The organism is Metalysinibacillus jejuensis, assembly GCF_003057615.1.
GTDB lineage: Bacteria > Bacillota > Bacilli > Bacillales_A > Planococcaceae > Metalysinibacillus > Metalysinibacillus jejuensis.
Genome location: NZ_QAFW01000012.1, coordinates 1 through 57,671 on the forward strand (window position 1 = coordinate 1; position 57,671 = coordinate 57,671).

General features: G+C 40.1%; 56 protein-coding genes, 2 pseudogenes and 2 other annotated features (1 of these 60 running past the window's edge). Of the genes and pseudogenes, 52 read left to right on the forward strand and 6 right to left on the reverse strand.

Features of this window, described 5'->3' with window-relative positions; translation table 11 throughout:
- Positions 1-126 precede the first annotated feature (126 nt).
- A pseudogene (locus tag DDE80_RS05835) lies at positions 127-648 on the forward strand (BCCT family transporter); the annotation flags it as partial.
- A 69-nt stretch (positions 649-717) separates the two neighbouring features.
- Here DDE80_RS05835 and DDE80_RS05840 read toward each other — a convergent pair.
- On the reverse strand, positions 718-1,677 hold the full coding sequence (locus tag DDE80_RS05840; protein WP_153060875.1) for a DMT family transporter: 960 nt from the start codon (positions 1,675-1,677) through the stop codon (positions 718-720).
- Between the two features lie 108 nt (positions 1,678-1,785).
- On the opposite strand from DDE80_RS05840, the gene DDE80_RS05845 reads away from it, so the two are divergent.
- The 4 genes from DDE80_RS05845 to DDE80_RS05860 all read left to right on the forward strand — a co-directional run bounded on the left by DDE80_RS05845 (position 1,786) and on the right by DDE80_RS05860 (position 4,925).
- Positions 1,786-2,634, forward strand: a complete 849-nt coding sequence (locus DDE80_RS05845; protein WP_108306739.1) for a LysR family transcriptional regulator — start codon at positions 1,786-1,788, stop codon at positions 2,632-2,634.
- A gap of 147 nt (positions 2,635-2,781) precedes the next feature.
- Positions 2,782-3,444 (forward strand): peroxiredoxin, encoded by a 663-nt coding sequence (locus DDE80_RS05850; RefSeq protein ID WP_108306740.1) that lies wholly within the window; start codon positions 2,782-2,784, stop codon positions 3,442-3,444.
- Positions 3,444-3,677: a hypothetical protein gene (locus DDE80_RS05855; RefSeq protein WP_108306741.1), complete on the forward strand. Its 234-nt coding sequence runs from the start codon at positions 3,444-3,446 to the stop codon at positions 3,675-3,677. Before DDE80_RS05850 ends, DDE80_RS05855 begins: the two co-directional genes overlap by 1 nt.
- Positions 3,678-3,989: 312 nt before the next feature.
- Entirely contained in the window at positions 3,990-4,925 is a 936-nt protein-coding gene (locus tag DDE80_RS05860) for an LCP family protein (RefSeq protein WP_235612287.1), read from the forward strand.
- Between the two features lie 54 nt (positions 4,926-4,979).
- Here DDE80_RS05860 and purU read toward each other — a convergent pair whose 3' ends face one another.
- Both purU and abc-f read right to left on the reverse strand, forming a co-directional pair.
- Positions 4,980-5,885, reverse strand: a complete 906-nt coding sequence (gene purU / locus DDE80_RS05865; RefSeq protein ID WP_108306742.1) for a formyltetrahydrofolate deformylase — start codon at positions 5,883-5,885, stop codon at positions 4,980-4,982.
- 138 nt (positions 5,886-6,023) lie between these two features.
- Positions 6,024-7,550, reverse strand: a complete 1,527-nt coding sequence (gene abc-f, locus DDE80_RS05870; RefSeq protein ID WP_108306743.1) for a ribosomal protection-like ABC-F family protein — start codon at positions 7,548-7,550, stop codon at positions 6,024-6,026.
- 389 nt (positions 7,551-7,939) lie between these two features.
- Between abc-f and DDE80_RS05880 the strand changes: the two genes are divergently transcribed.
- From DDE80_RS05880 to cobT, 3 genes are all read left to right on the forward strand, one after another.
- On the forward strand, positions 7,940-9,265 hold the full coding sequence (locus DDE80_RS05880; RefSeq protein WP_108306745.1) for a sodium-dependent transporter: 1,326 nt from the start codon (positions 7,940-7,942) through the stop codon (positions 9,263-9,265).
- A gap of 84 nt (positions 9,266-9,349) precedes the next feature.
- Positions 9,350-9,835, forward strand: a complete 486-nt coding sequence (locus DDE80_RS05885; RefSeq protein WP_108306746.1) for a DedA family protein — start codon at positions 9,350-9,352, stop codon at positions 9,833-9,835.
- 74 nt (positions 9,836-9,909) lie between these two features.
- Positions 9,910-10,965: a nicotinate-nucleotide--dimethylbenzimidazole phosphoribosyltransferase gene (cobT, locus tag DDE80_RS05890; RefSeq protein ID WP_108306747.1), complete on the forward strand. Its 1,056-nt coding sequence runs from the start codon at positions 9,910-9,912 to the stop codon at positions 10,963-10,965.
- Between the two features lie 101 nt (positions 10,966-11,066).
- On the opposite strand, the gene DDE80_RS05895 is transcribed toward cobT, so the two are convergent.
- A complete protein-coding gene (locus DDE80_RS05895; RefSeq protein ID WP_108306748.1) occupies positions 11,067-11,891 on the reverse strand; it encodes a DUF2785 domain-containing protein in 825 nt (274 codons plus the stop codon).
- Between the two features lie 87 nt (positions 11,892-11,978).
- Here DDE80_RS05895 and DDE80_RS05900 point away from each other — a divergent pair, with 87 nt between their 5' ends.
- From DDE80_RS05900 to DDE80_RS06075, 36 genes and pseudogenes are all read left to right on the forward strand, one after another.
- A complete protein-coding gene (locus DDE80_RS05900; protein ID WP_161952276.1) occupies positions 11,979-12,980 on the forward strand; it encodes an LLM class flavin-dependent oxidoreductase in 1,002 nt (333 codons plus the stop codon).
- 13 nt (positions 12,981-12,993) lie between these two features.
- Positions 12,994-13,914, forward strand: coding sequence for a hypothetical protein (locus DDE80_RS05905; RefSeq protein WP_108306750.1), 921 nt, complete (start codon positions 12,994-12,996; stop codon positions 13,912-13,914).
- A 106-nt stretch (positions 13,915-14,020) separates the two neighbouring features.
- Positions 14,021-15,313, forward strand: coding sequence for a trigger factor (gene tig, locus DDE80_RS05910; RefSeq protein WP_108306751.1), 1,293 nt, complete (start codon positions 14,021-14,023; stop codon positions 15,311-15,313).
- A 149-nt stretch (positions 15,314-15,462) separates the two neighbouring features.
- Positions 15,463-16,731 carry an ATP-dependent protease ATP-binding subunit ClpX gene (gene clpX / locus DDE80_RS05915; RefSeq protein ID WP_108306752.1) on the forward strand — a complete coding sequence of 423 codons (1,269 nt, stop codon included), beginning with the start codon at positions 15,463-15,465 and terminating at the stop codon, positions 16,729-16,731.
- A gap of 156 nt (positions 16,732-16,887) precedes the next feature.
- Positions 16,888-19,200 (forward strand): endopeptidase La, encoded by a 2,313-nt coding sequence (gene lon / locus DDE80_RS05920; protein ID WP_108306753.1) that lies wholly within the window; start codon positions 16,888-16,890, stop codon positions 19,198-19,200.
- Positions 19,200-19,817, forward strand: a complete 618-nt coding sequence (yihA, locus tag DDE80_RS05925; protein ID WP_282432384.1) for a ribosome biogenesis GTP-binding protein YihA/YsxC — start codon at positions 19,200-19,202, stop codon at positions 19,815-19,817. The genes lon and yihA overlap by 1 nt, the downstream gene beginning before the upstream one ends.
- A 106-nt stretch (positions 19,818-19,923) precedes the next feature.
- Positions 19,924-20,097 (forward strand): YjfB family protein, encoded by a 174-nt coding sequence (locus tag DDE80_RS05930; protein WP_108306754.1) that lies wholly within the window; start codon positions 19,924-19,926, stop codon positions 20,095-20,097.
- A 25-nt stretch (positions 20,098-20,122) separates the two neighbouring features.
- Positions 20,123-21,493, forward strand: a complete 1,371-nt coding sequence (locus DDE80_RS05935) for a hypothetical protein (protein ID WP_108306755.1) — start codon at positions 20,123-20,125, stop codon at positions 21,491-21,493.
- Between the two features lie 65 nt (positions 21,494-21,558).
- Positions 21,559-23,103: an S-layer homology domain-containing protein gene (locus DDE80_RS05940; protein ID WP_108306756.1), complete on the forward strand. Its 1,545-nt coding sequence runs from the start codon at positions 21,559-21,561 to the stop codon at positions 23,101-23,103.
- 24 nt (positions 23,104-23,127) lie between these two features.
- Positions 23,128-26,019, forward strand: coding sequence for a VWA domain-containing protein (locus DDE80_RS05945; RefSeq protein WP_161952277.1), 2,892 nt, complete (start codon positions 23,128-23,130; stop codon positions 26,017-26,019).
- Positions 26,020-26,231: 212 nt separating this feature from the next.
- Entirely contained in the window at positions 26,232-27,593 is a 1,362-nt protein-coding gene (gene hemA, locus DDE80_RS05950) for a glutamyl-tRNA reductase (RefSeq protein ID WP_108306758.1), read from the forward strand.
- A 97-nt stretch (positions 27,594-27,690) separates the two neighbouring features.
- Positions 27,691-28,521 carry a cytochrome C assembly family protein gene (locus tag DDE80_RS05955; protein ID WP_108306759.1) on the forward strand — a complete coding sequence of 277 codons (831 nt, stop codon included), beginning with the start codon at positions 27,691-27,693 and terminating at the stop codon, positions 28,519-28,521.
- A gap of 16 nt (positions 28,522-28,537) precedes the next feature.
- Entirely contained in the window at positions 28,538-29,470 is a 933-nt protein-coding gene (gene hemC, locus DDE80_RS05960) for a hydroxymethylbilane synthase (RefSeq protein ID WP_108306760.1), read from the forward strand.
- Complete coding sequence (locus DDE80_RS05965) at positions 29,460-30,188, forward strand: uroporphyrinogen-III synthase (protein ID WP_108306761.1); 729 nt, start codon at positions 29,460-29,462, stop codon at positions 30,186-30,188. The genes hemC and DDE80_RS05965 overlap by 11 nt, the downstream gene beginning before the upstream one ends.
- Entirely contained in the window at positions 30,185-31,156 is a 972-nt protein-coding gene (gene hemB, locus DDE80_RS05970) for a porphobilinogen synthase (RefSeq protein WP_108306762.1), read from the forward strand. The genes DDE80_RS05965 and hemB overlap by 4 nt, the downstream gene beginning before the upstream one ends.
- Positions 31,157-32,449, forward strand: a complete 1,293-nt coding sequence (gene hemL / locus DDE80_RS05975; protein WP_108306763.1) for a glutamate-1-semialdehyde 2,1-aminomutase — start codon at positions 31,157-31,159, stop codon at positions 32,447-32,449.
- 118 nt (positions 32,450-32,567) lie between these two features.
- Positions 32,568-33,014 carry an SRPBCC family protein gene (locus DDE80_RS05980; RefSeq protein WP_108306764.1) on the forward strand — a complete coding sequence of 149 codons (447 nt, stop codon included), beginning with the start codon at positions 32,568-32,570 and terminating at the stop codon, positions 33,012-33,014.
- Positions 33,015-33,064: 50 nt separating this feature from the next.
- Positions 33,065-33,276 (forward strand) — a binding site (T-box leader).
- Positions 33,277-33,320: 44 nt separating this feature from the next.
- Positions 33,321-35,963 (forward strand): valine--tRNA ligase, encoded by a 2,643-nt coding sequence (locus tag DDE80_RS05985; protein WP_108306765.1) that lies wholly within the window; start codon positions 33,321-33,323, stop codon positions 35,961-35,963.
- 49 nt (positions 35,964-36,012) lie between these two features.
- Positions 36,013-37,296, forward strand: coding sequence for a bifunctional folylpolyglutamate synthase/dihydrofolate synthase (locus DDE80_RS05990; protein ID WP_108306766.1), 1,284 nt, complete (start codon positions 36,013-36,015; stop codon positions 37,294-37,296).
- On the forward strand, positions 37,293-38,507 hold the full coding sequence (locus DDE80_RS05995; protein ID WP_108306767.1) for a bifunctional folylpolyglutamate synthase/dihydrofolate synthase: 1,215 nt from the start codon (positions 37,293-37,295) through the stop codon (positions 38,505-38,507). Before DDE80_RS05990 ends, DDE80_RS05995 begins: the two co-directional genes overlap by 4 nt.
- Positions 38,508-38,617: 110 nt before the next feature.
- The gene (radC, locus tag DDE80_RS06000; protein ID WP_161952278.1) at positions 38,618-39,109 is read left to right on the forward strand and encodes a RadC family protein; all 492 of its coding nucleotides are present in this window, start codon (positions 38,618-38,620) and stop codon (positions 39,107-39,109) included.
- A gap of 532 nt (positions 39,110-39,641) precedes the next feature.
- On the forward strand, positions 39,642-40,739 hold the full coding sequence (locus DDE80_RS06005) for a group II intron reverse transcriptase/maturase (protein WP_108306769.1): 1,098 nt from the start codon (positions 39,642-39,644) through the stop codon (positions 40,737-40,739).
- A 704-nt stretch (positions 40,740-41,443) separates the two neighbouring features.
- Positions 41,444-41,554: pseudogene (locus DDE80_RS06010) on the forward strand (JAB domain-containing protein); the annotation flags it as partial.
- 969 nt (positions 41,555-42,523) lie between these two features.
- Positions 42,524-43,534 carry a rod shape-determining protein gene (locus tag DDE80_RS06015; protein ID WP_108306771.1) on the forward strand — a complete coding sequence of 337 codons (1,011 nt, stop codon included), beginning with the start codon at positions 42,524-42,526 and terminating at the stop codon, positions 43,532-43,534.
- Positions 43,535-43,555: 21 nt separating this feature from the next.
- Positions 43,556-44,467 carry a rod shape-determining protein MreC gene (gene mreC, locus DDE80_RS06020; RefSeq protein WP_108306772.1) on the forward strand — a complete coding sequence of 304 codons (912 nt, stop codon included), beginning with the start codon at positions 43,556-43,558 and terminating at the stop codon, positions 44,465-44,467.
- Positions 44,464-44,991: a rod shape-determining protein MreD gene (gene mreD / locus DDE80_RS06025; protein WP_108306773.1), complete on the forward strand. Its 528-nt coding sequence runs from the start codon at positions 44,464-44,466 to the stop codon at positions 44,989-44,991. Before mreC ends, mreD begins: the two co-directional genes overlap by 4 nt.
- A gap of 32 nt (positions 44,992-45,023) precedes the next feature.
- Complete coding sequence (locus tag DDE80_RS06030) at positions 45,024-45,692, forward strand: septum site-determining protein MinC (protein ID WP_108306774.1); 669 nt, start codon at positions 45,024-45,026, stop codon at positions 45,690-45,692.
- A gap of 1 nt (position 45,693) precedes the next feature.
- Complete coding sequence (gene minD, locus DDE80_RS06035) at positions 45,694-46,494, forward strand: septum site-determining protein MinD (protein WP_108306775.1); 801 nt, start codon at positions 45,694-45,696, stop codon at positions 46,492-46,494.
- 57 nt (positions 46,495-46,551) lie between these two features.
- Positions 46,552-46,623, forward strand: a sequence feature (ribosomal protein L21 leader region).
- 14 nt (positions 46,624-46,637) lie between these two features.
- Complete coding sequence (rplU, locus tag DDE80_RS06040) at positions 46,638-46,946, forward strand: 50S ribosomal protein L21 (protein WP_108306776.1); 309 nt, start codon at positions 46,638-46,640, stop codon at positions 46,944-46,946.
- Between the two features lie 16 nt (positions 46,947-46,962).
- A complete protein-coding gene (locus DDE80_RS06045) occupies positions 46,963-47,298 on the forward strand; it encodes a ribosomal-processing cysteine protease Prp (RefSeq protein ID WP_108306777.1) in 336 nt (111 codons plus the stop codon).
- Positions 47,299-47,306: 8 nt separating this feature from the next.
- Complete coding sequence (gene rpmA, locus DDE80_RS06050; RefSeq protein WP_108306778.1) at positions 47,307-47,600, forward strand: 50S ribosomal protein L27; 294 nt, start codon at positions 47,307-47,309, stop codon at positions 47,598-47,600.
- A 243-nt stretch (positions 47,601-47,843) separates the two neighbouring features.
- Entirely contained in the window at positions 47,844-48,374 is a 531-nt protein-coding gene (locus DDE80_RS06055; RefSeq protein ID WP_161952279.1) for a Spo0B domain-containing protein, read from the forward strand.
- Positions 48,375-49,661 carry a GTPase ObgE gene (obgE, locus tag DDE80_RS06060; protein WP_108306780.1) on the forward strand — a complete coding sequence of 429 codons (1,287 nt, stop codon included), beginning with the start codon at positions 48,375-48,377 and terminating at the stop codon, positions 49,659-49,661.
- Between the two features lie 26 nt (positions 49,662-49,687).
- On the forward strand, positions 49,688-50,143 hold the full coding sequence (locus DDE80_RS06065) for an ACT domain-containing protein (RefSeq protein WP_036142731.1): 456 nt from the start codon (positions 49,688-49,690) through the stop codon (positions 50,141-50,143).
- 119 nt (positions 50,144-50,262) lie between these two features.
- Complete coding sequence (gene pheA / locus DDE80_RS06070) at positions 50,263-51,144, forward strand: prephenate dehydratase (protein ID WP_108306781.1); 882 nt, start codon at positions 50,263-50,265, stop codon at positions 51,142-51,144.
- The gene (locus DDE80_RS06075; RefSeq protein WP_108306782.1) at positions 51,144-51,524 is read left to right on the forward strand and encodes a thiol-disulfide oxidoreductase DCC family protein; all 381 of its coding nucleotides are present in this window, start codon (positions 51,144-51,146) and stop codon (positions 51,522-51,524) included. Before pheA ends, DDE80_RS06075 begins: the two co-directional genes overlap by 1 nt.
- Before the next feature lie 23 nt (positions 51,525-51,547).
- Here the strand turns inward: DDE80_RS06075 and DDE80_RS06080 are convergent, their stop codons facing one another.
- Complete coding sequence (locus tag DDE80_RS06080) at positions 51,548-51,979, reverse strand: Rrf2 family transcriptional regulator (protein ID WP_108306783.1); 432 nt, start codon at positions 51,977-51,979, stop codon at positions 51,548-51,550.
- A gap of 200 nt (positions 51,980-52,179) precedes the next feature.
- Here DDE80_RS06080 and hmpA point away from each other — a divergent pair, with 200 nt between their 5' ends.
- The 5 genes from hmpA (at position 52,180) to DDE80_RS06105 (ending at position 54,958) form a co-directional block, all read left to right on the forward strand.
- The gene (gene hmpA / locus DDE80_RS06085) at positions 52,180-53,334 is read left to right on the forward strand and encodes an NO-inducible flavohemoprotein (RefSeq protein WP_108306784.1); all 1,155 of its coding nucleotides are present in this window, start codon (positions 52,180-52,182) and stop codon (positions 53,332-53,334) included.
- Between the two features lie 108 nt (positions 53,335-53,442).
- Positions 53,443-53,643 (forward strand): helix-turn-helix transcriptional regulator, encoded by a 201-nt coding sequence (locus DDE80_RS06090; RefSeq protein WP_108306785.1) that lies wholly within the window; start codon positions 53,443-53,445, stop codon positions 53,641-53,643.
- 1 nt (position 53,644) lies between these two features.
- On the forward strand, positions 53,645-54,229 hold the full coding sequence (locus DDE80_RS06095; RefSeq protein WP_161952280.1) for a DUF3169 family protein: 585 nt from the start codon (positions 53,645-53,647) through the stop codon (positions 54,227-54,229).
- A 1-nt stretch (position 54,230) separates the two neighbouring features.
- A complete protein-coding gene (locus tag DDE80_RS06100; RefSeq protein WP_108306787.1) occupies positions 54,231-54,434 on the forward strand; it encodes a hypothetical protein in 204 nt (67 codons plus the stop codon).
- 77 nt (positions 54,435-54,511) lie between these two features.
- The gene (locus DDE80_RS06105; protein WP_108306788.1) at positions 54,512-54,958 is read left to right on the forward strand and encodes a helix-turn-helix transcriptional regulator; all 447 of its coding nucleotides are present in this window, start codon (positions 54,512-54,514) and stop codon (positions 54,956-54,958) included.
- Between the two features lie 36 nt (positions 54,959-54,994).
- Here the strand turns inward: DDE80_RS06105 and DDE80_RS06110 are convergent, their stop codons facing one another.
- The gene (locus DDE80_RS06110) at positions 54,995-55,522 is read right to left on the reverse strand and encodes a transcription repressor NadR (protein ID WP_108306789.1); all 528 of its coding nucleotides are present in this window, start codon (positions 55,520-55,522) and stop codon (positions 54,995-54,997) included.
- A 122-nt stretch (positions 55,523-55,644) separates the two neighbouring features.
- Here DDE80_RS06110 and ruvA point away from each other — a divergent pair, with 122 nt between their 5' ends.
- The 3 genes in view from ruvA to queA are tightly spaced (at most 18 nt apart) and all read left to right on the forward strand, a layout consistent with a single transcriptional unit that may run on beyond the window.
- Positions 55,645-56,259, forward strand: coding sequence for a Holliday junction branch migration protein RuvA (ruvA, locus tag DDE80_RS06115; protein WP_108306790.1), 615 nt, complete (start codon positions 55,645-55,647; stop codon positions 56,257-56,259).
- Between the two features lie 13 nt (positions 56,260-56,272).
- On the forward strand, positions 56,273-57,277 hold the full coding sequence (gene ruvB, locus DDE80_RS06120; RefSeq protein ID WP_108306791.1) for a Holliday junction branch migration DNA helicase RuvB: 1,005 nt from the start codon (positions 56,273-56,275) through the stop codon (positions 57,275-57,277).
- 18 nt (positions 57,278-57,295) lie between these two features.
- Positions 57,296-57,671, forward strand: the start of a protein-coding gene (queA, locus tag DDE80_RS06125; protein WP_108306792.1) for a tRNA preQ1(34) S-adenosylmethionine ribosyltransferase-isomerase QueA. It continues 668 nt past the right edge of the window; the window shows 376 of its 1,044 coding nt (coding positions 1-376); the start codon lies at positions 57,296-57,298; its stop codon lies beyond the right edge, outside the window.

Here is a 57,671-nt window from a genome sequence, read left to right on the forward strand (position 1 = left end):
GCGTATCAGTAGGGTTGGAATGCCCCGAATTCACGCTCGTGGAGAACACATAAGACTTGCTTGCAAGCGATGTTCGTGGAAGCGAGAAGCCCCCACTTCAAACGAAGTTAAGTGGTGGGTAGTTCACTGGGTGTTATTTTATTGCCAACAGTAGTAAGTATATTTTGGTTTGCGACATTCGGCATGACAGCGATGGAAGTGTTTAACACGAAGGCGCCTAATTTAATTGATTTACCGACAGAGCAAGTGCTGTTTGGTGTATTTGAACATTTACCAATGGGTGCAATGCTATCAGTTGTCGCAATGGTTGTAGTAGCTATCTTCTTTATTACATCTGCCGATTCAGCAACTTTTGTATTAGGCATGCAAACGACAAATGGCTCATTAAATCCTGATTTCCGTATTAAATTAATTTGGGGTGTATTACAAGCAGCAATTGCGAGTAGCCTGTTATTCTCAGGTGGCTTAGCGGCTCTCCAAAACGCGGCAATTATTGTAGCTTTTCCGTTTTCTATGATTATTTTATTAATGATTGTAGCGCTTTATAAATCATTAATGGAAGAACGATTAGAGCTCGGCTTACACATTCGTCCGAAAGCACAAGTAGAAGAGATGATTAAAAAAGAATTAGCGAAACAAGATGATTAACAACATTACGTAGTGCTAGTAATTAAAAGGTCTGAAATCCACAGTGGTTTCAGACCTTTTTTTGTTTGGCTATAAAATGGGGACCTCGTGTTTTAGTCGCATTTTAAGGTGGCGCTCATGGCGTTGATAAAGGTTATTGCCGACTAGCGCTCCAATTACCAGTAGAGTACCTGCGATATCATAAGCTGTAATTTTATAACCTTGTAACAGCATAATAGCTAAAGTTGTTAGTGGTACGGCATTAATAAATAAAATACCATTCAATGACGTTAAAATTTTAATACCATAATTCCAAGCGAGTAATGCGATAAGCCCTGGCAAAAGAATCATAAATAACATGTCATATTTAATGATTTGTAAGGTAGCTATCGTTGGAACGGCAATGCTACCTTGTAGCGTCAAGGCGCATGTCATAATCGTTGTAACACCAGTACCTACCGCACAAGTAAGTGCAGAGTAGCGTAAAGTAGACCATCCTTTAAAGTATTGGCCACCCATCGTGTAAATGACCCATCCTGTAACACCGATGAAAATGAAAAGAAGCGGTATACTATTCGTTCGCAAAGTAGAGAAAAATGTAAAGTCACCTTTAGTAATAACAAGACTAGCCCCCAAAAAGGCGATAGCCATACTAATGAGCATATAATTTTTAGGGCGATTTTTATAAATAAGCCAAGCGAGTAATGCTGTAATAACAGGCATAATTGTTTCCATAATAGAAGCCACCATAACGCCATCTTGCCCCATTAACATTTGACCTAAAAAAATCAAGATATTATATACCGTGAAAGCCATCACCCCGAAAAATAATAAGTGTTTAGTTTTACCTTCAAAGCGAAAAGCTTGGATACCTTCTTTAAAAGCTAGCAAAATGAGTAATAAAATCGTGACACTACCGTAACGAATGGTAGAAAAGTAAAAAGGGTCGATATAGGTTAAGGCGTGATCAGCTACCGGGAACATTGCTCCCCAGGACATCGCTGCAATGAGACAAGCGAGAGCGCCTATAATAAGTTGTTTCATGGATATCCTCCTTGCATGTTTATGTAAATCCTAGTATAAAGAATGCAGGGTATCTCGTAAAATGATTGAAAGAGATGCTTAATATCATTAAAAATGATACTAAGAGGTGAGGTAGTGGAATTAAAAAGCTTAACGATTTTTCAAACGGTAGCGCGTTTAGGAAGCGTAAGTGCGGCTGCTAGAGAGCTTAACTATGTGCAATCAAATATTACGATGCACATTAAACAGTTAGAAGAGAAGTTTGGAACAACGTTATTTTATCGCCATCAACGAGGCATGACGTTAAATAGTGAAGGGCGTAAAATGTTAGGTTATGTTACTACGATTTTAAATGAAGTAGCTGAGCTGAAGCATGTATTTTTAGATCAAGATACGCCGTCTGGTACGCTGAAGCTAGGTACTGTGGAAATTGTTAGTAAGCTCCCACAAATTTTAGCCACGTACTATGAGCAGTATCCTAATGTAGATGTGTCGCTCCAAGCGGATGTGACAGAGGCACTTGTTCAAAAAGTAATGGACCACGAATTAGACGGCGCTTTTGTATCAGGACCGATTAAACATACTTTGCTATCAAAACAACTTATTGCAGAGGAAAAATTAGTGCTTGTCAGCGCCTCTCCCAAGTTTGATGTAGCGGATTTTAGCAAGACACCCATTTTAGTATCAAACGAGGGGTGCGGCTATCGAGCTAAACTCGCTTTATGGTTGAAGGAGTTAGGTATCGAGCCTAAACGAATTATGGAATTTAATATTATTGAAACGATTTTACAAAGTGTAGCCTTGGGGTTAGGTGTTACTGTCGTTCCAGAAGATACCGTAAGACGTATGGTAGTGCAAGGTAGTGTTTACTGCCATGAACTGCCTGAAGCATATGCGAGTAATAGGACGGTTTTTATTTATCGTAAAGACACTTTTATAACGGTTACAATGCAAAGCTTCTTACAACATATCAATGATATATAAGGGTTTAAAATGATGTAAATGAGAATAATGGTCTTAGTTGAGAAATTGATGTGAGCATATCTTTTTACAAAGCATACGATAAGGGGTATAGTGATAGTAGTTGATCAACACAACACTATTATGTTAAAAGAAGGAGTCGTTATTCATATGACAGAACAAATCACACAACCAGAAGTTAAATCATTACCACGCATCGGTTCGAAAGCACCGCAATTTGAGGCTGTAACAACACATGGTAAATTAAAATTAGAAGATTATAAAGGTTCTTGGTTAGTATTATTCTCACACCCAGCAGATTTCACACCCGTTTGTACAACAGAATTTATTGGCTTCCAAAATATTTATCCACAGCTACGTGAGATGAATACAGAGTTATTAGGTTTATCAATCGATAGTGTACATTCACACATCGCTTGGGTTCGCAATATTGAACAAAACTGGGGCGTAAAAATTGAATTCCCAGTCATCGCTGATTTATCGATGGACGTAGCAGGTAAGTTTGGTATGATTATGCCGGAAGAAAGCTCAACAGAAGCTTCGCGTGCAGTATTTGTTATGGACCCAGAACAAGTGGTACGCGCTATTATTTACTACCCGCTTTCTACAGGCCGTAATATGGATGAAATTTTACGTCTAATTACAGCGTTACAAACGACAGATGAGCACGGTGTAGCAACACCAGCAGACTGGAAAAAAGGTGACCGTGTAATCGTGCCACCTTCAGCAACACAAGAAGGTGCAGCTGAGCGTATGAATGATGAGAGCTTAGAATGTAAAGACTTTTACTTCTGCACAAAGGAATTAAAATAATGGCATGCGTAAATGAAACAGGTGCGTTAACAGAAAGCGCCCGTAAATTATTAACAGTAATTCGTACTGAAGCTAAGACCGTAGAAGACATTGCAAAAGAAGCAAGTTTGCCTTTATTTAAGGTGCGTAGTAGCGTGCGGGAGTTAGCGGAAAATGATTTCTTATTTGAAAAAGAGCCTGCAAAATACATGGTAACATTTTTAGGTAATAAACGTTTAGAAGCAATGGAATAAAGGAACAATGAAGCTGTATCTTCCTCTAAGGATGGTACAGCTTTTTATTATTGTTACATAATAGTTCGTCGTAAAACGGCTAGTATATACGAGAAGATTATTTTGGGGTAAGAGAAGAAAATAAGTCGATTTTACACCGGTAAAGTTTGCGCGTTAGACAAACGATAATAGTGAAAGAGCTAGCAGGAATATAAAGCGATTGACGATAAAGGATAATCAGCGTACATTAATGTAGGGAATAAAGTGCAACCTAATCCCGTAACAGAACGTCTATGGTAACGTTGTAGCATTATAATGATGAGAGGGAAAAAAATGAAAAAAGCCATTTTAGCTATTATAGCGCTATTATTAATGGGCGCAATTGCAGGTGTAATCTATTTTAAGCAGACGTATAGTAAAGCGTTTGACGACCAAAGAGAACATATTGATCCTCTAGATGAAAATGATATTACGTTTGAAGGTACGAAGCCGCTAGAAGGTGTTATTAATGTATTGATGATAGGTAGTGATGCGCGTGATGATCATGAACTATCAGACACTTTGATGATCGGTCAATATAACAGTAAACAAAAAACATTAAAAATAGCGTCAATTATGCGAGATACGTATATTAATATTCCGGAGTATGGTTATTATAAAATTAATGCAGCGTATGCGCTCGGTGGACCAGATTTAGTACGTAAAACAATCGAAGAAAATTTCGATGTACCACTTAACTATTATGCGATTGTTGACTTTAAGGCCTTTCCTCAAGTGGTCGACTTATTAGCACCGAATGGTATTGAAGTCGATATCCCTTATGAGATGTCGCATGGCATTGGTATGGTGTTAGAACCAGGTAAGCAAGTGTTACATGGGAATGAAGCGTTAGGTTATGTAAGATTTCGTCATGACGCGATGAGTGACTTTGGGCGTGTTGCTCGCCAACAAGAGGTAATTTCTAAAATTAAAGAACAAGCGGTAAGTGTTAATACAGTAACGAGCTTACCTAAAATTTTAGGGACATTAGATGCGTATGTCGCAACGAATGTAGATATGAAAACAATGCTTGGTATGGGCACGGGACTTGCGCTTAATAATTTTGGTGAAGTCGAAACTTTACGTATCCCACTAGACGATACGTATACAGACGGCTATTATGACGCAGCTGGCCAAGTATTAGAAATCGATTTTGAAGAAAATAAAAAGGCGCTACAAGATTTTTTGCGTCCTACCCCAAAGAAAACGTCTACTTTGTTAAATGAGTAGCTATAAGAGAAACGCACGCTATCAAATTTATAAAGTTTGATAGCGTGCGTTTTTTTAGTGAAAGACTACAGTTTTATTACCTTGTACAATAATGCGGTCTTCTAAATGCCATTTAACCGCGCGTGCTAAAACACGACGTTCAATTTGGCGACCAATTTTTTTAAGTGAGGCTACGTCTTCACGGTGGTCAACGCGCTCAATATCTTGTTCAATGATTGGGCCTTCGTCTAAGTCGTTTGTTACATAGTGTGAAGTAGCACCGATTAATTTTACGCCACGTTCAAACGCGCGCTCATAGGGACGTGCGCCGATAAAAGCGGGTAGAAAAGAGTGGTGAATATTAATAATGCGACTTTCAAAATGGTCAATAAAATTAGGTGTTAAAATTTGCATGTAACGTGCCAAAACTAATAAATCAATATTATATGCGTGCATTAAGCGGATTTGCTCTGCTTCGACTTGTGCACGGATATCTTTATTTGCTGGAATGTAATGGAATGGGATGCCTAAGGCTTCTACCATTTCGCGTGCATCCTCATGATTACTAATGACAACAGCTACATCCATTGGTAGTTCCCCGTTTTGCCACTCCCATAATAATTCGTTTAAGCAGTACAACTCTTTTGATACATAGATAGCTGCGCGCTTTAGCTCGTTGCCGTAAGCGAAGCGGTACGCCATTGAGTAGGCTGCAGCGATTTTTTTAAATTCCTGTTCCATAAAGCGCGCTTTTAATGGCAGGTCTTCTGCATAGTATTCGATGCGCATATAAAACATGCCGCCCTCAGGATTACTTGAGTATTGATTAGATTCAGTAATATTGGCGTTATGTTGATGTAAAAAGTTTGAAAGCTCTGAAACAATCCCTGGTTGGTCTTGGCATTTAATAAGTAAGCGACCATGATTTTTTAATTGTTCTTTGCGTGTTGATAAAAATGATTGTACTTTCGGTGTAGACATTTAAAAACAACTCCTAAAAAATATTCATTTGTTTATTATGCAATAACTGTTGATTTTACGCAATTATTATTGCTGTTTTATTTTTATTTGCGAATAAATTGTGACAGCTATCATTTTAATGTCTACTGTAGGTGGAAATTATTTAAGCGCATTAATCCGTGTAGTTAAAGCAGTAAACTGTCTATCCAACTTGTGGTATTCGTCACTTGAAGGTTTAGCAAAACTTAGTTTACCTAGGACGGCCTGACGCTCAGTTTCGAGTGCCAGTATATCATCAGTAGGTGCTGTTTTAGGTAAATGAATCGTGCCCTCTTCAATAGTGACTTGACGTGTTGCGATTTTTTCACTGAAATAGCGGTCGTGAGATACAAAAATAATCGTGCCCTCGTAGTTTGCTAAAGTTGCTTCGAGTTGTTCACGCGATGGCAAGTCAAGGTGATTAGTAGGCTCGTCTAGCAATAGTACGTCGCGCTCTTCAAAAATAAAAGCAGCAATTTTCACTTTAATACGTTCACCCATACTCAAATCACCAATCATCATATGCCAGTGCTTTGGAGTAAAGCCAAGGAGAGCAAGTTGTGTACGGATAAGCCCTTCTTGTTCGCTGTTGTCATAATTAAAATAGTGTGCGAGCGTCAAGTCCAAAGGTAAGTCATAAACAGATTGTGATAAGTACCCAATAGACGCCGCTTCAGATACAAAAATACCAGGTGCGTGTTGATAAATTGCGCGGAGTAATGTTGATTTACCTGCACCATTTGCTCCTTTAATGTGTAGTTTTTCGCCCCGTGTCACAATTAAATGGCAGTGTTGTAAGCAGTCTAAGGAAAAGTCTTGTAGCGCAACAATGCGTTTACCGATTGGCTTAGCTGTATTGAGTGCAAAGTGAATGGGTGTGTCCTTTTTAACAGCTTCAACGCGATTAACTGCTAAGTGGCGCTCTAGCTTTTTACGTTTAGATTTCACTTGTTTATCCGCACGTTTAGCGATAGCACGGTAGTATTCCTTTGCACCCATTGCTTTTGGATGGTGCTTAGCAGTAGATTCTTTATGCATGTTAGCTGACCAATCATTAAGTTCACTAAGTTGTTGTTCCACGCGTGCAATTTGTTTTTGCTGTGTAGCATAGTGCTGTGCTTGAAGCGCACGCTGGTTTTCGCGCCAAGCCGTATAATGACTATAATCGCCATCGACCGCTGTAATTGTGCCGTGATCAATGGCCCAAATCATGTCCACAACGCTATCTAAAAAGTAACGGTCATGGGACACAATAATAAAAGTTTGTTTGCTCGCCTTAATTTGTGCGATTAATTGCGCGACACTCGCGCTATCTAAATGATTGGTAGGCTCATCAAGTAGCAATAAAGACCGAGAAGAGGCAAAGGCCTGAGCGAGGCGCATCTTTACTCGTTCGCCACCGCTTAAAGTGTCATAGCTACGTTTAGGTAGCTGCCAATTGCTAAGCGCTGCGCTAACATTAGGAGTGAAGTCGACAGCGAGTGTTTCGCTATCTTGTGCTACAAGAGTACTTGCAACTTGCTCATGAATTAGGTGCAACAGTGTGGATTTACCCGCGCCATTACGCCCTGTAATGCCAATGATAGCACCTGTTTCGATTGTTAAAGTGGCTGATGAAAATAATTGATGTTTTACAGTAATCTGCATAAACTCGTGCTCCTTTGATGTTTAGGAAAACAAAAAATCCTCCTAAACCGTAGTTTAGAAGGATCAGTCATGTCTAAAAAGCACACAAATAATGTGCGAATGGAAAATGAACAGACTAATCCTATGGTTGTGAAAGCGAAAAAATATTCGTTTCCGATTAAAAGCCATAGATTAGTTAATCATTGTCCACCCGACACCCCGTTTCTTTTAAAAGTTAGGGCAATTATAACGAAGCGTAAAATTTTTGTCAAACAAGCAGATATTTCATTTTTAGTGTCAAAATTCAGACAATTAACGGTAAATTCGCTTAAATCCTGCATTTAGGGTTGTTTTCTTGTGTAAACAAAGCGATAATGTACAAATATGTTTTTAAGAAGGAGTAGAGGAGTTTGTCATCTAGAGATCAATTTTCCACCAAGATAGGCTTTATGTTAGCTGCGGCAGGTAGTGCAGTTGGTTTAGGCGCTATTTGGAAGTTCCCGTATATGGCGGGCAGTAACGGCGGTAGCGTATTTATTTTGCTATTTATTTTATGTATTTTCTTAATTAGTTTACCTGTACTTATTGCAGAGTTTATGATTGGTCGCCGTGGTCAAGCAGATGCGGTAACATCTTTTAAAACGCAAGCACCAGGTAAACCGTGGTATTTAGTTGGCTACCTAGGTATGGTAATTTCAGCGCTAATTTTATCATTTTACAGTGTAGTAGGTGGTTGGATTTTAAGCTACCTAGCAAGAGCTGCAATATTTGCTGTAAAGCCGACAGATGGTAGCACGTATGCAGAGTTATTTACTAAAGTAATTGAAAACCCGATTGAAGTCGTTATGGCGCAAGGTGCATTTATTTTATTAACTATTTTAATTGTACAAGCAGGTATTAAAAGTGGTATTGAAAAAGCTAGTAAAATTATTATGCCGCTTCTTTTTATTTTCTTTTTAGTACTCGTTGTTCGCTCGCTTACATTAGAAGGTGCTATGGAAGGTGTACGTTTTATGTTTGTACCTGACTGGTCGTTGTTTACAGGCGAAACGTTATTGCTAGCACTAGGACAAGCGTTTTTCACCTTAAGTGTAGGTATTTCAATTATGATTACGTATGCTTCTTATTTAGGCAAAAGTGAGAATATTGGCGGAACAGGTATAAACGTAGCGTTAATGAATATTTTCATTTCAATTTTAGCAGGACTAGTAATTTTCCCTGCAGTATTTGCTCTAGGCTTTGAGCCTGATCAAGGACCAGGGTTAGTATTCGTTATTTTGCCGGCTGTTTTTGAACAAGTACCATTCGGTGGTTTATTTTTATTAATTTTCTTTATTTTGTTATTATTCGCAACAATTACTTCTTCCATTTCATTGTTAGAGATGGTTGTATCTGTAGCGGTAGGAGATAATCGTAAAAAGCGTGTGCGTACGTCTTGGCTTGTAGGTATTTTAATTTTTATTATCGGTATTCCTAGTGCGCTATCATTTGGTGTACTATCGGATCGTACAATTTTTGGCCGCTCTATCTTTGATGCTGTCGACTTTTTAACGAATAATATTGGAATGCCGCTCGGTGCGTTATTTATTTCTTTATTTGCCGGCTATTATTACAGTACAAAAGTTTCTAAAGCAGAGCTTAATACATCACCATTTATGTATTATTTATGGCTTGTGTTAATTCGTATTGTATCGCCAATTGCTATTATTATTATTTTCTATACAGGTTTAAAGTAGTCACTAAGTGGCTACTTTTTTCTTGTGGGAAAAAGGTGTAATATGATAAATTATTATACTGTAATGCGACAGGAGGATAATTATATGGCAACAGTAGAGTCGCTCATTATTAATTATGGCTATTTTGCACTTTACGGCATATTAGCGCTTGGCATTATCGGTTTACCTGTACCAGATGAAGTATTGATGACATTTGTCGGCTATTTAACCTCTACGCATGTAATGAATTATGGACTTGCCCTCTTGATAAGTGTTTGTGGTTCTATTACAGGTATGTTTGTGAGTTATACTATTGGCAGTAAAATTGGACAACCTTTTTTATTAAAATACGGGAAGTGGGTAAAGCTCACACCGAAGCGCATTCATAAAGTAGAAACATGGTTTAATCGTTATGGCATGTGGACGATTAATATTGCTTATTTCATTCCTGGATTTCGTCATATTACGAGTTATATTGCAGGTACAAGTGGTATGAATCGTATGAAGTATATGGCTTTTGCTACGACAGGTGCCGTGATATGGTGCTTTACCTTTTTATTAATCGGTAAATTAGTAGGCGTACATTTTTAAGATCATCTTATTAATAGATGGTCTTTTTTGTTATAATAAAGAGGTTTGAAGCGTTAGAAAAGGAGCATTTTACTATGAAAAAACATTTTTTACAAACAGTTACAATTCCGTCTTTAGACGAAGTAGCTGGGCAGCAAGTAGCAGTATATTTAGATTCTCTAACAAAACCTAGGGGGAGTTTAGGTCGCTTAGAAAAAATGGCGATTGAACTAGGGAAAATGACAGGTAAAAAAATGCCTACAGCTAATAAGCCGGGCGCTATCGTCTTTGCCTCAGATCACGGCATTACTGAGCAAGGTGTATCGCCTTACCCAAGCGCGGTAACCGTACAAATGGCAGCAAGCTTTTTACGTGAACAAGCTACGATGAGTATTTTTTGCCGTCTTATTGGTGCAGAGTTACGTATTGTAGACTTAGGGATTAATGCAGATTTGGATGAAGAAGGGCTCATTAATCGCAAAATTCGTGCGCAAGGTACACGTAATTTTTACAATGAAAATGCAATGACAGCGCAAGAAGCAAATGCTGCGTTAACCGCGGGTTTTGAAGAAGCAAATGCGTTGCTTGATACAGGTGTGGATTGCTTAATTTTAGGTGAGCTCGGTATTGGCAATACATCGCCAAGTAGCGCCATCTTAGCTATGCTTAGCGGTAAAGATATTAGTGAGGTGGCAGGGCCTGGGTCAGGTTTAGTCGATGAACAAGTAGATAAAAAGCGAGCGACACTGCGTGAAGCAATCAATCGCAGAAATGCGACGGCTGACGATGTTTTTTTATTGCTTCAGCAACTCGGAGGTTTTGACATTGCAGGGATGGCAGGCGCTATGATAGCGGCGGCTACAAGACGCACGCCGATTTTATTAGACGGCTTTATTTCAACAGTTGCCGCTTTAGTGGCAGAAGCGTTAGCACCAGGCACTAAAAATTATATGATTGCAGGACATCAATCAGCTGAACCTGGTCACCAAGTCGCGTTAGCACTACTTGATAAAAAGCCTATTTTACAGTTAGGTATGCGTTTAGGCGAAGGTACAGGTGCTGCGGTAGCTTACCCTGTTTTACGTGCAGCTATTGCCGCTTTGACGGAGCTACCGACGTTTGAATCTGCAGGGATTTCTGATAAAGCTTAACTTTTACTCATATTGTTTTGCTTAAGTTATACAAAAAACCAGCATAGCTCTTATTAAATGGTACCGTTCATTTAATAGGAGAAGCTGGTTTTTTAGGTTGGTTAAACGGTTAAGCGATGCCACTGCGCAATTAACTGATATAATGTTTCTTCTAGTTGAGGCGCTAGTCGGCGTATTTTGATATAAAAATAAAGTGTTTTAACAAGGTGTAGCGTATTTGTGCGCTGTTTGAAAAAACGTTCGCTATAACCATCTGTCATTAATGTAGTATTAAGCTGATCAAAGAGTTGCGTTGCCCATTCGATAAGTAGGGGTTCAGGTGTTTCTTTAATAATAAGCGCCTCTATAATGGCAGCTAGCCGCTCATCTTCATCATGTGTAAAGACAGCAGGTAACTTAACGATATGTTTAATGCCGTGTAAAATTTGCGGTGTCGCTTGGGGGTCAAATTGTGGATGGTTAACCGCCACAAGTGTAGCATCAGCTCCAAATGGAATAGCGTTAGCAAAGCCCTTTCCTTCCACAAAATTACGCGTATCTGTTTCGTACATCAAAAATGATGCAATATGTAAAATCGTTTGCTTCGCACATTTTTCTTCTAGAAAAGGTTGCTTCGCATCTAACCCTAATAAATCTGCTAGTAAGAGAGCTGCATAGGCACGCATAAAGACGCTATCTTCTCCATCATGTGTAGTTAGTGCAGCGCGTAGTGCGGTTGTTATGTCATGAAGTTGGCTGTCACTTAGTGTATCGGTAGTGAGCCACTGTACAAATAGTTGATAAACGAGATCATCTCGTACCGTGGGATCAGGGTCACCGAGTAAGGTTACTAATTCATTTAGCAAAGTGGGTCGTTCAGTTAACAATTTTTGGGCTTGGTGTGGTGATAAAGTCATGAAATGTTGCAAATCTTGTCGTAAAATCATAATTCCTCCTTAAAAGCGGTACGTGGTATACTTAAGTTATTATGCCATGAATTGCACGACAAAAAAAGTAGAATGGAGTGAAAGATGATGAATTTGAAAATATCGTTACTTGATATGGTAGTGATGTATCAAGGAGATAGCGTAGCTCAAACAATTGAAAATACTGTGGACTTTGCACAACAAGCGGAGCAGTTAGGCTATCATCGTTATTGGTTTACCGAGCACCATAATACACATAACTTAGTTTGCCCATCTCCAGCCTTACTCATTGCACATATTGCAGCGCAAACGACTACAATTCGCCTAGGGGCAGGTGGCGTAATGTTGCCTAATCATAGCCCGCTACGTGTGGCGGAAGATTTCGCGCTACTAGCAGGTATACATAATGACCGTATTGATTTGGGGCTAGGTCGAGCGCCAGGAACAGATGGTTTAACGGCGTTAGCTTTACGCCGTACACGCGAGGCAGTATATCGCTATGATTTTCCAGAACACCTTGATGAGTTGCTCCATTATTTTAAACGTGACTTTCCGGCAGATGCTCCTTTTGCGCGTATTCAATTTTCGCCTTCTACAGAAGTGCCACGTATTTTTATGTTAGGTTCTAGTAATGGTGGTGTAAACTATGCAGCAGCGCGAGGGCTTTCTTTCGTGTTTGCTGCGCATATGGCACCGCAAAATGTCACAGCTATTTTGCAACATTATCGCCAAACATTCGTCCCTTCAATGTGGAATGAAGTGCCGCATCCACTGTTTTCCATCGGTGTAATCGTTGCAGAAACAGAACAAGAAGCGATGCGACTCGCTAAACCTGCTCAAATGTATTGGGCACGCATCTTTATGGGAGATAGCCGCGTACCTTTCCCTACGTTAACGCAAGCTGAGGGCTATGAATTTAGCGAGGCCGAACAGCTAACACTCGCGCAAATGTCGGGCAGTATTTTAGTTGGAAGTGCTGCACAAGTTGCAGAGCGCCTAAAAAAGATGGCGCTTGCTGCAAATGTAGAGGAAGTGCTAACATTAACGTTCTATCCTGACAAAGCTTCTCGCTTAAAAGGACAGCGCTTATTAGCAGAGGCGTTAAAGTAAAGAAGGTGGCAAGATGAAACAAAAAGTGATTGCGTTTCCTGGATTAGTGAAACGAGCAAATGAATACATGGTAAATTATCAATACCAAGAAGCGGTGAAGCTATTTGATCAGCTTTATGCGATGAATAATTTAACTACAGAAGAACTAGCGGTGTACGCGTTCGCCTTAGTAGAAGTAAAGCGGTATGAAGAGGCAAAAGAGCTATGTGAAATCATTATGGCTAAAAAAACAGCAGCTTATTGGGACGTTGTCGAGCTATACATTAAAGCGAGTATGCAATTGAAAAATTATCAGCAAGTCGAAAAATTAATTACGACATTAATCGACGATAAAGCGGTGCCTAAAGAGCGCTACGAGCACTTTAGACAACTGCACAGCTTAAATGCTAAAATCGCTAAACAAATGGCAGTACCAGATGTAACCGCAACGGCATTTTTTGCGCAACCTATCGATAAACAACTCGCGCAGTTGTATGAGTGGCAAACCATACCTATAATGAAGCGGAAAGATACTATTGTTGCAATAATCGAAGATCCTAAGGCTCATCCTATGGTGCAAAGCTTGGCGCTCTTATTACTCGTTGAACAAGGTGTTGCTACGACTGTTACAATTACAAAGTTTAACCAGACGCGAACTGTAGCGACAGAAACCCTAGTATTGCCAACAGCAATGCCACAGTTTAAAGCGGTAATGGCGATGATTGAACAAGCATTAATGCAAGACCCTACCGCTTTAGAGATGGCTAAACAAATTATTGTAAAACATGCCATCATGACTTATCCTTTAGAATGGCAACCATTCGCTACAGATGATATTGCAATTGGCTACCAACAGTTTATTGAAGAATTATTCGGTAAAGTACAGGAAGTAGACGTAGAAGTACAGCATTATTTGCAAAAATTAGAAGCGGTCGCTATGGTTTATGATGTGTGAAAAAAGTTGAAACTACGTTGAACTGTGATATACTGAAATGGTTGTCAAAGAACGGCAAGACATGTAGACTGGCTAACAGTGAATTATATTTTTGGAGGTAACATATATGTCAATTAAATGGGAAAAACAAGAAGGTACTAACTTAGGTACATTAACAGTGACAGTACCAGCTGAAAAAGTAAACGCTGCATTAGATCAAGCGTTTAAAAAAGTAGTAAAAGAAATCAACGTACCAGGCTTCCGTAAAGGTAAAATGCCTCGTCCATTATTCGAACAACGTTTCGGCGTTGAAGCATTATACCAAGATGCATTAGAAATCGTTATGGGTGAAGCTTACCCTAACGCTTTAGATGAAGCAGGCATTGAGCCTGTAGACTACCCATCAATCGATGGCACAGAAAACTTCGCTAAAGGTCAAGATTTCACATTTACAGCTAAAGTTGTAGTAAAACCTGAGCCAAAACTAGGCGACTATAAAGGTCTTGAAGTTACAAAGCAATCTGCTGAAGTAACAGAAGAAGAAATTACAGCAGATATCGAAGCTAAATTAGCGCAACATGCTGAAATGGAAGTTAAAGAAGATGAAGCAATCGTTGAAGGTGACACAGCTGTTATCGACTTCGAAGGTTTTGTAGGTGAAGAAGCATTTGAAGGCGGTAAAGGTGAAGACTACGCTCTTGAAATCGGTTCTGGCACATTCATTCCAGGTTTTGAAGAGCAATTAGTTGGTGCTAAAACTGGCGACAATAAAGATGTAGTTGTAACATTCCCTGAGGAGTACCACGCTGAAGAATTAGCTGGTAAAGAAGCTACATTCAAAGTAACAGTTAAAGAAGTTAAAGTTAAAGTACTTCCAAAATTAGACGATGCGTTCGCTAAAGAAATTGACGAAACAGTTGAAACAGCAGCAGCGTTACGTGAAAAAATGACTGCAGAAAAAGCAGAAGCGAAAAAAGCAGAAGCAGAAGCAGTACTACGCGATGAGCTAGTAGAAAAAGCGGCAGCTAATGCAGAGTTTGAAGTACCATCAGGCATGGTAAACACAGAAGTTGACCAAATGGTACGTGAATTCGACCAACGTTTACAACAACAAGGTATGAACCTTGAGTTATATACACAATTCTCTGGTCAAACAGAAGAAGACTTACGCGGCCAAATGAAAGAAGAAGCAGAAAACCGCATTCGTGTACGTTTAACATTAGAAGCAATTGCAGCAGCAGAGAAAATTGAAGCTACTGAAGAAGACGTAAACAAAGAATTAGAAGAAATGTCTAAACAATTCAACATGACGACTGAACAAATCACTACAGCATTAGGTGGTTCAACAGAAATCTTAAAACAAGATATCGTTATGAAGAAAACAGTTGAATTATTAGTAGATAACGCTGTAATCAACTAATTATAGCTAAAACAACATAGCACATTACAACAAGGTACGGATACTCATGCCGTACCTTGTTTTCTCAATATTGATAGGGTAGTGTGCGATTTATTTGAAAAGTAAGTAATAATCTTGTAAGATTGTTGCTTGAATAGGGGTGAAACTAATTGTTCAAATTTAATGATGAAAATAACAACTTACATTGCTCATTCTGTGGCAAACCACAAGAGCAGGTTCGCAAATTAGTTGCAGGACCTGGTGTATACATTTGTGATGAATGTATCGAGTTGTGCTCTGAAATCGTTGTCGAAGAATTAGGAGGAGAGGAAGAAATTGAGTTCAAAGACGTTCCTCGTCCGAAAGAAATTCAAGCGATTTTAGATGAGTATGTAATTGGACAAGACCGTGCAAAAAAGGCCCTAGCTGTAGCAGTGTATAACCACTATAAACGTATTAATACGAACAGCAAAATCGATGATGTAGAACTAGCTAAATCTAACATTGTTTTAATTGGACCTACAGGTAGCGGTAAAACGTTACTTGCGCAAACGTTAGCACGTATTTTAAACGTACCTTTTGCTATTGCAGATGCTACTTCTTTAACAGAAGCAGGCTATGTAGGTGAAGACGTAGAAAATATTTTATTAAAATTAATCCAATCAGCCGATTACGATATTGAGCGTGCTGAAAAAGGAATTATTTATATTGATGAGATTGATAAAGTAGCACGTAAATCTGAAAATCCATCGATTACACGCGATGTATCAGGTGAAGGTGTACAACAAGCGTTGCTTAAAATCTTAGAAGGCACAACAGCAAGCGTACCGCCACAAGGTGGCCGTAAGCACCCACACCAAGACTTTTTACAAATCGATACGACGAACATCTTATTTATTGTAGGTGGTGCGTTTGACGGTATTGAGGATATTATTAAACGTCGTCAAGGCGAAAAAGTTATCGGCTTTGGGGCAGAACCAAACAAAGTAGCAGAAGAAGAAGGTTCGTTAATGGCGAAACTTATTCCAGAAGACTTATTAAAATTTGGTTTAATCCCAGAGTTTATCGGTCGTCTTCCTGTGCTAGCTAGCCTAGAGCAACTGGATGAAGAAGCGCTTGTAGAAATCTTAACAGCACCGAAAAACGCACTGGTTAAGCAATATCAAAAAATGTTAGAGCTTGACGATGTAACGTTAGAATTTACTGACAAAGCACTAGTAGCTATTGCTAAAGAAGCAATCGAGCGTAAAACAGGTGCACGTGGTTTACGTTCAATCATTGAGTCAACAATGCTTGATGTAATGTTTGAGCTGCCATCACGCGAAGACGTTAAAAAGTGTATCGTTACAGAAGAAACGATCACAGAAAAAGTAAAGCCTACACTTTTATTAGCTGATGGCCAAGAGTTAAAAGAAGATAATACAAAAACATCAGCCTAATAGCATAACGAGGAGCTGACTTCGGTTTTGTGCATCGTCTGCACAAGGCTGTAAGTCGGCTTTTCTTTTTTTTATGAAGTGGTATGATATGAGAAGTGATTTGTACTTTGCAAGCGGGAAATGCAAAGTGTAGTTTAGATGGAGGTGGATACCCGCATGACAACAAAATTGATGCCGATGTTACCATTACGAGGGCTTCTCGTTTATCCAAAAATGCGCTTGCACGTGGATGTAGGACGTGACCGTTCAATTGCTGCGCTTGAAGAAGCGATGGAACGAGATAAACATATTTTTTTAGTAACACAAAAAGAAGTAAAAGTAGAAAATCCAACAGCGCAAGATCTTTATGGTACAGGGACGATTGCTTATATTAAGCAATTAATTAAATTACCGAATGGTACGTTACGTGTATTAGTAGAAGGTGTAGACCGTGCAACGTGGACGAATTATGAAGAAGCACGTAAGTTTAATCAAGTACAAGTAACAGTAGTCGCTTCAGAAGTAGAAGAGGATATCGAAACGGCGGCGCTATTACGCATCGCTCATGATTATTTTGCCCGCTTTGCGAAATCTTCGAATAAAATTACTGCTGAAACTGTCGCACTTGTAGAAGAAGAAAAAAATCCGAGTAAATGTGCAGATTTAATGATGACACATTTGCCTGTGAAAATAGCGGATAAACAAGAAGTGCTCGCGATTGCAAATGTAAAAAAACGCTTAGACTATTTGATTATTCGCATGCATGATGAACTTGAAGTCATCGCTGTCGAGAAGAAAATTAGTGCGCGCGTAAAAGAAGCGGTCGAAAAAACGCAAAAAGAGTACTATTTACGCGAACAATTAAAAGCGATTCAAGATGAATTAGGCGCAAGTGAAGGGAAAACGGGCGAAGTAGCCGAACTACGTAAGCGTATTGAACAAGCTGGTATGCCAGAAGCAACGGAAGAAGTTGCGTTAAAGGAATTAAATCGCTATGAAAAATTACCGGCTGCTAGTGCAGAAAGTGGCGTCATCCGTAACTATGTAGAGTGGTTAGTTTCACTGCCGTGGACAAAAGCGACAGAAGACCGTTTATCGATTGAGCATGCGACTGACATTTTAAACCGCGATCACGACGGTTTGGAAAAAGTAAAAGAGCGTATTATTGAATACTTAGCAGTACGACAAATGACAAAGTCATTAAGAGGCCCCATCCTTTGTTTAGTCGGCCCTCCTGGGGTAGGTAAAACATCATTAGCACGTTCTGTGGCGGAAAGTTTAGATCGTACATTTGTACGTGCATCACTTGGTGGCGTGAGAGATGAATCAGAAATTAGAGGCCACCGTCGTACGTACGTAGGCGCTATGCCTGGACGCATTATTCAAGGTATGAAAAAAGCAGGCACGATTAATCCGTTATTTTTATTAGACGAGATTGATAAAATGTCGAATGATTTCCGTGGCGACCCATCTGCAGCAATGCTAGAAGTGTTAGACCCAGAACAAAACAATACGTTTAGCGATCACTACATTGAAGAGCCTTACGATTTATCAAATGTGCTATTTATAGCTACAGCTAATGATTTAAGTACAATTCCAGGTCCGTTGCTTGACCGTATGGAAGTTATTTCGATTTCAGGCTATACCGAACAAGAGAAACTAGCGATTGCTACAAACCATTTAATTCCTAAACAACGTGAGGAACATGGTTTAACGAAATCGCAAATTATTTTTAAAGAAGAAGCAGTGCTTGATATCATTCGTTATTATACACGTGAAGCTGGGGTGCGTAACTTAGAGCGTCAAATTGCTACCGTATGTCGTAAAGTGACGAAGATGATTGTAACAGGAGAGCGCAAACGTGTAACAATTAACGCTAAAATGGTTATCGAGCTATTAGGTAAACATCGCGTGCGTCATGGCAGTGCAGAAAAAGAAAATCAAATAGGTGTAGCAACAGGCCTAGCGTATACTACAGTAGGTGGCGATACTTTACAAATCGAAGTAAATATCACACCAGGTAAAGGCAAAATGCAACTTACAGGTAAATTAGGTGATGTCATGAAAGAATCAGCACAAGCTGCTCTATCTTTCATTCGTTCACGCACAGAGAAGTTAGGCGTAGAAGCAGATTATTTTGATAAACATGATATTCACATTCATGTGCCAGAAGGTGCTGTACCTAAAGATGGTCCATCCGCTGGAATTACGATGGCCACAGCGATTGCGTCTGCTATTACGAATAAAGCGATAAAAAAAGAAATCGGAATGACAGGAGAAATTACGTTGCGTGGTCGAGTATTAGCTATCGGTGGGTTAAAAGAAAAGTCGCTAGGTGCGCACCGTGCAGGTCTAACGACGATTATTTGCCCGAAAGACAATGAGCGTGATGTAGATGATATTCCAGAGAGCGTACGCGAGGCGTTAACATTTAAATTTGTAACAGCTGCCGATGATGTTTTAAACCTAGCTTTAGACGGAGGATTTTAATGATGAATGAAGAGTCACAAAACGATTTTAATATTACCAAGATTCACAATGTAGAGATGGTAATTAGTGCGGTAAAGCCAGAGCAATACCCAGAAGATGGCTTACCAGAGTTTGCCTTAGCAGGACGTTCTAACGTCGGAAAATCCTCGTTTATTAATCGTATGATTAACCGTAAAAGCATGGCGCGCACGTCTTCTAAACCTGGGAAGACACAAACGCTAAACTTTTATAAAATAGAAGAACGACTATTTTTTGTCGACGTACCTGGCTATGGTTATGCTAAAGTTTCGAAGTCAGAGCGTGCGGCTTGGGGCAAAATGATTGAGCAATATATTACAACGCGCGAACCACTACGCGCTGTTGTACTCATTGTAGATTTGCGCCACAATCCAACAGCAGATGATATGATGATGTATGATTTTTTAAAGCATTATAATATTCCGTGTATCGTAATTGCGACGAAAGCGGATAAAATACCTAAAGGCAAATGGGATAAACATAAATCAATAATCAAAAAGAAATTAGATATGGTAAAAGGGGATCCTATTATTACATTTTCGTCAGAAAAAAGTCTTGGTATTGAAGAAGCTTGGGCAGAAATTAAAAAACGTATGTAAAAAAAGCATCATTCATGTTACGGTTGTAATATGGGTGATGTTTTTCTTATGGAGAACTTCACATAGAGAGAGAAGAGACGATAAATGATATAGGAGGTGTATAAGGATGGATATTGCAGCATTAGCCATGAATATGAGCCAAGCAAAGCTTATGCAAGACGTATCGCTAGCAGTAACGAAGCAAGCGATGGAAATGCAAGAACAACAAACAACTCAACTTGTAGAAATGTTAGATGCACCACACCCAACAGCTGGTCAAAATTTCGATATTTCAATATAAGTGCATCTAAAGGAGGAGAGCTACGTTGAAGAAGATAGCAGGAGTGCTTTCGACTTTTGTGTTGGCTATGGTGCTAGCTTTTCCATTAGCAGCTCAAGCGAAAGACAATCTAGGTACAATTACAGGTTCATTGACGAGTATTGACCCGAAAGGTATGTATATTACCGTACAACTTAACCGTTCAACAAATCAAACATTTTATATTAACAGCAATACGGTTTATCGCAAAAATAGCGGCGTTGTAGATATTAGTGAAATGTACGTGGGAGATGTGGTGAGTTTAACATTAGCAAGCCCTTCTAGTTCGCTAGTCACTTCATTAACAATCCAATCGGTAGGAACGCAAGTGGAAAATATTTATCGCGGTACAATTACGGCAGTAAATAGTGCAACAAATCGTTTAACGGTACGTAACGAACAACCGTTAGAAGACTGGGAATTTGGCTTCCGTGTTAATGCTAAGCAAACGACGACCAATTTCCAAAGTCGTACACCTATTTACGTTGGTAATAAAAAAGTAGCAAAAACAGCATTGAAAAAATATATTAATAGTGATGTTTATTATGTGACGACCAAACAATTTGGCAAAGAAGTTATTCAACAAATGATTGTGCGAGAAAACAATGAACGTACATATTATGAGCCGATGTTAGCAGTCGATACACGTTATAAATTTATGGATTTAGCTAATGTAGGAAGAATGTACTTCCATGATGGTTCAATCTTAGTACGTAATGGTCGCTTAATTAAACCGACAGGCTTAACAGTAGCTAATCAAGCGTACGTTGTAACAGATGGTCATACACGTAATAACTTTGTGCATGTTGCGCAAGTAATGCATGATAGTTTTACGTCAGCTAACTTTGCAGGTCACGAGCTTTATTACGGTAAAATAGAGCAAGTAAGCGACAACTACTTAATGGAGGTCACCGATGCGGTAAAATATGACCGTAATCGCTGGACATTCACAGATGATGATGTTTTCTCATACAGTAACTCAACAGTAGCAAAAGTAGATTTGGATGCACAAATCATTTCACTGAAGGCTGAGATGGATCTCTTTAATTATGAAGGTGATTATGCTTACTTTTATGTGAAAGATGGTCATGTACAAGCGTTACAAATTATTGATCAAGCAGATCACTTAAGTACGGTAACAGCTGTAGGTCGTGTTTCTGACGTAAATCTTAACTTAGGTCAACTGACGTTAAAAGATGTGGCGCAGTGGCGAGCAAGCGGCTTTGTACAAAGTGGCCGCCTAGTAGATATGACAATCGACCGTGCACTTATTATTAAAGGCGGTAAAGTCATTGAAGCGAGTCAATTAAAAATGCATGATCGTATCGTTGTAATTTATGATGATGCTTTACAAGCAGCGATTTTGTTAGTGGATTAAGTGTAGTAAACAAAGGCGTGTAGCACTACACGCCTTTCTTTATAAAGAAAGGTAGGCATGATTAAGTGAAAAAATTAGCTATCGCTTCTATAGCAATGGTTACGTTGCTATTTACATCGCCTGCGAAGGCCGAGACACTCGATATGAGTGGCGGTGTGAAAAATAATTATCAATATGAAGAAGTTGTATTTATTTCAGGTCAACCTGTGCTCTTTAAAGGAGAGGGAAAAGCAATCTCGATTAAAGAATCCAATAAAGGCGGGAAAGCTAAACGCGATATTTCACTGACGTTAACAGGGCCTAGCAACCGAGATAAATTAACGCGCAAAATTTCGTATGAGTCAGACGTGATAAGTTACGATAATATCGGGCAAAAAACAGCTGAAGAGAAAATCACAAAATATACAGAAACGATTGATATTGGTCAAGATAAATACAGTCTAATTGACTATGAATATTCTGATGCACAATTTGTAGATGTGCGACCTGCTTCAGATTACTATTCTGGCAAAGGTATCACGCGAAAAGTATTTGATCGTAAAGTGAATCGTAACGCACCACAAGAGCGTATTAACGTCAACGTGGAAACGCGTCGTGCAGGCTACGAAAATTTTTGGGGAGCAACAGAGGCTTTAATTAGTGATTATAATTATGAGCGTGAACTAGACGGTATAGTTGATGAAGAATGGACTGTGACGAATAAAGTGAACGTTACAAAATCAAGTATTATAGAACTGCAACAAAATTTAGCATCAGGTGTGTCGTATGATGAGTATTATGTCATTGAACGCTATAAAGAAATGGGTTCTATTTACGAATATGAACTTCCCGACGGTACAATGGACGAAATATCTTTAGAGAAAGCCTATACACCAACGAATAGCGCTTTGCCTGTAGCTAAATTTAACGATATCCAAAATTTAGATGATGAAGCCTATGAAGCGATAAAAAAAATGTATGGTTTACAAGTCATTAACGACTACCCAAGCACTATTTTAGGTATTCGTTCATTTAAACCCGGTGTTTATATTACGCGTGTAGACTTCACATCAGCATTGGCAAAGCTCATTGATTTACGTGTAGATATGCCAGACGAAAAATCGAAAACGAAAGCGAAAGGCAAAAATAACACGAGTTATTTCAAGGACTTGCCAGCTACTAATGAAAATTATGAGGCTATCTTACTCGCTGTGCAAAAAGGATTGACGACGGGCAATGGCAGATGTGATTTTACGCAGCCACCTATTGTGGAAAAAGCACCTAGCAAAAATAAGCCAGGCATTACAAACCCTTGTAGTTTTTCACCGAATAATGCATTGACGCGAGAGCATGCGGCAAGCTTTATGATTCGCGCATTAGGTTTACAAAATAACCAAGCGAATATGCAAGCCGTTCACCTGTATTTAGATGACGATGCGATTGGAGAAAGTCACCGTAATAATGTGTATTTAGCACAAGAACTAGGTTTAATGCATGGAACTGAAGATAGATTTGAACCTCGTAAAAATTTAACGCGTGCACAAGCAATGCGTATGTTAGATCGTTTATTAAAGCATCTAGAAGATGATCTGAAGTCACGCTATGTGAATGATGTCATCTTTTCACAATAAATGAAGGAAAGAGAGGGCATAGGGATGAAGTACACACAGAAGTTAATAGCTAGTATGTTAACTTTATTACTCGTTATTACATCATTTTTGCCATTTGTAGCTGAAGCAGCTTCTTTTACTGATGTGTTGCCAACGAATGGTAAGTACCCTGCAATTAACTGGGCAGTTGAAAATCAAATTATGGACGGCCCTGGTCGTTTTGAGCCAAATCGTGATGTTTCAGAAGACCTTTTAGTACAAACGATAGCGCGTGCAGATGAGCATTACCAGCAAGCGAATGATGCGGATATGCGCTATTTGTTTTATGGCGAATTTAACTTACCGCTAAAAGGTTATGTGAATCGTAATCTTCGTACGCAACCTGTGACACGCGGTGAATTTGCCCGTGTTTTTGCAGCATTTCGTGGTTATGATTTGAGTGAAATGCAAGCGGTACAATTTTTATATACACAAGGTATCACAACAGGTGTGACGGGCAAAAAAAATTATCCTGATTATCAGCCTGAACGCAAGTTAACGAAAGGCGATCTAGCTGTATTTTTATACCGTGCACAACAAAAAGAGAAGTTAGCAGTTAAAGGCTTGTCATTAGCTCCTGTTGGACGTGATGATAGTAAAGTTACTTTACCCCACGGCTTTGATGGTAACTCTACCGCTGTTTTACCAGAGCCTGAGGAACAAGAAGGTAATGATATCGTAGGTTCTGAGAGTAGTAAAGGTCTTGTACAAGATGTGCGTATCGAAAAGCAAGAGTTAATTGCGAACGGTGTGGACCGCACGATGATTGAAGTGCAATTACAAACATGTGATTTAACGCCAATTGATGAAGAGAAGGTTTACCAGTTCCAAGTGAAATCTAAATTTGGCGCTTACGCAGTAGACGGAGAAGGTAAAGTTACACGTAATGTATATACAGATGGCAATACGATTTATGCAGAGATTGTAGCGCCGCAATTGACAAAGTCTGTACGGGACACAATTACATTTGAACTAGTAGAAAATCCTGATAAAGAAATGAGCTGCTTTGTTGGTAAAAAAATAGAAGTGCCCCTACGCTATGTGCCAAAAGCAGAAATGCGCGTAACGTATGAAGTATGGGACCCAGATCAACCAGAAGATGAGAATACAAATGTTAAACCACCTGCTATTATTACAGAAACATCACCAGAGTTTTTCCAAGATGGTTTAATTGATGTGTATAATTTATATGACGGTTACAAGTTTGAAATTGGTCAATTAGCAGAGTTCCGTGACGTACTCGGTGAAATTAGACGTGAGTATATTCATTATGGTAAATATGAAAATGCTGAAGATGATGCGTTAAGCTATGAGAACGCTATTTTAAAATTCGAAAATTACCCAATCGCGTTATGGTTATTTGATCGTATTTTACAAAATCGTGTATATGAAGGCATACGCTACCCAGCAGAAATTCATTACAGCCAGGTTGACCCACTGCGCCCGACCTATACAATTCAAGGTATTGATGATGTAATCGCCTCACAAGCTGAGCAAATTAATGCGGTAGCATCGATTGTACAACTGATGGGATATTTACCGGCAGAAGATAAAATTACGTTAGAACATTACGATAGTATTTATTCTATCTGGTCAATTTATGAAAATCTCGGCATTAAAGAAAAGGATGTCTTTTTAGCGTACGAAAAAGGTAAAAAGCTCGGGCAATTAGAGGCGTATAAAAAGCGTGTAGATGCTTTAAAAGAAAGTGAAATTATCGCCAATCGTCCTAAAGAGTTTGAACGCTATACAAAAGTTATGGTTAACCTTTATATGCCAGGTGGAGAAGTAATTACTGACTATCAAGGTGAAGTGAAAGTAACATTTAATGGTGAAGAGCGCCGTGGTCATTTTATTACGAATACATCAAGTGCTCTTGGAGGGACAGGTGAGCCTGGGACAGCGGTCGTGTATTTTGATTCCATCGTTTATGGAGAGTCAAAAGCACAAGTAGAAATCGTAACGGGCGACAAACAGTATGATGATATGTTAAAAAGTGTCATGGTGCCACAAACGCTAGATATTTATACCGACCCACGCTTTGAAACGAATAGCTGTACGCGCGCTACAGAAATCGGTTTTGTAGTTGACTACTCAGGCTCTATGAAAGCGGTAGACCCTAATAATGACCGTGCGCACTATGTACGCAAAATGATTAAACAATTTGAAGCGGAAAATAATATCGTTGTACGTGCAGATACAAAAGGTAAATTGCTTAAAAAAGGGACAACGAAAGAAGTGTTACAACACTCATTATTTGATAACGAGATTGATAAAGGTGGTACTAACCTTTTAAAATCAACAGAGGTCGTATTTAATCACTTTACTAATAGTAAGCAAACGACAAAAGCTTTAATTGTTATATCAGACGGCAAGACGTCAGCAGCAAGCATCCGTAAAGTAACGAAAAAAGCGCAAGATCAAGGCATTAAGGTGTATACGATTGGTGTAGGTGAAGGCAAGCAACTTAACAGTCGCACGTTAATCCAATTAGCGAACGAAACGCAAGGTGCTTACTTCCATGCGTTAGGACGTCATCAATTCCATAATCACGCACAAACGTTAATTAATTCGATTTTATGTAATCGTATTTATGATTCATGTGCGATTAGCGATAATTTATTGCGTAATCCAACAGTCCGTTTACGCAATAACCGAGTGACGATGCAAACACAAGTCGATGCTACGTGTAATCTTGTGGATAGAGTAATTGTTAAGTATCGTGCAACTAGTGGCGATTTAGAGTTCACGTTAGGTAATCGCAGCAATGTATTGCATACAACAACACAGCCGGTTGCACAGTTTACAAACTTAACGTTGAGCAGCAATGTTGAATTTTTAGCTTTAGATAAAGACGGCAACGTGTTAGCGCGCAAAAATGTTACGGTTTCACAGTAAAGAGCGCCCAACAACGTGTAAATAATAAAAATGCGAGGCGATAATTAACATCGTCTCGCATTTTTATATTTTCACATATTTCGTTTTGGTTTTGTATTGTAAGCAACTATGGGATAATGACGTCATAGCGTTCACATTTCTGTTGAGAATTGTTAACGATACTGTGGTATAATTGTTTCATGAATTTAGAAGGTGTGAGGTGGCGAAGGTTCATGCATACAATCGTGGTAGGCTTGAATTATAAAACAGCGCCTGTTGAAATTCGCGAGCGTCTTTCGTTTATTGAAAGCACGTTACCGAAAGCAATGGAAGCGCTACAACAACAAAAAAGTATTTTAGAAAATATTATCGTATCAACATGTAATCGTACAGAAATTTATGCGGTCGTAGATCAATTGCATACAGGGCGTCACTATATTAAACAGTTTTTAGCAGACTGGTTTGATTTATCAATTGACGCGTTTGCGCCGTATTTATTTATCCATGAAAACGAAGCAGCATTTACGCATTTATTCCGCGTAACAGCTGGCATCGATTCTATGGTGCTTGGCGAGACGCAAATTTTAGGGCAAGTACGTGCAAGCTTTTTAAATGCACAGACGATTGGTACGACAGGAACGGTATTTAATCACATGTTTAAGCAAGCGGTTACTTTTGCTAAGCGCTCGCATACAGAAACAGCTATTGGAGAAAATGCTGTGTCTGTATCTTATGCTGCTGTAGAGTTAGCAAAAAAAATCTTTGGCTCATTAAAACGCAAGCATGTTGCCATTTTAGGCGCAGGTAAAATGGGTGAGCTAGCCATTCAAAACTTACAAGGTAGCGGTGTGGGCAAGATTACGGTTATTAACCGTACATTAGAAAAAGCCGAACTATTAGCTGAGAAGTTTGAAGGCCAAGCAAAATCCTTACAAGAATTGCAATGTTCAATGTTAGAAGCCGATATTTTAATTACGTCAACAGGCGCGAAAGACTATGTAATTGATTATGAATTAATGCAATTTGTAGAGCGTCTACGTAAGGGTAAACCGTTATTTATGGTAGATATTGCGGTACCGCGTGATATTGACCCACGCGTAGGAGATTTAGAAAATGTATTTTTATATGATATTGATGATATGCAAGGTATCGTAGAAGCTAACTTAGCAGAGCGAGAGCGTGCAGCAACTGAAATTGAAACAATGATTGAAACTGAATTAGTTGACTTTGAAAATTGGTTAGCAACTTTAGGTGTCGTACCTGTAATTTCTGCACTGCGTAAAAAAGCTAATGCGATTCAACAGCAAACGATGGTAAGTATTGAAAATAAAATGCCAGAGTTAACTGAGCGTGAGCGAAAAATTTTAAATAAACATACGAAATCGATTATTAATCAACTATTAAAAGATCCGATTTTACAAGTGAAAGAGATTGCTAACGAAAAGAAAGCAAGCGAGCAATTACGCTTATTCCAACAAATTTTCAACCTTGAGGAAGCTGTAGAGGAAGAAAAGCAAGCGATGGAACAAGTAGAAAAAGATCGCTTAGCACAAATGAAGCAACAAACAACGCCTACGTTGGGTTTATCATTTTAAGTAGTAAGATGAGGTGTTTTCGTATCTGTATGATAAAATGTAGATGCGGAAACACCTTTGTTTTTGCGAAAATTTAAAAGTTAAGAAGGGGTAAACGTTGACTGATGTTGTATTAATGCGACTATACGAGATCATGATTGTTATGTATGCAATTAGTCTCGTGTTTTATTTTGTCGATTATTTTTTAAAGCGCCCCCACTTACGTCGTATGGCGTTTTGGCTAGTGTCAATTGTTTGGGCGCTCCAAAGCTTATATTTGATTTTGTATATCGTAGAAACACAACGGTTTCCGATATTGTCCTTATATGAAGGCATTTTGTTTTATTCATGGTTACTCGTAAGTTTATCAATTATTTTGCATTGTATCGTACGAGTGGATTTACCTGTGCTCGTTATATATTCATTAGGCTTTGTGTTTGTTACGATTCATACGTTCATGCCTAAGCGAACTGGTAGTTTTGTACATGAAAATTTAATTTCAGAAATGTTATTTATTCACATCTTTGCAGCTATGGTAGCGTATGCTATTTTCACATTAAGCTTTGTTTTTTCTGTGCTGTATTTGATGATGTATAAAATGTTAAAAGAAAAGCGAACGACACCTGTGTTTTGGCAACGTTTTCCGCCACTTGAGCAAATGATGAATTGGATGAATGTATCGATTTATATTGGCGTACCTATATTACTCATTAGTTTATTGTTAGGCTTAGAGTGGGCTCTTTTACGTATCGCAAGTGTACCGCTGTTTGATCCGAAAATTATCGCATCATTTTTGATTGTCTTGATGTATAGTGGTATTATTTATGCAAATCGTAAAGGGAAATTGCGGAGTACCAAATATGCCTGGGTATTAATAGGGGCCTACGGTATCGTCGTGATTAATTTCTTTTTAGTGAGTAGCTTATCAACGTTCCATTTATGGTATTAAGAAAGGTTGGATTGTTTTGAGAAAAATTATTGTAGGTTCAAGACGAAGTAAATTAGCATTAACGCAAACAAAGTGGTTTATTGAGGAGTTAAAAGCTTCAGGTGCACCGTTTGAGTTTGAAATTAAGGAAATTGTAACGAAGGGCGATAAAATTTTAGACGTTCAACTTTCAAAAGTTGGCGGTAAAGGCTTATTTGTTAAAGAAATTGAGCAAGCCTTATTTGATAAGGAAATCGATTTTGCTGTGCACTCAATGAAGGATATGCCATCTGTATTACCAGAGGGCTTAGTGATTGGCTGTGTGCCACCACGTGAGGATCCGCGAGATGCGTTTATTTCAACAAATCATGTTAAGTTTGCCGATTTACCTAAAGGTGCAGTTGTCGGTACAAGCTCATTGCGTCGTAGTGCACAGTTATTAGCGCTGCGTCCAGACCTTGAAATTAAATGGATTCGTGGCAATGTAGACACGCGTTTAAATAAGCTACAAACAGAAGAGTACGATGCAATTATTTTAGCCGCAGCAGGTCTTAAACGCTTAGGGTGGAGCGATGATGTCGTAACAGAATTCTTACCGGTTGATGATTATATCCCAGCAGTAGCACAAGGTGCGTTAGGTATCGAATGTCGTGCGGATGACGAGGAGCTTCTTTTAGCATTAGCTAAAATTACACATGAGGCAACTAAAATCGAATCAGAAACTGAGCGTACTTTCTTAGCAGCGATGGATGGTGGTTGTCAAGTACCGATTGCAGGCTTTGCTGAGGCGAAAGACGGCAAGATTACATTCACAGGTATGGTAGCAGCACCAGATGCTTCTAAATTTTACAAAGAAACGGTTACAGGCACAGATGCCGAAACGGTTGGTAAAGAAGTTGCGCGCATGTTAACAGCACAAGGTGCTTATGATTTAATTCAAAAAGTGAAGGCCGAGAGCGATGCCGAGTAAGGTGCTTAAGGGACAAACGATTGTGTTAACGGGTACTAAAAAAACGCAGACGGTACATGATCAAATTACAGCTCATGGTGGGCAGGCCGTCTTGTTTCCGTTAATTACTACGCAACAAGTGACAACAGAGCAAGGTCGCTATGATGTTTCTACGTATGATTGGCTCATTTTTACGAGCCAAAATGCGGTAGATGGTTTCCTAACGCAATATAAGGGTGAAGTAACGGCTAAAGTAGCGGCAGTAGGTGAGAAAACTAAGCAAGTGCTTGAAGAAGCGGGCATTGCTGTCCACTTTATGCCAACGATTTACAGTGCAGACGTATTTATTAAGGAGTTTCCTAGTGTCGTAACAGGTAAGCCACGTTGTTTATTTATTCGTGGTAGCCACGCTAAACCGACAATACGAGAAGGCCTACCTTATAAAGTGGACGAGTGGACCGTATATGAGACTGTTGTGCAGACGGCCTATATTGAACCATTTATGGCATGTATTCAACATAATGATGTGACGGTCATATTTGCGAGCCCTTCAGCTGTAGAGGTTTTTCATACATATATTGCCCCTACAGTAGGATGGGATAGCGTACGCGTAGCTGCTATTGGTCATGTGACCGCAGCTGCTTTACGACAGCATAACGTGACGGTAGCCATTCAACCGCAAGTTTATACAATGCAAGCAGTAGTAGATGAAATTATACAATTGGAGGAACAGAAATGAATTTCCAAAGACATAGACGATTACGTCAAAATGCAAGTATGCGTGCAATGGTACGTGAAACACACCTATCAAAAGACGATTTTATTTACCCGATCTTCGTAGCAGAAGGCGAAAACATTAAAAATGAAGTGCCATCAATGCCAGGTGTATTTCAATACTCTATGGATAACTTTGGCGCTGAGTTAGATGAAGTTGTAGCGTTAGGTATTCCGGCAATTATTTTATTTGGTTTACCGCATGAAAAAGATGCTGAGGGTACAGGCGCATTTTGTGAGCACGGGATTATCCAAGAGGCAACACGCTTTGCCAAAGCGCGTCACCCAGAGTTGCTCGTTGTAGCAGATACATGCCTATGCGAATATACCGACCATGGTCATTGTGGTGTTGTAGAAGGCGAAACGATTTTAAATGACGAATCACTAGCGCTACTTGTTAAAACAGCGGTATCTCAAGCGCAAGCAGGCGCAGATATTATTGCACCGTCTAATATGATGGATGGCTTTGTCATTGCTATCCGCGAAGGTTTAGACGAAGCAGGCTTTGCTCATATTCCGATTATGTCATACGCTGTAAAATATGCTTCTGCGTATTATGGTCCTTTCCGTGATGCGGCTGATGGTGCACCGCAATTTGGTGATCGTAAAACGTATCAAATGGACCCAGCCAATCGTTTAGAGGCTGTGCGTGAGGCAGCGTCGGACGTTGAAGAAGGCGCAGATTTTTTAATTGTTAAACCAGGTCTTGCGTATTTAGATATTGTTCGTGATGTGAAAAATAACTTTGTGTTACCTGTAGTGGCTTATAATGTATCGGGTGAGTACGCAATGGTAAAAGCAGCCGCTTTAAATGGTTGGATTGATGAGCGTGCAGTTGTACTCGAAACACTACTTGGCTTTAAACGTGCAGGTGCAGATTTAATTATTACGTATCATGCAAAAGATGCAGCAAAATGGTTGGAGGAGAAATAAATGACACGTTCTTATGAGTTATCAAAAAAAGCATACACTGAAGCAGTAGACCTTATGCCAGGTGGCGTAAACAGCCCAGTGCGTGCCTTCAAATCAGTAAACATGGATCCAATCTTTATGGCAAGTGGTAAAGGTGCGGTTATTACAGATATTGATGGTAATGATTATATTGACTACGTATTATCATGGGGCCCGCTAATTTTAGGTCACACACAACCTGATGTTGTGCGTGCTATTGGCGAAACAGCGGCAACAGGTTCTTCATTTGGTGCACCAACCTTATCAGAAAATAAATTAGCTAAACTTGTGCTTGACCGTCTACCAGCAATGGAAATGATTCGTTTTGTATCATCAGGTACAGAAGCGACAATGTCAGCATTACGTGTTGCACGCGGTGTCACAAAGCGTGATAAAATTTTAAAATTTGAAGGTTCTTACCATGGTCACGGGGACTCATTATTAATTAAAGCAGGGTCAGGCGTTGCAACACTTGGTTTACCAGATAGCCCTGGTGTACCAAAAGACATCGCTAAAAATACTGTGACAGTAGCCTATAATGACTTAGCGGCAGTAAAAGAAGTATTTAGCGTGCATGGCGACGATATTGCAGCTGTTATTGTTGAGCCAGTGGCAGGTAATATGGGTGTTGTACCACCACAACCAGGTTTCCTTGAAGGTTTACGTGAAATAACAAAAGCAAACGGCTCACTATTAATTTTTGACGAAGTAATGACAGGCTTCCGTGTGGATTATGGTTGTGCACAAGAATACTTTGGCGTAGCACCGGATATGACTTGTTTAGGTAAAGTAATTGGCGGTGGCTTACCAGTAGGTGCATTTGCGGGTACGAAGGAAATCATGGAGCAAGTAGCACCAGCAGGTCCGATTTACCAAGCAGGTACACTATCAGGTAACCCACTGGCGATGACAGCAGGCTACGAAACATTAGTACGCCTTGATGCTACGAGCTATGATTACTTTAAAAAATTAGGTGACCAATTAGAGGAAGGCTTCCGCGCAGCCGCAACGAAGTATAACATCCCTCATACCGTTAACCGTGCAGGCTCAATGATTGGTTTCTTCTTTACCAATGAAGATGTTATTAATTTTGAGACAGCTAAAACGTCTGATTTACAATTGTTTGCGGAGTACTTTAAATTAATGGCAGAAGAGGGCATCTTCTTACCACCATCACAATTTGAGGGCTTATTCCTATCAACGGCACATACAGAAGCACATATTGCACAAACAGTAGATGCCTTCCATAAGGTATTTGCAAAACTTGCACGATAATAGAGAGAGGAGACGAGCAATCGTCTCTCTTTTTGTTGTTTTTCGCTAAATTGCCACGTACAAAACAAATGTTTGCTGTTATAATAAGAGCATTATAAATAGAAAGTAGTGGTTAGACATGGCAACAGGCACACATGTTGTAGAAGTACCCGTAGCAGTAGAAAAGGTTTGGGACTATGTAAGTGATATGGAGAAATGGGCAAAACTTGTACCAGGTTATCGCGCACATAATATGGTAAACGATAAACAGTCTACGTGGCGTTTTGAGGGCAGTGTAGGCGTTATTAAAAAGTCTGCTGAAGTACAAATTGATATTTTAGAATGGCAAGCACCGAATAAAGTAACATTTGAATTAAAAGGTTTAACCGATAATTTTGCAGGTAATGGTTATTTCCTAGCAGAAAAAATTGACGATACGAACACGCGTATGACAGGATTTTTAGATGTCAAAGCAGGCGGATTAGCATCAGCTGTGCTAAATCCTATTTTAAAACCTGTTGTACCAAAAGCAACGCAAATGTTAACAGACCGTGTAGCCAATGCGATTAAAGCATTAAACGCATAAACTACTTGAACAAATCGCGACTTAGCGATACAATATGTGAAAGTTAAATAAACGATGCAATGATAAGGAAGAGTAAAAAGTACGCGTAGGCAAGAGAGGAAACGGTAGCTGAGAAGTTTCTACTAAAGCGCTTTTGAAGGTAGCCTTGGAGCAACATTTGTGAACAACAGTAGCAAATGTCGGCAGCTAAGCCGTTATGTATTGAGTGCTAAGCTTCGGCTTGGAATAAAGGTGGTACCGCGAAAACTCCTTCGTCCTTTTTGTGACGTAGGAGTTTTTTTGTATGTAAAAAAGGGAGGAATTTAGATGACAGAAATTAATATGCCAACAAAGTATGAACCAACGGCAATTGAAGAAGGGCGCTATGATTGGTGGGTAAAGGGAGGCTTTTTTGAGGCGCAACCAGAAAGCGGCAAAGAGCCGTACTCCATCGTAATCCCACCGCCAAACGTAACAGGTAAGTTACACATTGGTCATGCTTGGGACACAACACTGCAAGATATTTTAATTCGTATGAAGCGTATGCAAGGCTATGATGCACTATGGCTACCAGGTATGGACCATGCAGGTATTGCAACGCAAGCAAAGGTAGAGGCAAAGTTACGCGAAGAGGGTGTAACACGTTATGACCTTGGCCGTGAAAAATTCCTTGAAGAAACAATGAACTGGAAAGAAGAATATGCAGGTCATATTCGCGAGCAATGGGGTAAACTTGGTCTTGGCTTAGATTACTCACGTGAGCGTTTTACATTAGACGAAGGTTTATCAGATGCGGTAAATGAAGTGTTCGTTAAATTATATAATGAGGGCTTAATCTATCAAGGTGAGCGCATTATTAACTGGGACCCAGCAGCAAAGACAGCGCTATCGGATATCGAAGTCATTCATGAAGAGGTAGAAGGCGCATTTTACCACATGCTTTATCCATTAGCAGATGGCTCAGGCACATTAGAAGTAGCAACAACACGTCCTGAAACAATGCTAGGTGACTCAGGCGTTGCGGTGCACCCTGAAGATGAGCGTTTTAAACACCTTGTAGGTAAAAAAGTAATCCTACCAATTATCGGACGTGAAATGCCAATCGTAGCGGATGATTATGTAGATATGGAATTTGGTACAGGCGTTGTAAAAATGACACCAGCCCATGACCCGAATGACTATGAAGTAGGTAATCGTCACGACCTTGAGCGCATCATCGTAATGAATGAAGACGGTACAATGAACGACCTAGCAGGCCCTTATGCGGGTATGGACCGCTTTGAATGCCGCAAGCAAATCGTTAAAGATTTACAAGAGCAAGGCGTATTAATTAAAATTGTACCGCATGTTCACCAAGTAGGTCATTCAGAGCGTTCAGGCGCAGTAGTTGAACCTTACTTATCAAAACAATGGTTCGTTAAAATGCAACCACTTGCGGATGCTTCACTACAAAATCAACAAAATGATGCGTCAAAAGTAAACTTTGTACCAAACCGTTTTGAAAATACATTTACACGTTGGATGGAAAATGTTCATGACTGGTGTATTTCTCGTCAATTATGGTGGGGTCACCGTATCCCAGCTTGGTATCACAAAGAAACAGGCGAGCTTTATGTAGGTACAGAAGCACCGAAAGATGCAGAAAACTGGGAGCAAGATGAGGATGTATTAGATACATGGTTCTCAAGTGCATTATGGCCGTTTTCTACAATGGGCTGGCCAAATGAGGAGAGTGAAGACTTTAAGCGCTACTTCCCTAACAGCACATTAGTAACGGGTTATGATATTATTTTCTTCTGGGTATCACGTATGATTTTCCAATCATTACACTTTACAAATGAGCGCCCATTTGAAGATGTATTAATCCATGGTCTTGTGCGTGATGCAGAGGGACGTAAAATGAGTAAATCACTTGGTAATGGTGTTGACCCAATGGACGTTATCGCCGAGTATGGTGCTGACTCATTACGCTACTTCCTAGCAACAGGTTCTTCTCCAGGTCAAGATTTACGTTATATGACAGAGAAAGTTGAAGCAACTTGGAACTTTGCGAATAAAATTTGGAACGCAAGCCGCTTTGCTTTAATGAATATGGACGGGCTAACGTACGAAGAAATTGATTTAACAGGCGAAAAATCAGTAGCTGACAAATGGATTTTAACACGCCTTAATGAAACAATTGAGCGCGTAACAAGTCTAGCTGACCGTTATGAGTTTGGTGAGGTAGGACGCGAGCTATATAACTTCATTTGGGATGACTTCTGTTCATGGTATATCGAAATGGCAAAACTTCCATTGTATGGTGAGGACGAAGCGGCGAAGAAAACAACGCGTTCAGTACTTGCACATGTGCTTGATCAAACGATGCGTTTGTTACACCCATTCATGCCATTTATTACAGAAGAAATTTGGCAACACTTACCACATGAAGGTGAATCAATCGTAGTGGCAGCTTGGCCAACTGTAAATGAAGACTTTAACTTTGCACAGGATGCAGAGGATATGAAGATGTTAACAGAAATTATTCGTGCTGTACGTAATATCCGTGCAGAAGTAAATACACCAATGAGCAAAAAAGTGCCGCTATTTATTTCGGTAAAAGAAGCAGATGCCAAGGCGATGCTTGAGCGTAATGCCATGTATTTAGAAAAATTCTGTAATCCTGAAACACTAACAATTGGCGAAAACTTAGAAGCGCCAAGTCAAGCGATGACAGCTGTTGTATCAGGCGCAGAACTGTTTATGCCACTTGTTGGCTTAATTAATGTAGACGAGGAAATTGCTCGTCTTGAAAAAGAGCTTGAAAAATGGGCAAAAGAAGTTAAACTTGTAACAGGTAAATTGTCGAACGAACGCTTTGTGGCGAAAGCGCCAGAGCAATTAGTAGCAGCAGAGCGTGCTAAACTTGTAGACTATGAGGAAAAACACGCACTTGTTGAAAAACGTTTAGCAGAATTAAAAACAATGTAAGTTAAGCGGTGAGCGTAATGCTCACCGTTTGCTATTTTGGAGGTAGCGTATGTTTAGAACGATGGAGCAATGTACAGAAAAAATTTTCAGTTTGCGTAAAGTAAAAGATGCAAGACCGCATGAGCAGTTGCGTCGCATTTTGCAATTGCTAGGTAACCCTGAAGCAACATTGCAATTTGTGCATGTTGCAGGTTCTAACGGTAAGGGCTCAACCATTGCGATGTTACGCGCATTATGTGAAGCGAGCGGTTTGCGCGTAGGTGTCTTTACCTCACCTCATTTAACGCGTGTTAATGAACGTATTGTCGTTGATGGTATGGAGATTACGGATGAAGCTTTTTTACGTCATATGAATAGGTTAGATGAAATTATTCAAACACACTTTAACGGTGCGTATCCTAATTTTTTTGAAGTCGTTACGATCATTGCTTTCATGCATTTCGCTGAGATGAAACCAGCAATTGTCCTATTAGAGACAGGTCTTGGAGGGCGTTTAGATGCGACGAATGTTATCACGCCTTTAGTCGCTATTATTACAACCATTTCCTTAGAGCATACCGAGCTTTTAGGGGACACATACGCGTTAATTGCTAAAGAAAAAGCAGGTATTATTAAGCCTGGCGTTCCCGTGGTGACAGGTGTTCAAAATAAAGAAGCATTAGCAGTAATTCAACAAGTGGCTCACGAAAATGCAGCACCATGCTATGCGCTTTATGCAAACTTTGATGCGAAAGCTATCGTGCAGTACGAAACTGCACAGCGTTTTGATTATGTGGCTAAAGGCATTACGTGGAGCGGTTTAGAATTAACGATGCAAGGTACTCACCAAGCGTATAATGCAGCCGTCGCGTTAACAGCTATGCGTTGTCTGACAGAGGAGCTACACTTTGTATTTAAAGAAAGCATTGCGAAATTTGCTTTAACGCATGTCAACTGGGCAGGTCGTTTTGAAGTTGTCGATGATATCGTTTTAGATGGGGCTCATAATGTAGAGGGAGTTACGTCACTTTTAGACACGTTAGCTAGCGTTTACCCTGATACACCGTTTGATGTTCTTTACGCTTCATTGCAAGATAAAGATTATACAACAGCAATTGCCTTAATAGAAGAGCGTGCGAAATCGATGATGTTTACACAAATGGCAATGCCAAATGCTGTGCCAATGCTTTCCCTTTATGAAATAGCGAAACATCCTAAAAAAATGCTAGTACCTCGTTGGCAAGATGTTATTACAAATCATACGCCAGGTCGCTTACTCGTCGTAACAGGCTCGCTTTATTTTGTGGCGGAAGTACGTAAGTTTATGCTAAACCGAGTAGGTGGACGTAAATGATTACAGGTTTTGATGATTATCAACAACGCCATAAGGTTTTTAGTAAACCGATTATTGAACCTGGATTAGAAGCGATAAAAACGGTGTTAGCAGCGTTAGGGAACCCGCATCATCAATTGCGTGTGATTCATGTTGCAGGCACGAATGGTAAAGGAACAACAGTGGCATACACGAGTGCATTATGCCGTGCCCACCAGTTAAAAACAGGGGTGTTTATGTCTCCTGCGATTGTAGATGTACATGACCAAATTCAGTGCGATGGTCAAGCGATTACACGAGAAGCGATGGATGAAATTTTTATACAGCTAAAGCCATTCTCCAATCAGCTCACAGAATTTGAGCTACTCACAGTCGTTGCGCTATTGTATTTTGTAGCGCAAAAAGTAGATGTAGCGATTGTAGAAGCAGGCTTAGGTGGCTTAGAAGATGCGACGAATGTTGTATTACCCGTCGTTTCTATTATTACGAGTATAGCTCTTGAGCATACGCAGTTTTTAGGTAATACATTAGCGAGCATAGCCTATCATAAAGGCGGTATCATTAAGCAAGCACCCGTCGTTGTAGGGCGTGTGCCTGAAGAAGCGCATGTTGTACTACGAGCACTTGCACAAGATGTACCTTATTACCAAATCGGAGAACAAATCTTTGTCACAGCGGCAAGTTACAAATTTAAAACGACTACATTAACAAATCTAACGCGTCAGCTTAAAGGTACACACCAAGCAGATAATATGGCACTCGCCTTAACAGCTTTTTTACAGCTAGGTATACCGCTACAAGCTGAACGAGCGAAACAAGCGATTGCGAACACGACACTTCCTGCTCGCTTCGAAGAAATTGTACCGAATGTTTTTTTTGACGGTGCTCATAATGAAGCGAGTGCAAGGGAATTAGTTACGACGTTACAAACTTATTACCCCGCAACAAAGGTGACGTTTGTCGTCGGCATTTTAAAAGACAAGGCCATTGCGGATGTGTTGCGTGTATTAGAGCAAGTGAGCGATACATTTTACTTTGTATCTTTTGCTAATGAGCGAGCGGCTACTGCTCAAGACGTGCTGCAGATGAGCCGTGCAAAAGTGAAGCAAGAAACAACGGCAATTCGTGATACTATAATGGCAAAACGCGATGGTATAACCGTTGTAACAGGGTCGTTGTATTTACTCGCCCAATTACGCGAAATTATACTTTGCCAAACAGATGCGCAGTAAAATATAAATTTGCGGTTAAAAACCTTAGGAAAATGAAATTTTCACGAGGTGACCGACAATTTTCAAAACACCTTCTTTCCATTATGCTACTAGGAAAGGAGGTGTTTTTTATGGACATGTTGTTAGTGAAAGAAATTGGAGAAACAGCAACGCCCGATCAGCGTTTAATTCGTCAAGGTGCTGAGCGGTTAACCAATGCCGAACTGCTCGCTATTATTTTGCGCACAGGTACTAGAGCGTTATCAGCAGTGGAAGTGGCAACGGAAGTTTTGCAACAAGTAGAACATTTGCAGGCGTTAAGGCATGTAACGTTAGAAGAGTTAAAAGCGGTGCCAGGCGTTAGCAATGTTAAGGCATTACAACTGCTAGCGGTAGTAGAGCTAGGACGCCGCTTGGCACAAAAACCCCATGTGGAAAGCTATACCATTCGCTCACCTGCTGATGCAGCGGCTTATGTTATGGCTGAAATGACAGGGTTATTGCAAGAACATTTCGTTGCACTTTTTTTGAATGTGAAAAACCAAATTATTTATCAAAAAACCGTGTTTGTCGGTAGTTTAAACTCGAGTATCGTTCATCCACGCGAGCTTGTGCGCCCATAAGGGAACAAAAGAATCTGCTTGTACTAGCAGTAGGGAGAGATCACAATTACCTATCACCATCCAACTTATCTAAAAGGGAAACTAATTAGGGAGTGTAGCCTGTTGGAAAAGCGCTAAGTCACTGGAATGACCACAGTGCGACTGAAGTAGCAAGGTGAGATGGATGAATAAGGATAAAGGCTAAACTGCTTGAATGACAGTTCAATGGGGACGACGGGGCCTATAGTGAAGGTCAAGGAAGTACACTATATGAAATGAAGCCGAGCGTTAAAAAGCTCGACGGTCGGCAGTGATCTTATTTCACCAAAAAAGATAGAAGAACGAACGTCATATCCGCTATCATCTACTAAAGTCTTTTGTTAACTAAATGGGGATTGCCTAAGGCTTTATGCTAAGGTAACGGAGCTCTCGTAGTAGTCAGAGCTAGGGAAAGCCTAGTACAGGGCGAAGGAGAGCAGTTTACAACTTTGTTACTTACTGAGGAAGGAGCGGAGGCTCTATTCGAATTCCACATGTAGTAGTAAATCGTCTAATGCAAAATGCGTCTATCCCACACTATCAATTTAAACGCCTATACCGCAATTTATACAATGAATTATTTTATGATGAAGCGTATACATTGTTATTTAACAAGCCTATGCCAAGTGACATCGCAATGCGTGTTGCTACGATGATTAAGCAATTAAAACAAGGATGCGTGCAGCCTAGCAGTATACAAGCTATAGAAATTGCCTTGTTACAAGAAGTTGTGCGACGTTTACTTTCGTGTATTTATATGCCAGCATTGAAAGGGTGTTTTACGCAGCGGCAAGCGGTGCTTGCAAAGGTAGCGATTACTTTTTCGTCAACAAAATGGTTGGTTGTAATTGCGCCAAGTGATGTTACTACACCACAAACGAAGCAACTTATACAACGCTTGCGACAAAAAATTCAAGATGAACGCTTGCTTCATTTAATCGAGCTATTCTATCGCATGGCACCTGTTGGAAAGGTTAGTCAAACACTTAATCAGTTATTGCTAAATATTTATTGGAGCGAAGTCGATCATAATATGCAATACCATAAGCAGTATGTGCGTTTTGGTACACATCTTCTTATCGGAATGAATGGCAACAAAAAGCAGGCGCTCGCTTTACTCAAACAACTACAAAATCACATTGAAAACGACATAACGCTTCGTCTTCAACGCTCACTCACATTAGTAAGCAGTCGGCGAGGTGTGCAATTTCTCGACTATGAATTACGTACAGTAGCAAAAACAAATACACTGCGTTTATTTATTCCTCGCGCATTAGTTGAACAACAACTCCTTCGATTGAAAGCGATGAAAATCACTCGAAATCAACACTATTATCCTCTCCATCGCCCCGCTTTAGTACACCTGCCAGATGGTGTTATTGTACGGAAATATCATAGAGATGTCCTTCGTTTTTGTCAGCATTATCAGCTAGCTAGCAATCGCCAATTAATGCATACCTTTATATCGATTATGAAGTACAGCATGGTAAAAACGTTTGCTAATAAATATAAAACGAGCGTTAGAAAAATAATGCGGAAATACAATAAGCACGGTATATTTTGTGTGGAAGAAGCAACAGGGCAAATTTGTTTTATGCGCCCTAAGCGTTAGATTAAAGTAAATGGAAAGCCGTATACGCTGAGAGGTGTACGTACGGTTTGGCGGGGAGCGCTTGCTTACCCTACTTTCGAGAAGCTGTTAAACGATCAGCAGCGAGTATTATTGTATGTCACAACCATCGTGCGACACGTTCGTAATTGAAAAGATTGCGCACTATTCGTGAACGCTTTATGCGATAGGTGAAATGAGAGGGTAACGCCTTGAAGCACTTACTCTAATCCTCCGATATGCGCTTTGGCGTATAAAGCTCGGTGAAGTCGGCTGAATACGAAAGTAAATAAGCCGGGAGTCGTAAAAGCTTAATAAGGTGAGCGTAAGCAAACTAATGATGAAGACCTAAAGTGACAAATTACGTGTTTGTGGGCAAGTAATTCGGGTGGTGATGAAAGCACCATGCATCGTTACAGGCGATGGGTAAACACGGGGTAAGAGTTAGCACCTATGTTAAGTAGTGATAGCATAAAGTGAACGTGGAAAGCTACTGACGATGAGGTAGGAAGGAAAAACGATGCGTTATAACTTCCTTTAACAGTAGTGAGAGCAGAGGCACGAGCTGAGAACTTCCTGTAATGGGAACGGAGCAACAGCCTCAAGTCGTTATAATAACGATGGAACGCCGTGTGCGGTGAAAGTCGCATGCACGGTGTGGAGCAGGGGAAAAGGCGGAGGTAACGAGGCCTTACCTATTGCTATCAAGTGGAAACCCACAACCGAGTCCTGAAGACATTGAAGTGACAAAGCGCTTACAAGAAGCAGGGCTTATTATTGGTATTGAATTGGTCGATCACAGTGCGCACTGTTCCTAGACAATCTGACTAGAGACAGTCAATAAAACTAGGCAAAGTATTTCGCTTTGAACTTTACGTGTGAAAAGTTGGGGAAGCACCAACTCACTATGAAATGTTGGTCATAGTGCCCTAATCCTCCGACATGTAGCCGCGGTTAACGACACGGCTGTATGAAGCTCGGTGAAGACGCAAAAAAGCAGACCTGTGAAGCGGTTAGCGAAGTAAGCGGGGGGCTATAATTTTACTAGGCTGACGACAGGAACCCTCGTAAGTACAGCTCGATAGACCAAACGTGACAAATAAGAAGTGACGTATAAATTTAATGACGAGCCGCGTTTTTGTGATAGCGTTTGCGCGTACTACTAAATAAACGGTAGTATTTTGCGTCCGGCCAACAGTGGACAAAAAAATCATTAACGGGTTAAAGAGGGCAGCTAAGGTAAAAAGGAAAGCTAACGCGTAAGGAACAGTGGAACCTTAAACGATAATGGCAATATGCGTTAACATAGATGTATCGAAATTGGAGGAAATGCCAATTGTATTTAAGGGGCAGCAGCCCGTAGTAGCGTTGAGATTTCTGTAATGGAAATGGAGCGAAGGGGCATAGTCAACGCTAAGTGCGCTGATGGAACGCCGTATGAGGTGAAAGTCTCACGTACGGTGTGAAGCGGGGGAAAAGGAAGCGCGACCGTGGAAAGACGAGCGTCATCCTTACCTATCGCTATTCATTATTGGGAATCACAATTATGTCAGCTTAAAAGAAAAGGGATATATTACTTAAGCGCGAGAGAAATCTCGTGCTTTTTTGTGCAACTAAATAGCAGTAAAAACGTTCCTATGAACATGGGATTGTAAAATTAATTGACCAACGTACAGAAAGGGGAGAGATGGCACTATAAATTTATGTATTTTTCCGTTATAATAAGTGGTAGTTTTCATAATTACAATCAACTAACTATGTTTCGTTAAAGAAAGGGAGTACTCAATTTGTTCGGATTCGGAAGTAAAGATGTCGGCATTGACCTCGGCACAGCAAATACATTAGTTTTTATTAAAGGAAAAGGTATCGTTTTACGCGAACCTTCAGTAGTAGCACGCAATACAAAAACAGGTGACATCGTTGCAGTAGGTAATGATGCTAAAAATATGATCGGTCGTACACCAGGATCAATCGTAGCAATTCGTCCGATGAAAGACGGTGTAATTGCGGATTTCGATATTACAACAGCGATGATTGAATATTATTTAAAAGAAGCATCAAAAAATTCAGGCGGTAATTGGAAAAAACCAAACGTTATGATTTGTGTACCTTTTGGTATTACTTCTGTAGAGCAACGCGCAGTAATTGATGCATCTCGTCAAGCAGGTGCACGTGAGGCTTTCACAATTGAAGAGCCATTTGCAGCAGCAATCGGTGCAAACTTACCTGTATGGGACCCAACAGGCTCAATGGTAGTTGATATCGGCGGTGGTACGACAGAAGTGGCTGTAATTTCACTTGGCGGTATCGTAACGAGTGAATCAGTACGTGTAGGTGGCGACGCAATGGACCACGCGATTATTGCTTATATCCGTAAAACGTATAACTTAACAATCGGTGAACGTACAGCTGAAGCGATTAAAATGGAAATTGGTTCAGCATTAGCTGATGATAACGAAAAAATGGAAATTCGTGGACGTGACCTCGTAACAGGTTTACCAAAAACATTGGAAGTTTCGAGCGAAGAAGTGTCAGAATCATTACGCGAATCAGTGACAGCGATTGTTGACGGCGTAAAACGCACATTAGAACATACGCCACCAGAGCTATCAGCAGATGTTATGGAGCGCGGTATCGTTTTAACAGGCGGTGGTGCACTGCTTAAAAACTTAGATAAAGTATTGAGCGACGAAACAAATATGCCTGTATTTATTGCGGAAGATCCACTCGACTGCGTAGCAATTGGTACGGGTAAAGCGTTAGATCATATCGATATTATTCGTCAACAACAACTGTAATTGTGAGAGAGGGGTTTACAGATGCCACAGTTTTTTGCTAATAAAAAACTTATTGTGTTATTAGTAGGCATCATTTTCCTTGTCGCTATTATTAGCTATACACTTAGCAATCGTACCAATCCATCTTTTGCTGAGGGCGCTGTGAAAGATACGGTGGGCTTCGGGCAAGGGATTATGGCAAAGCCAGCTAACTTTATTAGTGGCATTTTAGACGATATTGACGCACTGTTAAGTACGTATGAAGAAAATAAACGTTTAAAAGCACAGCTGGATGACTTTGCTCTTGTACGTGTTCAGCTAGACGAAGTTAAAATGGAAAATGAAAGACTTGCAGCACTTATTGATAAAGAGGAAAGTTTATTGCAGTATGATCCGGTATATGCCACGGTAATTGCGCGTAATCCAGATCAATGGGAAGAGAAAATTATTGTCAATAAAGGCGCTCGTCAAGGGATAGAAAAAAATATGGCTGTGATGACGGCAGATGGTTTAATCGGTAAAGTAGTAGTCGTCACCCCGAGCACTGCAGAGATTGAGCTGTTGTTTTCTAACAATCCTAATTATCGTATTTCAGCGAAAGCAAAAGGAGATAAGGATGTTTTTGGTCTTATTGAAGGCTTTGATGCTGAACGAAGTGAAATGTTAATGAAACGCATTGATTCAAGCTTTAAAGTAGAACCCGGGCAAAAGGTAGTATCGTCAGGTTTAGGTGGGATTTTCCCCCAAGGTTTATTAATTGGCGAAATTACGGAAATCGGCACAGACGATTACGGTTTAACGCAAATGGCGTACGTAAAGCCTGCAGCAAATTTTGCTTTGCTTGATCAAGTAGTGATTGCTAAGCGTAAAATGACACAAATCAACGGGTCGGATGGCGATGGTTCAATGAATGACTTAACCCATCCTGAAGAGGCGGAAGGTGAAGCGCAGTGATTCAGCGTATAGCGGTAGTAGCCGTAGCATTGTTGTTATTTTTAATAGAGCCTAACTTTGCTTTTTTATCACCACTGACGTTTGACCAAACACTTTATTATTTTGTTCCACGATTTTTAGTCGTCTTTTTAATCTTTTTAGCGACGTATCAATCCAAAAAGCGAGCGATGTATATCGGCTTGTTTTTTGGTATTTTATACGATATTTTCTATGTAGATGTTATCGGACTATATGCCTTTTTATACCCGGGGGCTATCTTTTTAGCTAGCACAATTATGGGGTATATTAAACCGAATATGATGGTGACAGCTACGATAGCACTCGTTATTGTTACTTTGTTAGAAACAGCCATTTACGGGTTTTATAGCTTTATTTCTATTACAGATATGCCTTGGCAATTATTCGTACAGGAACGTTTATTACCAACGCTTGCTATGAATTTTTTATTTATAATTTTAACAGCTATTATTTTTGTTTACTTAATTAATGCAAAATTGGTACGTAACGAGATGAATACGGTATAATCAAATGAAGTGAAATCGAGGTGAAAAGTTGTATGAAACAACCGTTAGTTCAGATGAAAGGTACAAAAGAAGGGTTTATTGTAAAGTTAGACGAACAAGGTGCGTTTAGCGATTTACTAGCTGAATTAGAACAGCTAGCAAATAACTATACAACAGATCGCCATATTTATGTTCAACTTCATTTAGGATACCGTTATTGTACGAGTGAACAAATTCAACAATTAACACGCGCCCTAGAACAGACGAATAAATTAATCGTCTCTAAGGTGAGTAGTGATGTGATTACAGTAGAAGAACGAAATCGCCAAGTCGCTCGCCATAAAAATGAGTTATATGTTGGTATGGTTCGTTCGGGACAAGTTTTACGTGTGCCAGGAGACATTGTAATTATTGGCAACGTCAATCAAAATGGTCGTGTAGAAGCTGAGGGTAATATTTATATATTAGGTCGCTTAAAAGGAATTGCGCATGCAGGTGTAGAAGGCAATCGTAAAGCAGTCGTAGCGGCATCATTTTTTGAAGCGACACATATTATGATTGCTGATGTCATACAGACGATGTCAAATGAATGTGAAGCCTTGCAAAATAATAATGAGTTACTGTGCGCACATATTAATCAGCAAGGAGATATTGACTACCGATCTGTGCATGAAATAAGAAATATGCCGTCGTTTTTCATGACTGCTAAAGGAGGAAGCTAATGTGGGTGAAGCAATTGTAATTACTTCGGGAAAAGGCGGTGTTGGTAAAACAACAACTACAGCTAATCTCGGTACTGCATTGGCATTGCAAGGAAAAACGGTATGCCTTGTAGATACAGATATAGGCTTGCGTAATTTAGACGTAGTATTAGGGTTAGAAAATCGTATTATTTATGATTTAGTTGATGTGGTAGAAGGGCGTTGTAAAATTCATCAAGCGCTCGTTAAAGATAAGCGTGTAGATGATAAATTATATTTATTGCCGGCTGCACAAACGACAGATAAAACGGCAGTGACAGCTGAGCAAATGAAAGCGCTAATTGGCGAGTTAAAAACACAATATGATTTTGTGTTAATTGATTGTCCTGCTGGTATTGAGCAGGGCTTTCGTAATGCGGTAGCGGGTGCCGATCAAGCTATTGTCGTTGTAACGCCAGAAATCTCTGCCGTGCGTGATGCGGATCGTATTATCGGATTGCTTGAACAAGAAACGCAAATTGCGGCACCGCGCCTTGTTATTAATCGCGTGTGCCAACATTTAATTGAGTCAGGCGATACGCTAGATGTCAGTGAAATTACAGCGCATTTAGCGATTGATTTATTAGGTATTATTATCGATGATGAAGAAGTAATCGCTTCTTCTAATAAAGGTGAGCCAGTTGTGATGGACCCTTCTAATAAAGCAGCGCTTGCTTATCGCAATATAGCGCGCCGTATTTTAGGGGAAAGTGTGCCGCTACAAACGATCACTGAAAACAGAAAAGGCTTTTTCTCTAAAATGTTTTCACTCTTTATAAAGTAACGTTTGACTTATTATACAGCGCATGATAATATTTTACTGTTATTGTTTGTAGCACCCGTGCTACTGCAACCGCACTGACAAGGTTTAAGTACGCAAGTCACCTTGAAGCAGGCGAGTCTGAGTCTAAGGAGGTGCATTGGGAAATGTACGCAATTATCGAAACTGGTGGTAAACAAATCAAAGTAGAAGCTGGCCAAGAAATCTATGTTGAAAAACTAGGTGTTGAAGCTGACGAAGTGGTTACTTTTGATAAAGTTTTATTCGTAGGTGGCGAAAACGTGAAAGTTGGTGCTCCATTCGTGGAAGGTGCTACTGTAACAGCTAAAGCTGTTAAAGAAGGCCGCGCTAAAAAAATCACTGTTTTCAAAATGAAAGCGAAGAAAAACTACCGTCGTAAACAAGGTCACCGTCAACCATATACGAAATTAGTAGTTGAAGCAATCAACGCTTAATTTGAGGTGATACGGTATGATTACCGTTAAGATTTTTCATGATGAAAATAGACACGTGCATGCGTTTGAAATGTCAGGTCATGCAGAATACGATGAGCCAGGTAAAGATTTAGTATGTGCCGGCGCTTCAGCTATCGGTTTCGGTGCTGTAAATGCCATTTTCGCCTTACTACAAATCAAACCAGACATCGAACAAGCAGGAGAAGGTGGCTACTTAAAAGTAACGCTTCCTCAAGATCTTGATAAAGAAATCGATGCTAAATTACAACTTATTGTCCAAACGATGACAGCACAGTTTTACACCATGGTAGAAAGTTATGGGCAATATATTCAAATATCTTACGAACAGTAGGAGGTGGAATGAGCATGTTATTAACATTAGATCTTCAATTCTTCGCTTCTAAAAAAGGGGTAGGTTCTACTAAGAACGGTCGTGACTCTGAGTCAAAACGTCTTGGTGCGAAACGTGCTGATGGTCAGTTCGTAACTGGTGGTTCAATTCTTTACCGTCAACGCGGTACAAAAATTTACCCAGGTACTAACGTAGGTCGCGGTGGCGATGATACTTTATTCGCTAAAGTAGACGGCGTTGTTAAATTCGAACGTCTTGGACGCGACAAGAAAAAAGTATCAGTATACCCAGCGGAAGCTTAATACTTTATAGTAAAGCATGTCCAAAAGTCATTAGGGCTATTGGACATGCTTTTTTGGATGATTAATTATGAGGGTGTCTAACGTGTAAGTGATAGGCATACTTTAAGGGGACCTAGTGATTGGTCGCTTTTTTTCGTTTATTCGTTAGACATCCCCAATATGTGTTAGCGCATGAATTTTTTAAAGTTTTGCGTTATAATAAAGAGCAAACTGTTATAGCGAATGTCAGGAGTGAGTGTCTCAGTGAAACCTAACAAACTAACAGTACCTGAGGCGCTACGTTTAGCGAATCATGATTTTTTAAATCGTTTACAAATGATTATGATGTATAACGAGCTTGGTAAGCAGGAGCAGTGCCAAGCTTATATTGCAAAGACTGTTAATGAAATGCAGGCCGTGTCCGCAGTAAATCGTGCAGGTACACCAGTGCTAGCCGAATGGCTACTCACAGTAGGTTGGCGCTATAATGAATTTGCTGTAGCATTAACAAGTACAGTAACGGGGACGGCTACTGTAGCAGAGTCTGCTGTTGTCGCTTACGTTGAGGCGTGCATAGCAGCTATTGCTAAACAGGTGGATGTTTACTGTGAGCAGTATATTACACTGGATTACACCGTTGAGCCAGCTCATGTGGCGCTGGCAATGCGTGTAACAGGACAGTGGCAGACCCCAATACAATTAACTGAAAAAAATGAACGTTTTACCGTTAACATAAAAGCATCAACTACAACTGTGCTAGATTTATGTATAACGGCTAAACAGGGAGTGAAATAAATGTTTGTCGATCACGTAAAGATTTTTGTTAAAGGTGGTGACGGTGGCGATGGTATGGTCGCTTTCCGTCGCGAGAAATATGTACCAATGGGTGGACCAGCTGGCGGCGATGGCGGTCACGGTGGTAACGTCGTATTTGAAGTAGAAGAAGGTCTGCGTACGTTAATGGATTTCCGTTACAAACGCCATTTTAAAGCTGAGCGCGGTGAGCACGGTATGAGTAAAGGAATGCATGGTAAAAATGCAGAAGACTATATCGTAAAAGTGCCACCAGGTACGGTAGTTATTGATGAAGAAACAGAAGTCGTACTAGCTGACCTTGTTGAACATGGTCAACGTGCAGTGATTGCTCGTGCAGGGCGCGGTGGCCGTGGTAACTGTCGTTTTGCGACGCCAGCAAACCCAGCGCCAGAGCTTGCCGAAAAAGGTGAGCCTGGTCAAGAGTTAAATGTTATTTTAGAACTTAAAGTACTTGCAGACGTTGGTTTAGTAGGTTTCCCAAGTGTGGGTAAATCAACATTACTATCTGTAGTTTCTGCAGCTAAACCTAAAATCGGTGCGTATCACTTTACGACGATTGTACCAAACCTTGGTATGGTAGAAACAGAAGATGGCCGTAGCTTTGCGATGGCTGACTTACCAGGACTAATTGAAGGTGCTCACGAAGGTGTAGGGCTAGGTCACCAATTCCTACGTCATATTGAGCGTACGCGCGTTATCGTGCATATGATTGATATGTCAGGTATGGAAGGTCGCGATCCGTATGAGGATTATACCACCATTAATAATGAGTTAGAGCAGTATAATTTACGTTTAATGGAACGCCCACAACTTATTGTAGCAAATAAAATGGATATGCCAGATGCTGAAGAAAATCTAAAGGCTTTCCGTGAAAAAGTTGGCGAAGACGTTAACGTATTCCCAATTTCAGCAGTTTCTCGTCAAGGCTTAAAAGAATTGCTATTTGCGGTAGCAGATTTATTAGAAGTAACGCCTGAATTTACGCTTCATACAGAAGAGGAAGCGTCAGAAGCTACTGTAATGTATAAACATGAAAATACATCAGAAGACTTTGTCATCACACGTGATGATGACGGTGCCTTTGTATTAAGCGGCTATACCATTGAACGCTTGTTTAAAATGACAGATTTCAGTCGTGAAGATGGGGTACGACGTTTTGCAAGACAATTGCGTGGTATGGGAGTAGACGAAGCGCTTCGTGAACGCGGTGCAGAGCACGGTGACACAGTTCGTTTACTTGAATTTGAATTCGAATTCTTTGAATAATAGTGATGTGAAGTAGGGGGAAAATTATGAAAAGCGTTGCCAATCAACGATATTTTTTAGTGCGTGAAGATGTATTAACAGATGCGATGCAAAAAACTTTAGAGGCGAAGCAGCTATTATCTACCGGAGCGGTGTCTTCTATTTGGGATGCTGTAAAAGAAGTCGATATTTCGCGTAGTGCGTTTTATAAATATCGCGATGCGGTTTTCCCTTTTCACTCCGTCGTACAAGAACGTATCCTTACGATATTTTTACAATTGCAAGATCGTAAAGGCACGCTTGCTCGATTGCTTGAGACCATCACTGTGACACATTGTAATGTTTTAACAATCCACCAAACTATTCCGATTCAAGGACGTGCGAATGTCACTTTATCGCTTGATGTGACGAGCATGACCTGTGAACTAGACGAATTACTACAACAGCTTAAAAAATTGGATTTTGTAGAGTCTGCTGAAGTCATTAGCTCAGGTGCTCTCTAACTTTTCAGCCTAGTGTTTTACTTCGGTAAAATGCTAGGCTTTTTTGTAGTATCAAAACCTTTGTTTTGATTTACTATTCTGTCAAATGAGCGTACACTAGCATACAGGGAGGTTTTATGATGACAGAAACAAAAGATTGGCAACACCGCATCGCATATTTAGGACCTGAGGCGTCCTTTACATATTTAGCAACGAAAGGTTTATTTCCAAATGAATGGCTCGTGCCTCAAGCAACAATACCTGAGTGTATTGAGGCAGTGGCTAAAGGCACAGTAGACTTAGCTGTTGTGCCTTTAGAAAATGCTCTAGAAGGCTCTGTGCCGCTTACACTAGACTATTTGTTCCATGAAGTGGAGTTATTTGTAACAGGTGAAATTTTATTGCCTATCGCTCAGCATTTAATGGTTAATCCTAAACAGAAAGATAACTGGGAAGCTATCGAAGGGGTTTATTCTCATCCCCATGCTTTAGCGCAATGCCATAAATATTTATTTTACCGTTTTAGTGGTGTACCACTTAATCAAACGACGTCTACGGCAGCTGCTGCAAAGTATGTTTCAGAGCACCCTGAGCTATGTATAGCAGCTGTAGGTAATGAGTCCGCTGCGAAAAAATATGGTTTAGAAATTGTGCAACCGTCGATTCATGATTTTCACTTTAACCATACGCGCTTCTTTGTCTTATCGCGCCAAAATTTACGTATGCCGCTTGCACAGTCAAATGAAGAGCCGAAAACGACATTAATGGTAACATTACCTACAGACCGTTCAGGTGCATTGCATCAAGTATTGTCTGTATTTGCTTGGCGCCAATTAAATTTAAGTAAAATTGAATCACGTCCGCTTAAGACGGGACTCGGTGACTACTTCTTTATGGTTGATGTTTTAGCAGATGAAAAAGAGAAGATGATGCAGGGCGCGATGGAAGAGCTAGAAGCGCTTGGTTGCACCGTAAAATCATTAGGTACGTATTACCGTTATATGACGGGGCTTGAGGGCTAATGAATTTCGTGTTGTTTGACGGAGAATGTGGATTTTGTCAGGCAAATATTCAATTTATTTTACGCTTTGAACGCGCCCCGTATTTTCATTTTGCTTCATTGCAAAGCGAAATAGGGCAAGCGTTATGTGAACGTTATAATATTATCGACCGAACGAGTGTTGTAGTCATTGATCAAGGACATGCGTATACCGAGTCAACGGCTGCCTTAAAAATTGCTAAACATTTACGTTATTTTTGGTTATGCCAAATCTTTGTACTCGTGCCACGTTTTTTACGGGATGCGGTATATGAGTTAGTAGCTGCGAATCGTAAACATTTGCCAGGTGCTTGTCTTGTGCTAACTGCATCACAACGTGAACGCTTTCATGATAAAAGGTAGCTGAGATTGTCTCAGCTACCTTTTTACTGTAGTAATTGCATTAATAAATCACGATTTCCCAAAAAGTCTTCAACGGTGTAGCGATCAAGCACTTCGAGATATGCCTGTAAAGCTTCAGCGAGCACGCCTTTTAGCTGGCAAGCTGGTGCAATTTTACACATATTACTTTCAGGATCGAAGCATTCTACTAAATGAAAGTCTTCTTCGGTTTGGCGCACAACTTCGCCGATAGAAATATGGGCAGGCAGTTTTGCTAAACGAATGCCGCCGCCTCGTCCACGAATGGTTTCGATATAGCCGAGCTGTCCTAGCTGATGAGTAACTTTCATTAAGTGATTTTTTGAAATATTATAAGCGTCAGAAATTTCCTGAATCGTTGTAAGTTCATCTTGTTTCTTTGCGCCTAAATAAATAAGTGTACGCAAAGAGTAGTCGGTATATACGGTTAAGCGCATTGATTTCACCACTTTCTCACAATAGTATAGCATTTAATGCTTGTAGTTCGCATACATTAAAAGATACATTTTGTATACATTTAATTTTAAAGATGTATAAAAAATATATGTTTTGTGAACAAAATGTTAAAGATGTATATTTAATATTGCTTTAAGAAAGCTAGCGCGCTATAGTGAGGATAAGAAAAGGAGTGGTTCATATGTTACAACAACAAACAATGGCTATTATTAAAGCAACAGCACCTGTTCTAGAAGTTCATGGTGTCACAATTACTAAAACATTTTATAAAAATATGTTTGATAATCACCCTGAATTACTAAATATTTTTAACCATACAAACCAAGCGCAAGGTCGCCAACAAACGGCTCTAGCTAATACTGTTTACGCAGCCGCGCTACATATTGAAAACCTTGAGGCCATCTTACCGGTTGTCGTTCAAATTGCACATAAGCACGTTAGTCTAGGCGTAATGCCAGAACATTATCCTATCGTAGGAAAGTATTTATTAGCAGCGATTAAAGAAGTATTAGGTGATGCAGCAACACCAGAGATTTTACAAGCCTGGGAACAAGCTTACGGCGTTATTGCAGATATTTTTATTCAAGTAGAAGAAGATTTATATAAACAAACTGAAAATGATGGTGGTTGGCGTCTATTTAAGAAGTTTAAAGTAGTAAATAAAGAAGTCGAAAATGCGATTGTTACTTCATTTTATTTAGCCCCAGCGGATGGCACAGCACTACCTAGCTATTTACCAGGGCAGTACATTACCATTCGCACAGCTATTCCTGGTGATACGTATTTAGCTAACCGTCAATACACGTTGTCACAAGCTGCAGACGGAAAAACATTCCGTATCTCTGTAAAAAAAGAAAGTGACACGACACCAGCAGGTAAAGTGTCGAATTTCTTACATGATACGTTACAAGTAGGCGATACATTAGATGTAAGTGCACCAGCAGGGGTATTTACACTACAAAAATCTACGAAGCCCCTAGCATTTATTAGTGGCGGTATCGGTGTTACACCACTTCATAGCATGGTGCAAGCGTTAGAAGATGCACCGCAAGTGAGCTTTATTCAATGCGCGCGCAATGAAGATGTTATTACATTCCAACAATCTATTGAACAGAAAATTGCTGCGTTACCAAATGCGAGTTATGACGCGCTATATTCTGATCAAGAACAATATATTAATGAAGCAATTATTGCCGAGCGCATTGCAAAGGACGCAGATGTTTATGTGTGTGGACCAGTACCATTTATGGCCGCTACAGTTAAAGCGTTAGAAAATAACGGTTTTGCACCTGAACAAATTCACTATGAATTTTTTGGACCAGCCTTACAATTATAAAAAACAAAGACCATTTCCCGGGAAATGGTCTTCTTTTTTATCTTTTTTGACAATGATAGTTGTCAAAATGACTAACTTCATGTTAATTTTATAGAGGAGGTTATACATATGAAGAGTAGATTAAAAGAGCTTCGAGCACGGCATGGTTATAACCAAACGGAGTTAGCAAAGCGTGCGAATGTGTCACGCCAAACGATTAGCTTAATTGAGCGAGGAGAGTATATGCCGTCTATTTTAATTGCTGTACGCATTGCACGAATTTTTAATGAGCCAGTAGAAGATGTTTTTATTATAGAGGAGGATGAATGAATTGGGGATTATACTTTTACAACTTACCAATAGCGTTGTTGTGTTGTTGCTTGGCGTAGGCTATTTTTATTTTAGGAAAATAACAAAGAGTAGTCAGCTAGTTGTGACGGGTGAGGAGGAAGATCAATTATTAGATAAGCAATATAAGCGTTCGATTACGGTGTCGCAAATGATTAATAGTGCGTGTATTTTAAGTTTAGGTGCTATGGCCATTGGCTTTATTATCGTACGCGAAAGCTCACCTGCTATCCCCTTACTGTCATTTGCTTTGTTAGTGTGTAGTGTTTTATCAACAGGTATAGTAACAAAGAGCGTAACGCTTGCTAATCCAACACGCCCAATACCTAACTGGGCAAAAGAGGACGGCGCATTTGATGCCATGGATGAGGGAGAGCGTCATGTGGCATTAAAAGCGTATTATAAAGTGTACAAAATAGTAATGGGTTTATTGATTATAAGTATTTTATTAGCCATGTACTATAGCGTGCTAACAGGTCAATCGCAAATTATGTCAATTATAGTAATGGTAGTGCTACTGCTGGTGATGGTATTTAGCTACCTTAGTGTAATTAGGAGGGAGCGCTAGTATGATTAGTGTACAAATGAAAGTTGCTGCTATTATTATTACAGTCATTGCGATAGGTTGCGTAATGTTTTTATTGTTAGCAGAGAGTTATTTTAATCATGCTGAACTCAATCAATTAATTGAGGGCTGTAAACAAGTTGGAGGCACAGTTGACCTTACCATTGAAGCATCTGTGACTGGCGACTATGCGTTTTCTTGTAAGTAAATGCTTGTGTTGCGTGCGCAACGGGCGGATGTTGCTATACGATTGACCTGAAACGACATAGTGTAGGAGGTGAGCGTATGACAGCAGGTGATGAGTTGCGTAAGATACGTATAGCATTAGGCAAAACGCAGCAGGAGGTAGCGGATGAAGTTTTTGTAACGCGCCAAACGATTTCTAAATGGGAGCTTGGCAAAAGTGAGCCTGATTTTATCTCCGCTGAATTGTTACGTAAAGCATTACAGCTGCCGACGCCAAAAAAGGAGGCAGTATGGATGAAGCAACCGAAAAATTGGCTAGGCTTAGTAGTGTTTGGGATTGTGTTTTTACCGTTTCGTATGGGGTGGGTGCAAATCAAAAAGTATCAGCAATATAGTGTGGTGCGATTTGTAATTGTGCCTGCCGTAATTGTACTGTATGCGTTGTATATGTATTCGCTAAAAGTGGAAGCATTTTATGTTGTACTTGCGGTAACAATTATAGCTTACATGGGCACGTCTTATTATTTTCAGCAACGTGAAGAATAGCAAGAAGCGGTTCACATTTTGCGTGAACCGCTTTTTTTAATCGAGTAGTATGCCTTTAGCGCGTAAAGCTTGCTCTGCACAATCAAGCATATCTTCCGTTGGTGCTTGGAGTGTGTGTAGGTGGATGCCATCTGTTAAATCAGAGAGGTAGGAAGCATTGGCAGCTTGTACTTTATCAATGAAGCGGCTCACCTCAACGCGGTTGCTCACATGGATAGCGGCAGTAATTTCGCCGTAAACACTATGCTCGACACAAACGTCTTTAACCGTAACACCACAGTCCACAATAGCGAATAACTCTTCTTGTGCTTGTGCAGGTGTATGTTTACAGGCAACGACGCGAGTGGCGTAATTAGGTTGTGCTTGCGTTAAATATACGTAGCCCTGACTAGTCGCAAGGATTGGGGCATTACGCGCCTTTAATAACGTAATATCATTAACGATAACTTGACGTGATACATTAGCGAATTTGGCTAAGTCAGCGCCAGTTAACGGGGTAGTAGCTTGTTGTAGTAGCGATAAAATTTTTGTGCGGCGTTCTTCGCCTAATAGTTTTTTAGTCATAATCGTTCACTCCTTAATTGTTAATATTGTATCATGTTCAATGTTGTTTTTGTGCGTTTAAACGTCGAGCATTCGTTCGCTATTATGCTATAATCTTATATAGATTGTGAGGGGAAGAAAAGATGTATGATTATATGATAGGACAAGTAACGCGTATTACGCCAGAATATATTGTTGTTGAACAAGGATATATTGGCTATCGTTTATTTACGCCAAACTCCTATGCGTTTAAACAAACGACAGAAATGGTACGTGTCTATGTACATCATCATGTACGAGAAGATGCGAGTTTATTATATGGTTTTACGACACTCGATGAACGTGAGCTGTTTCGTAAATTAATTCAAGTGTCGGGTATTGGACCTAAAGGAGCGCTTGCTATTTTAGCTACAGGTGATCCTTCTCAAGTAGTAGCTGCTATTGAGCATGAAGACGAAAGCTACCTTATTAAATTCCCAGGTGTAGGCAAGAAAACCGCGCGTCAAATTATTTTAGATTTAAAAGGCAAGCTCGGTGCGCTACTAGAAGTCATCGACTTTGCGAGCGCGCCTAATGAACTACCACTATTTGAAGATACGAATCATAATGCGGCATTAGAAGATGCTTTATTAGCGCTTGCTACATTAGGTTATTCAGAGCGAGAATTGAAAAAAGTACGACCTAAATTGGAGAGTAATGATGAAATCGTAACGACGGATGATTATATGAAATACGCACTTAAACTAATGTTAACGTAAGGGAGTGAGGCAAATGACAAATCCTATTACGACAAATGAAGCAACTGCTTATGATCAACAGTTTGAATTGTCGCTTCGACCACAGCGTTTATCTCAGTATATTGGACAAGCACAAGTAAAAGAAAATTTACAGATTTTTATTGAGGCAGCGCGTCGTCGTGAGGAGTGCCTTGACCATGTGTTACTGTACGGGCCACCAGGGCTTGGTAAAACGACACTAGCTACAGTTATAGCGAATGAAATGGATGTTAATGTACGCATGACGAGTGGCCCTGCGATTGAGCGCCCAGGAGATTTAGCAGCAATTTTAAATGCACTTGAGCCAGGCGATGTATTATTTATTGATGAGATTCATCGTTTACCACGAGCGATTGAAGAAGTATTATACCCTGCGATGGAAGATTTTTGTTTAGATATTGTAGTAGGCAAAGGACCTGAAGCACGTTCCATTCGTTTAGATTTACCCCCGTTTACATTAATTGGGGCAACAACACGTGCTGGCGCATTATCTGCACCACTTCGTGACCGTTTTGGTGTATTATTACGTTTGGAGTATTATGATGAGGCTGCACTTACTGAAATTGTAAAGCGTAGTGCCGACGTCTTTGAAGTAGCTATTGTAGAAGAAGCAGCGCTTGAAATCGCTAAGCGTTCAAGAGGTACGCCACGTATTGTCAATCGCTTATTAAAGCGTGTACGCGATTTTGCTGAAGTGCTAGGTGATGGTGCGATTACACCAGCCATCGCTGAGCAGGCGTTGTCGCTATTACAAGTAGATGCTAGAGGGCTCGATCATATTGACCGTAAACTAATTGAAGGTATGATTGAGCGTTTCCGTGGTGGACCAGTTGGGCTCGATACAATCTCTGCTTCTATCGGGGAAGAAGCACTAACGATAGAAGACGTGTACGAGCCGTATTTATTACAGATTGGCTTTATTCAACGTACACCACGCGGACGTGTGGCAACTCAGCTCGCGTATTTACATTTTGGCTATGAGCTACCCGACCAAACTTAAATAAAGGAAGTTACAAACATGAGAGTGGAAGATTTTGATTTTGAATTACCTGAGCAATTAATTGCACAAACCCCATTACTTGATCGTACAGCAAGTCGTCTATTAGTCGTAACACCGAATACAACAGAACTGCAACACGAAAAATTTCCTGCGATTATCGATGAGCTTGAAGCGGGTGACTGCTTAGTATTAAATGATACACGCGTATTACCTGCCCGCTTAATGGGCGAAAAGGATACAGGTGCGCATATTGAGGTACTTTTACTTAAACAGCATGAGACAGACGTATGGGAAACACTCGTTAAGCCTGCTAAACGTGTAAAGGTAGGTACAGTGGTGACGTTTGGTAATTTACTAACAGCAACGTGTACAGAAATTTTAGCGCATGGTGGAC

Bases quoted from the DNA above. Each gene is read 5' to 3' on its own strand.
- DDE80_RS06105 (WP_108306788.1), top strand. From the start codon at position 54,512: ATGACAGCAGGTGATGAGTTGCGTAAGATACGTATAGCATTAGGCAAA.
- ruvB (WP_108306791.1), top strand. From the start codon at position 56,273: ATGACAAATCCTATTACGACAAATGAAGCAACTGCTTATGATCAACAG.
- purU (WP_108306742.1), bottom strand. From the start codon at position 5,885: ATGTCTACACCGAAAGTACAATCATTTTTATCAACACGCAAAGAACAA.
- lon (WP_108306753.1), top strand. From the start codon at position 16,888: ATGACAACAAAATTGATGCCGATGTTACCATTACGAGGGCTTCTCGTT.
- obgE (WP_108306780.1), top strand. From the start codon at position 48,375: ATGTTTGTCGATCACGTAAAGATTTTTGTTAAAGGTGGTGACGGTGGC.
- DDE80_RS05895 (WP_108306748.1), bottom strand. From the start codon at position 11,891: ATGATTTTACGACAAGATTTGCAACATTTCATGACTTTATCACCACAC.
- hmpA (WP_108306784.1), top strand. From the start codon at position 52,180: ATGTTACAACAACAAACAATGGCTATTATTAAAGCAACAGCACCTGTT.
- DDE80_RS06045 (WP_108306777.1), top strand. From the start codon at position 46,963: ATGATTACCGTTAAGATTTTTCATGATGAAAATAGACACGTGCATGCG.
- radC (WP_161952278.1), top strand. From the start codon at position 38,618: ATGGACATGTTGTTAGTGAAAGAAATTGGAGAAACAGCAACGCCCGAT.
- mreC (WP_108306772.1), top strand. From the start codon at position 43,556: ATGCCACAGTTTTTTGCTAATAAAAAACTTATTGTGTTATTAGTAGGC.
- tig (WP_108306751.1), top strand. From the start codon at position 14,021: ATGTCAATTAAATGGGAAAAACAAGAAGGTACTAACTTAGGTACATTA.
- DDE80_RS05930 (WP_108306754.1), top strand. From the start codon at position 19,924: ATGGATATTGCAGCATTAGCCATGAATATGAGCCAAGCAAAGCTTATG.
- yihA (WP_282432384.1), top strand. From the start codon at position 19,200: ATGATGAATGAAGAGTCACAAAACGATTTTAATATTACCAAGATTCAC.
- abc-f (WP_108306743.1), bottom strand. From the start codon at position 7,550: ATGCAGATTACTGTAAAACATCAATTATTTTCATCAGCCACTTTAACA.
- pheA (WP_108306781.1), top strand. From the start codon at position 50,263: ATGACAGAAACAAAAGATTGGCAACACCGCATCGCATATTTAGGACCT.
- ruvA (WP_108306790.1), top strand. From the start codon at position 55,645: ATGTATGATTATATGATAGGACAAGTAACGCGTATTACGCCAGAATAT.
- hemL (WP_108306763.1), top strand. From the start codon at position 31,157: ATGACACGTTCTTATGAGTTATCAAAAAAAGCATACACTGAAGCAGTA.
- rplU (WP_108306776.1), top strand. From the start codon at position 46,638: ATGTACGCAATTATCGAAACTGGTGGTAAACAAATCAAAGTAGAAGCT.
- hemB (WP_108306762.1), top strand. From the start codon at position 30,185: ATGAATTTCCAAAGACATAGACGATTACGTCAAAATGCAAGTATGCGT.
- rpmA (WP_108306778.1), top strand. From the start codon at position 47,307: ATGAGCATGTTATTAACATTAGATCTTCAATTCTTCGCTTCTAAAAAA.
- DDE80_RS06030 (WP_108306774.1), top strand. From the start codon at position 45,024: ATGAAACAACCGTTAGTTCAGATGAAAGGTACAAAAGAAGGGTTTATT.
- DDE80_RS05990 (WP_108306766.1), top strand. From the start codon at position 36,013: ATGTTTAGAACGATGGAGCAATGTACAGAAAAAATTTTCAGTTTGCGT.
- DDE80_RS05900 (WP_161952276.1), top strand. From the start codon at position 11,979: ATGAATTTGAAAATATCGTTACTTGATATGGTAGTGATGTATCAAGGA.
- DDE80_RS05855 (WP_108306741.1), top strand. From the start codon at position 3,444: ATGGCATGCGTAAATGAAACAGGTGCGTTAACAGAAAGCGCCCGTAAA.
- DDE80_RS05945 (WP_161952277.1), top strand. From the start codon at position 23,128: ATGAAGTACACACAGAAGTTAATAGCTAGTATGTTAACTTTATTACTC.
- DDE80_RS05885 (WP_108306746.1), top strand. From the start codon at position 9,350: ATGGCAACAGTAGAGTCGCTCATTATTAATTATGGCTATTTTGCACTT.
- DDE80_RS06090 (WP_108306785.1), top strand. From the start codon at position 53,443: ATGAAGAGTAGATTAAAAGAGCTTCGAGCACGGCATGGTTATAACCAA.
- DDE80_RS06065 (WP_036142731.1), top strand. From the start codon at position 49,688: ATGAAAAGCGTTGCCAATCAACGATATTTTTTAGTGCGTGAAGATGTA.
- DDE80_RS06075 (WP_108306782.1), top strand. From the start codon at position 51,144: ATGAATTTCGTGTTGTTTGACGGAGAATGTGGATTTTGTCAGGCAAAT.
- DDE80_RS06100 (WP_108306787.1), top strand. From the start codon at position 54,231: ATGATTAGTGTACAAATGAAAGTTGCTGCTATTATTATTACAGTCATT.
- DDE80_RS05850 (WP_108306740.1), top strand. From the start codon at position 2,782: ATGACAGAACAAATCACACAACCAGAAGTTAAATCATTACCACGCATC.
- DDE80_RS05905 (WP_108306750.1), top strand. From the start codon at position 12,994: ATGAAACAAAAAGTGATTGCGTTTCCTGGATTAGTGAAACGAGCAAAT.
- DDE80_RS05860 (WP_235612287.1), top strand. From the start codon at position 3,990: ATGAAAAAAGCCATTTTAGCTATTATAGCGCTATTATTAATGGGCGCA.
- DDE80_RS06110 (WP_108306789.1), bottom strand. From the start codon at position 55,522: ATGACTAAAAAACTATTAGGCGAAGAACGCCGCACAAAAATTTTATCG.
- DDE80_RS05985 (WP_108306765.1), top strand. From the start codon at position 33,321: ATGACAGAAATTAATATGCCAACAAAGTATGAACCAACGGCAATTGAA.
- hemA (WP_108306758.1), top strand. From the start codon at position 26,232: ATGCATACAATCGTGGTAGGCTTGAATTATAAAACAGCGCCTGTTGAA.
- DDE80_RS06005 (WP_108306769.1), top strand. From the start codon at position 39,642: ATGCAAAATGCGTCTATCCCACACTATCAATTTAAACGCCTATACCGC.
- DDE80_RS05995 (WP_108306767.1), top strand. From the start codon at position 37,293: ATGATTACAGGTTTTGATGATTATCAACAACGCCATAAGGTTTTTAGT.
- DDE80_RS05965 (WP_108306761.1), top strand. From the start codon at position 29,460: ATGCCGAGTAAGGTGCTTAAGGGACAAACGATTGTGTTAACGGGTACT.
- DDE80_RS06080 (WP_108306783.1), bottom strand. From the start codon at position 51,979: ATGCGCTTAACCGTATATACCGACTACTCTTTGCGTACACTTATTTAT.
- DDE80_RS05980 (WP_108306764.1), top strand. From the start codon at position 32,568: ATGGCAACAGGCACACATGTTGTAGAAGTACCCGTAGCAGTAGAAAAG.
- cobT (WP_108306747.1), top strand. From the start codon at position 9,910: ATGAAAAAACATTTTTTACAAACAGTTACAATTCCGTCTTTAGACGAA.